We start from the raw sequence: 55,020 nt of genomic DNA, 5'->3' as shown, positions 1-55,020 counted from the left end.
GACAAGCAGGCCGTCGGTCGCCGCGGCGAACGCCTCGATTGCGGCGCGCGTGTCGTCCAGCCCGATCGGGATGCTGAGCGGCAGATGCGTGCCGTCGGCGAGCTGCAGCTCCAGCCCGTGCGAGCCCGAAAAGGCGATGTCGTGGAGCGGCACGTGTCGCTTCAGATCCTCGAGCGAGCGCCCGCTGACGATGGCGAGCCGCCCCTCCAGCCGCAGCCGCAGCCGCTCCAGCATCGGCGCCAGTGCCGGCGACACCCGGATCGCATGGGGCGTGTCGGCGAGCTCGACCAGAGTCCCGTCGAAATCGAGGAACAATGCGGCGTTGTCGAGCAGGCTGTCCGGAGGCGGCAGGAGCGTCATGCGCGCCGTTATGCCAAGCCAGGCCCGTCATTCCAGCGAAAGCTGGAATCCCTTTGCCTTCAAGAAGTGAGATTCCAGCTTTCGCTGGAATGATGGAGGAGTGGACCCTTCAGTCCATGGTCTCGCCGGGGTTCACCCCCCAGATCTGGTCGGCGCGGATGAAGCCGCCGCGGTTGCCGACGTCGAGCCGGCACCAGCCGCCAGCGCAGCGCGAGATCCGCCCGACCACGCCGGGCTCAGCGCGGAAGCGAGCCGGCGAAGCGGCGTCCGCCCGCTCGTGCAGCGGCTGCGGGCCGTTGCCGCGGACGATCGCGGTGCGGGTGTCGCTCAGCAGGCTGGAGAGCATCCATCCCTGCGTCCCGCCCGGATCCTCGATCTTGCGCCATTCCTGATAGACTTCGACGACGCGGATCGGCAGGTCGCGGCGCACATAGAGCCATTCGCCCGGATAGTTGCGCCCCGGTCCCCGTCGCATCATCGCCTCGCCCGAAGCGATCGACGCCCAGTAGGGCGTCTCGCGGCGCGGCTGTGCGGCGGCGCTCAGCGAAGCGATCCCGAAGACGACCAGCAGCAGCGCGGCAATGCGCTTCATCTTCAGTCCCCCGCCTGGATCCGCTCCATGAGCTGCTTGACCGTCGGCACGAAGCCGTTCGAATAGAACGGGTCGCGCTTGAACCGGAACGCCGCGTGGCCGGCGAACATGAGGTTCTCCTCGGTCGGGCCGCCATGGGCGATATCCTGCAGGGTCTTCTGGATGCAGAAGCTGCGCGGGTCGGCGAGCCGGCCGGTCGTGTTCTTCTCAGTGTCCGCCCAGGACGAGAACTGGCACTGGCTGAGGCAGCCCATGCAGTCGGCCTGGTCCTTGCGGATGACCTTCTTCTCCTCGGGCGTCACGAAGACCAGCGTCTCGTCCGGCGTCTTCAGCGCCTCGGTAAAGCCCTGCGCATACCATCCGCGGGCGTGGAGCAGATCGCCCTTGGTCACCCAGTAATTCTTCTTGCCGAGCACGCCGACGTCGAGCTGGAACTTGTGGTCGCCGATCTCCTCCTTGGTGAAGGCGATCTGGCGGTGCGAGCGGGCCTCGAGATTGCGCAGGAACGGATTGCGCACCGCCGAGCTGTAGAAGCCGGTCGGCGAGAAGCGGTGCAGAAGGACATCGCCCTCCTCCAGCGTCATCAGGCGCTGCTTCCACCCGTCCGGGATCGGGCTCTCCTTGGTGAGCAGCGGACGGGTGCCGAACTGGAAGGCGATCTGCCCCAGCTCCTCATTGTCGATCCAGTGCTCCCATTCCTTGAGATTCCAGACGCCGCCGGCCATCACGATCGGCACGCTGTCCGCAATGCCGCCGCTGCGCATCGTCTCCCGGAGCGCCTTGACGCGCGGATAGGGGTCCTGCGGCTGGAGCGGGTCCTCGGCATTGGAGAGGCCGTTATGGCCGCCGGCGAGCCAGGGATCCTCGTAGACCACCGCGCCCAGCCACTCCGCCGCCTTGGAATAGGCCCGCTTCCACAGCGCCGAGAAGGCGCGCGCCGAGCTGACGATCGGCAGGTAGCTCACGCCATAGGAAGAAGCGATCTCGGAGAGCTTGTAGGGCATGCCCGCGCCGCAGGTGACGCCCGCGACCAGCCCCTTGGTCTTCTCGAGCACGCCGTGCAGCACGCTCTGCGCGCCACCCATTTCCCAGAGCACGTTGATGTTGATCGCGCCCCGGCCCGAGGCGATGTCATAGGCCTTCTGGACCTGCTGGACGGCGCCGTCGATCGCGTAGCGGATCAGCTCGTCGTGCCGCTCGCGGCGGGTCAGCGCGTGATAGATCTGGGGGATGATGCGCCCTTCGGCGTCGTAGCTGTCGGCATTGACGGCCGACACGGTGCCAATCCCCCCGGCGGCGGCCCAGGCGCCCGAACTCATATGGTTGGTCGCCGACACACCCTTGCCGCCCTCGATCAGCGGGAGCACCTCGCGCCCCGCATAGAGGATCGGCTTGACACCCTTGAACATCAAACCTCCGGATAAACCCCAGCCCCGCCTATAGGCGCTTTGCGCGCCTCAGGCAAAAGGTCATGCGGGAATGGTAAATGCCCCGGGGCGCCCGATAGCGGCGCCATAGAGCTGCGCATAGGCCGAAATCATCGCCGCCTCGTCATATCGGGACCGGGCCTTTTCGGCATTGGCGAGACCGATCGCGCGGCGAAGGTCGTGGCGGTCGGCGAGCGTGTCGAGCGCGGCCGAGAAGGCGTCCTCGTCGGCGGGATCGACGATCAACGGCTTGTTGTCCTCCGCCACCATGTGCGGCACGTCGCCCACCAGGGTCGCGACCGCGGGCCGCGCCGCCGCCATCGCCTCGACCAGCGAAATCGGGAACTGCTCGCTGTCCGACGACAAGGCGAAGATGTCGAAATGACCGATCCAGCGGGCGGGATCGGCAAGGAAGCCCGGCATCAGCACGCGATCGGCGACGCCCTCGGCCCGCGCTTCGGCGGCGATCGCCTCACTCTCCGGCCCCTCGCCGACGATGACGAGCCGCGCCGCCTTGTGGGTCATGCCGGCGAAGGCGCGGACGAGACGGGGCAGATTCTTGACCGCGCGCAGGCCGGCCACCGTGCCGATCACGACCTCCCCCGACCGCCGCTCGAAGCCGGGGATCGCGCCCGGTTCCGGTGCCTTGCGGAAACGATCGACCGGGATCCCGTTCGGGATGCGCAGCACCCGTGCGTGCGGCTGCACCCAGTCCCAGACCGCGACGTCCTCGAGCCGCTCCGAGGGCACGACGAGTCGGTAGACAGCCGGCAGCCCCAGCCGGCGATAGAGGTTGCGGGCAGGCTTCAGCTTCTTCGCCTCGTCCTCGTTAAACCCGTCCTCGTGGTGAATGAGTGGAGGACCGCCAAATAACCGCCGCGCCATCACCGCATCGAACGCACCCCAATTGTAGGTGAGGACGAGATCGAAGCCGCGCATGTAGCGGGCCAGCCGCCGCAGCCGGCCCGGCGTCGGCCGCCCGGTCAGCGACGGGGCGTCAGCGGGGAAATCGACCGCGATGCCCCGGTCGATCGCCGCCCGCGCCCTGAGCCGGTCCGGCATCGCGCTCAGCACCGTGTGGACCGCCGCGTCGCCGAACGCATTCATCAGCCGGACGGCGCGCGCCTCCTTGCCCCCCAGCGAGAAGGTGGAATGGCAATGAAGAATGCGCGCCGCCCCGGCCATGCGCGCTTATCGCGCACCGGCGCTGCGAGGGCCAGCGGCCGGTTCGAGAGGCTGCGCGCCTTGGACCCGCTTCGGACCTTCCCTCTGGTGAAGTTCACGAAGTTCACGATCTCGCGTAGCTCCGTGATCTTCCCCTCCAACGATGTTCGAGGCAGCGGCCAGCATCCGGCGAAAGGCCGGGAGCGGAATGAAATGTGCGGGTATCCGAAATAAAGGGCCAGGATGCTGTTCCATCCGTCAGTTTGGATCAGAAGAAATCCTATTTGTATCCAACAATCGGTAATATCTGCCTTCGACCCATGCGGACATTCACGATCCGGTACTCAACCTCGTTCCGGCGCGCCGGCGGCTACTCATTCTACTTCACTCGGGCGCATTATCCGGCCGAAGAACAGAATCGCCCCGCTGTCTCGGTCGCGCAGCATGAACATGAATGCCCGGTCGGCGTGGAACGGGATCGGCGGAGGCATCGGGCGCGAGCCGGTGATGATGACGGAATCCACCACCGTAACCGCCGCCGCTTCGGTGCCCTGCTCGTCAACGCGAAGGAAGGTGGAGTGAGTGACCCGGCTGATTCGCAGGGGCTCCGCGCTGACGCCCCGGAAATCGGCCTCCAGGGCAAACGCGGTGCCCATGCCGAGCTGCGCCAGCGGTATGTTGAGCAGATAGCTGTCCTGCAATGTGAATCGTGGCAGCGTCAAATCGACGCGCACAGGCTCGCTCCGGTCGAGCGATCGCAGCGTACGGTTAAGCAGGCTGGGTGTAAGGGATCGCTCCAGCGCCGCCAGCCCGGTCGGGGAATCGGGCAAAAGCACGGTCATCACCAGCCGCTCGTCACGATATGGGAGGTCGAGCGCGGCAAATCCGCGCCTCCGATGATGGCGAAACTCGCCGAGTTGCTCCATCGTTGGAACATCGATCCGTCGCCCATCCGCCAGCGTGAACGGCGCGGCGCGACTTTCCGGCTCGAAAGGCGTTTGCCAGTCGGCCAGGAAGTATACGGCATTGGTAATGACAAGCCGTGTGTGCTCATTGAACTGGCCCGGAGCCACCACAGATGGGATGCGCCCGCGTGTCTCGGTATCGGCCCAGCGATTGATGCGCGCCGCCGCGCCTCGGGGATCGCCCCCGAAGTCGAGCATTTCGGCAGTCGCTTCGAAATGCGTCCGCGCGGTTTCCAGAAACTCCGGTCGCAACCGGTTTTCGCGATTCAGCCAGATTGCGTTGGCAATACTGACCTGGGTCCTATCGCGGTCCCGCTCCAGCGCCCTTTGTAGCGAGCCCAAGGCAGACGACAGCTCCGGCCCCACCTCAGGTAACGACAACGCGCGTTGGATGCCTGTACGCGTTTCGCCGTCCGCTCCCGACGCGAGTGGCGTGATCGCCAGCGCGATGCTGACGGGCGAAAAGAAGATATTATCTCGTTCTTCTCGCGCCAGTTCTCGATAGAGACGCAGCGCGAAATCGCGAGTTCCGCCCGCGACGCTAGCTGCAGTTATCACCTGCGAATCTCTTCGCTGGGCTGGCGCTGGCGCCGCGGCGGCAATGCCCACGGCGGCGAGGGCAGCAAGCAGCTGGAGGCGCGCTATCTTCATCGCGCCACATTCCATCGCTAGGTATTTACGAAGACTTAGCGCTGCCTGCGGGACGCGCGAAGGTCAGTCTTCGGTCGAACCCGCAATTCCCGATTTCCACCCATGGCGGTCATTTAGCGATATCGCGGCCGTCTCATCCTCCCCTCCCTTGCAGGGAAGGGGAATCAGATCAGCGTTGCAGACAAATGGCGTGGGCGTGTGTATCCGTCCTAAACCTCGTGCGGCATCCGCGCGGACTGGATCTCCACTTCCTTCACCTCCTGCCAGAAAGCGTCGAGCAGGCCGGTAAGCTCGGCGATGTGCGGCACGTCGTGGCGGCGGATGCATCGGTATTTGCGGGTCAGGAGCGACACCTCGGCGAGGATCAGCCGGGCGATCTCGCCATGATCGTCGAGCGAGGGGATCGCCTCGAACGCGGCGAGCGCGTCGGCGCGCGCCAGATGCTCCTTCGTGTCGGCGTCAAGGACCGGGGCGTGGGCATTCATGCAAGTCTCTCCCACCAGGAGATGAGGGTCGGAAGGGCGGCGGCGTCGAGATAGAGCCAGGCGGCAACGGCGGCAGCGGCGAGGATCAGCAGGCCGAGCATGACCCAGGGCCAGCGGCGGCGGGGTGCCTCCTCCTCGTAAACGTCTTCGCGGAGCATCGGCGCGTCCGCCGCGATCGCCTCGGGCTCCGGCTCGTAGGCGGGGACGGGAGTCAGCGCCGGGCCGAGCTTGCCGCGCGCCAGTACCATCCGCTGCTCCAGCAGGTCCTGCCGCTGCGCGTCGATCGCCTCGCCGACGTCGGCGAGCGCCGGATCGGGCATGGTCTCGACGAAGCGCGCGAGCTCGCGGTCGAGCCCGACCAGCTCGTCGAGCGCCGCCATCATGCCGCGCCGGTCATCCTGCTCCTGGGCGAGGTGGAGGCGCATCACCTGCATGTTGCTGGCGCGCAGGAAGGTGAGGCCGCGGACGAGGTCGGCCGCGGTCGCGCCGTCCCTGCCGGTTTCGACATCGGGTAATCCCCGCACCTCTTCACGCAGCACGATGAGGCCCTCCCAGCCGTCGCGAGTGATTGGGGTCAAGTTGGTGACACCCCGCAAGAGGGCGGAGCCGGAGTGTTCCGGAGCCGCGACGAAAAGGGGAAAGGTGAGGCTTTTCAGTGACAAGCCGTTGGCATTCGGAGCGCCCCTTTAACCTTCACTCTTGTCAGCAACGCGGATCGCGGGCACCTCCCGTGACATAATGATGACGGTCAGGAGAGGAAAATGAAGTCCATGCGTCACGCGGTCTATCTGGCGGCCGCCTCGGCCCTCGCCATCGCGGCCCCGGCCTCGGCCCAGCGCGTCGACCGGATCGTCGCGTTCGGCGATTCCTATGTCGACGACGGCAACGCCTTCCAGCTCGCAGGGATCACGCCGCCGGCCGCCTACCCCAACGGCCGTTTCAGCAACGGCACCAATTTCGTCGACACGATGGGCCAGATTCTGAACGTGCCCATCCAGAATTTCGGCATCGGCGGTGCGCAGGCCGGCAACGGCAACGTCAATCCCGGCCTCCCGGGTTTCGCGACCGAATGGCAATCCTTTCTCGCCGGCGGTGGCCCGGCGGCCTTTCCGCGCACCGACGGGCGCTTCGCTCCAAATGATCTGCTGGTCGTCTCGATCGGGGGCAACGATGCCCGCGCCTATCGGATCGGCGGCGGCACGGTGGCCGGTGCGCCGGCCGCGGCCGCTGTCAGCGTCACCCAGGCCACGACGGGGCTGAACGCGCTCGTGGGTGCCGGCGCCCGCAACATCACCTTCCTCGCCGGCGACGTCGGCCGCCTTCCGGAGGCAATCGGCCAGCCCAGCGCGCCGGCCGGCACCGCCTTCTCCGGTGCATTCAACCAGGGAATACGCACGACGCTCGCCGGCTATGCCAATCAGGGCGTGATCGTGAACTATCTCGATCTCAACCTGGTGGGTGATCGGGTCCAGGCCAATCTCGCCGCGTTCGGCCTGCAGAGCGCCGGAGCATCGACCTCGGCCGACGTTGCGGCCGGTCGGGCCGACAATTTCCTCTTCTATGCCGACAATGTCCATCTGAGCTCGGCCGGTTTCGCGATCGTCGGCCGCTATGCGGTGCGCCAGCTCGAGGCGCCGCTCCATCTCCAGGCGCAGGCCGACATCGGCCTGCTCACCGCCACCTCGTTCGGCAACACCCTCTCGGGCCGCCTCGACCTGTCGAACAGCCGTTTCGGCGCCGGCTCGGAGCGCGGCTTCAACCTCTTCGCCAGCGGCAATACGAGCAGCCTCGGCCGGGACGCCGCGCCGGCCAGCCTGGGCTATGACATGAACACGTTCGGCGGTACGCTCGGCGCCGAATATGACACCGGCGCGGGGGCGGTGTTCGGCGCCGCGGTCAACTACACCCGCGGCGAGGCGGACATGGACACCGCCACCGGCCGGGCGAAGACCAAAGCCTGGCAGGTCGGCCTCTATGGCGGCTGGGCCAGCGGCGGGCTCTTCATCCAGGGTCAGGCGAGCTACGGCTGGCTCGACTACGAGATCGACCGCGACGCCGTGATCGATTCGATCGCCGCCGATCCGGGCGGCACGGCAATCACCGCCGGCGCACAGGCGGGCTATCTGTTCGGCGTCGGCGGAATGCGCGTCGGTCCGGTGGTCGGCCTCAGATATGCCAAGGCCGAGATCGATGCCTATACCGAAACCGGCGATCCGGCGCTGACCCTCGATGTCGGCGACCAGGAGCTGCAGAGCCTGATCGGCAGCGCCGGCATCGAGGCGCGCGGCGAGCTGGACGTCGGCGGGCTCGCCGTGCGGCCCTACGCCGCCGCGACACTGGAGCGCGAGTTCGACGGCGACGGGCGCACGGTGCTCTATGCGCTCACCGCCGCGCCGGAGATCGTCAACCGCTGGGTCATTCCCGAGCGCTCGGACGACATCTATGGCCGGATCGCCGCCGGCGTGAACCTCAGCCTCGGCGACGCGGCCAGCCTCCAGCTCCAGGGCTCGACATCGATCGCCCAGGACGAGGGCAACGACCTGTACGGTTTCCTGGCGCTGCGGCTGAGCCTCTAGGAAGCGGCGGGCGCCGCCGACGGCTTGCGGGGCGCCCGCGCCTTCTTGAGCAGCGCGTCGATCGCCGCCGCGGCTTCCGGCTCGTCGAGCGTCGGCGCATGGCCAATGCGCGGCACCGTGACCAGCGTCAGCTCCGGATGCTCGGCCCGCATCCGCCCGGCGCTCTCGGCGCTGAGCAGGTCGGAGAGTTCGCCGCGCAGCAGCAGCGTCGGCCGGCCCTTCAGCGCCCGGAAGGCCGGCCACATGTCGAACCCCGCCTCGCCGCCCGGCAGCTTGAACGGCTCGGCGATGCGCATATCATAGTCGAACGCGATCCGTCCGCTCTGGGTCAGCTTGCCGAGGCGCTTGGCATAGACGAGCCACTCGTCGAGCTTCCAGTCGGGATAGCGGTCCGCCTGCGCCTCGGCGATGGCACGGGCGGCATGGAGCCAGGTCGGCCAGTTCTGCGGCCGGCCGACATAGGAGCGGATATGCTCGATGCCGCGCGGCTCCAGCTCCGGCCCGATGTCGTTGAGCAGGGCCGCGACGATCCGCGCATTGCCGGCCATGGTGAGCAGCATCGTCATGATCCCGCCGAGCGACGTACCGAATAGGATGAACCGCTCCAGCTTCAACTCCGCGATCAGCGCCTCGAGATCCTGGAGATAGGTGAGCGGCACATAGGTCATCGGGTCCTTGGCATAGGCGCTCTCGCCACGACCGCGGAGATCGACGCAGATCAGCCGCCAGTCGCCGGCGAGCCGGGCTGCAACCCCTTCGAAGTCGCGCGCGTTGCGGGTCAGGCCGGGAATGCACAGGATCGGCGGACGGCTCGCATCGCCGGCATAGTCGCGATAGTGGAGCCTGAGGCCATCGTTCGACCACCAATAGCCATCGGACCAATCCGCCATGCCGTGCCCCTTGCAACCTTCCCTCCCTATCGTCCGATGACGGTCCTTCCGCAACCCGGGGCGTACCGGCCCGACCCCGCGATCCTCGCCCTCGGCGACGACTTCTACGTCGTCGTCGAGGCGGCCGATTTCCCGCAGACGATCCTGCGCTTCCGCAACGACCGCGCGGCGGCGGCGGTCGGCCTCGACAGCCTGACCGACGCGGACTGGATCCGTCATTTCGGTTGTTTCGCGCCGCTGCCCGACAATCTGCGCGAGCCGCTGGCGCTGCGCTATCACGGCCATCAGTTCCGGGTGTACAATCCGGACATCGGCGACGGGCGCGGCTTCCTGTTCGCGCAGCTGCGTGACGGCCATGGCCGGCTGCTCGATCTCGGCACCAAGGGCTCCGGCCAGACCCCGTACAGCCGCTTCGGCGACGGCCGCCTCACCTTGAAGGGCGGCGTGCGCGAGATCCTCGCCACCGAGATGCTGGAGGCGCTGGGCGTCGAGACCAGCCGGACCTTCTCGCTGATCGAGACCGGCGAGGCGCTGGAGCGCGGCGACGAGCCCTCCCCCACCCGCTCGGCGGTGCTCGTCCGCCTCAGCCACGGCCATATCCGCATCGGCACCTTCCAGCGGCTCGCCGCGCTGGGCGAGACGGCGAACATCCTGAAGCTCGCCGATCATTGCCTCGCCCACTTCTTCAACGAAGGCGGCGGCGAGGATGCGCCAGTGCGGCTGCTGCGCCGCGTCACAGCCGGCACCGCGCGACTGGCGGCATCCTACATTGCCGCCGGGTTCGTCCATGGCGTGCTCAATTCCGACAATATCAACGTGACGGCCGAGAGCTTCGACTACGGCCCGTGGCGCTGGACGCCTTATTGGGACGGCGCGTTCACCGCGGCTTATTTCGATCATGCAGGGCTCTACGCCTTCGCCCGCCAGCCCGAGGCGATCCACTGGGATCTCGTCCAGCTCGCGCTGTCGCTGCGGCAGGTGGCCGCGGCGGACGTGCTGACGCCCGAGCTGGAGAAATTCCCCTATCTCTTCCGCGAGGCGCTGCGCGACGCCCTGTTCGCGCGGTTCGGCATCGTGCCCGGCGACCTCGAAGGCGACATGGCCGTCGTCGTCGCGATCGAGGAGGCGCTGGGCCGCAAGACCATCACCATCGACCGCTTCTTCTTCGACTGGCGCGGCGGCGCCTTGCGTAATCCGTCCGACGCCTATGACGGCTTCGCCGACCTTGCCGCCCTCCTCGCCCGCCACGAGGCGGTGCCGGGGGCGCTCGACCATCCCTATTGGTCCGACCCGGAACCGTGCGCGATGCACATCGACGAGGTCGAAGCGATTTGGGCGCGGATCGACGCGGACGACGACTGGTCGGCGCTCCACGACAAGGTCGCCGCCGTCCGCCGCATGGGCGAGGCGCTGCGACGCCCGCCCTGATCGTCATTCCAGCGAAAGCTGGAATCTCCCTGCCTTTCTGGCGCCGCAGTTTAGGAAAGGAGATTCCAGCTTTCGCTGGAATGACGGGGAAGTTGGCCAGCCTGCGCTTGAAAAATCGCCGGAACTCCCCAAGAGAACGGCATGACCCTCACATCCTTCGAGCCCGCCACCGGCGCCACCCTCTGGACCGGCGCGATCGGCGACGTCGACGCCGAGGTGGCAACCGCCCGCGGCGCCTGGGCCGGCTGGGCCGCCAGGCCCTTCGCCTTCCGCGTCGAGACGCTGCGCCGCTTCGCCAATGTCGCGCGCGCCAAGCTCGAGCCGTTCGCCGACCTGATCGCGCGCGAGACCGGCAAGCCGCTCTGGGAGGCGCGCAGCGAAGTCGAGATCGTCATCAAGAAGGTCGACATCTCGGTCTCGGCCTATGCCGAGCGCACCTCGCAGCGCCGGCTGGAGGGCGCGATGGGAGCGCGCGTCTCGGTCCGCCACAAGCCGCACGGCGTGCTCGCCGTCCTGGGCCCGTACAATTTCCCGGCGCACCTGCCCAACGGCCACATCGTGCCCGCGCTGATCGCCGGCAATGCGATCGTGTTCAAGCCGAGCGAGAAGACGCCGGCGGTCGGCGCCTTCCTGACCGCGCTCTATCACGAGGCCGGCGTGCCCGAGGACGTGATCCGCTGCGTTCAGGGCGGGCCCGACATCGGCAAGGCACTCGCCGCCCACCCCGGTCTCGACGGCCTGCTCTTCACCGGCTCGGCCCGCGCCGGCGCGGCCCTGAGCCGCCAGTTCGCCGAGACGCCGGGCAAGATGCTCGCGCTCGAAATGGGCGGCAACAACCCGCTCGTCATCTGGGATGCCAGGGACGTCCAGACGGCCGCGACCATCGCGGTCCAGTCCGCCTTCCTCAGCGCCGGCCAGCGCTGCACCTGCGCCCGCCGCCTGATCGTGCGCGACGGCGACCACGAGCCGCTGGTCGAGTCGATCACCAGGCTGATGGACCGGCTGATCCTCGATCACCCGCATGCCGACCCCGCGCCGTTCATGGGCCCGGTGATCGACAATGACGCGGCCGACCAGTTGCAGGCCGGCTTCCTCGAACTGCTCGGCCGCGGCGCCAAGCCGATCCGCCGGATGGACCGGCGCGACCCCGACAAGCCCTTCCTGACCCCCGCCCTCATCGACGTCACCGAGGTCGAGCGGCGTACCGATGCCGAATTGTTCGGGCCGCTCCTCCAGATGGTCCGCGTCGACGATTTCGACGCCGCCATCACCGAGGCGAATGCGACGCGCTACGGCCTCTCGGCCAGCCTCGTCGGCGGCAGCCCGGAGCTTTACGATCGCTTCTGGGCCAATGCCCGCGCCGGCGTGATCAACTGGAACAACCCGACCAACGGCGCCCCCTCGACCGCGCCGTTCGGCGGGATCGGCCTTTCCGGCAATCACCGCCCGAGCGCGTGGTATGCGGCGGATTATTGCGCCTATCCGGTCACCAGCTCGGAGGCCGAGACAGCGCGCGCGACGATCGGCATCGGGCTGGCCTGAACTTCCTCCACGCGATTTCGCGGGGAGGGGGACCATGCACAGCATGGTGGAGGGGCGCTTTTCAGGGCTGAAGAGCCCCTCCACCGCCCTTCGGGCGGTCCCCCTCCCCGGCAAATGCCGGGGAGGAAAAGTTTACCCCCGCATCTCCGGCAGATGATCGGCGTCGATATGGTCGCTGAACTTGGTGATCTTGGCGTCGAACTTCATGCGCACCTTGCCGGTCGCGCCGTGGCGCTGCTTGGCGACGATGCATTCGGCGAGGCCGTAGACCCGTTCCATGTCGAGCTTCCACTTCTCATGGTCTTCCCAGACCTTGGCGTCGTCGCCTTCGATCGGCCGCTTCGGCTCGCGCGACTGGACGTAATATTCCTCGCGATAGACGAACCAGACCATGTCGGCGTCCTGCTCGATCGAGCCGGATTCGCGCAGGTCCGACAGCTGCGGCCGCTTGTCCTCGCGCTGCTCGACGGCGCGGCTGAGCTGGGAGAGCGCGAGCACCGGCACGCTCAATTCCTTGGCGAGCGTCTTCAAACCTCGCGAGATTTCCGAAATCTCCTGGACGCGGTTGTCGTTGCTGTTCTTGCCGGCGCCCTGGAGCAACTGGAGATAGTCGACCACGACGAAGCCGATCCCCTTCTGCCGCTTCAAGCGCCGCGCCCGAGTCCTGAGCGCCGCGATGGTGAGGCCGGGCGTGTCGTCGATATAGAGCGGCAGCGTCTCCAGCTCGGCCGCCGCGCGGGCAAGGTTGCGGAAGTCGTGCTGGCTGATCTTGCCCATGCGCAGCGCTTCCGAGCTGATCCCGCTGTTCTCGGCGAGGATACGCGTCGCGAGCTGGTCGGCCGACATTTCGAGGCTGAAGAAGGCGACACCAGCGCCGGCCGACTTCTCCGGCGCGATCCCGTCCTCGATGTCCTGCAGGAAGCGGCGCGCCGTGTTGAACGCGATGTTGGTCGCGAGCGCCGTCTTGCCCATGCCGGGGCGGCCGGCGAGGATGACGAGGTCGCTGTTGTGCAGGCCGCCGGTCTTGGCGTTGATCGTCTCGAGGCCCGTGGTGAGGCCGGAGAGGCCTCCGCCCGAGTTCAGCGCCTTTTCCGCCATCTGCACGGCCATGCGGGTCGCGACGCCGAAGCTCTTGACCGAGCCCTCGCCGCCGCCCTCTTCCGCGACCCGGTAGAGTGCCGCCTCGGCGCTCTCGATCTGGCCCTTGGGATCGACCTCGTCCGACGTGTCGAGCGCCTGCTCGACCATCTCGCGCCCGACCCCGACCAGCGCCCGCAGCAAGGCGAGATCGTAGATTTGCCCGGCGAAATCGCGGGCACCGATGATCGCGGCTCCGGAGCCGGTGAGCTGGGCGAGATAGGCCGGACCGCCGACCTCCTTCATGTCCTCGTCCGCCTCGAACAGGGGCCTCAAGGTCACCGGACTCGCGATCATGTTCTTGTCGAGCAGGCGCAGGATCTGGTCGTAGATCCGCCCGTGCAGCGGCTCGAAGAAATGCTCGGAACGGAGCTTCAGCTGCACGTCCTCGGCGAGCCGGTTGTCGATCATCAGCGCGCCGAGCAAGGCCGCCTCGGCCTCGACATTGTGCGGCAGCGTCTGGGTCGCGGGTTCGGAATTCTCGATAACGGTCAGCGGATGGGCCATGGCGCGACCCTACGCCGAACATTCGATGCTCCCAAGACTTCTCTGGAAGTCTCCGGAAGTCTGCGGAATTCTCCAGGGGAGCGATCTGTGGACAGGCTGTGGTTTAGACCCCATCGCGTCATTCCCGCGAAAGCGGGTATCCAGCTTCTTTCTGACGCTCCAGGAAAGCTGGACCCCCCGCTTTCGCGGGGGTGACGAGAAATGGCTAAAGGCTGGCGCCGAAATGCTGCACCCGCTAACAGGTACGCATGGGCACGCCGCGCATCATCGCCATCGACCTGGACGAGCGATCGATCCTGCGCCGCAACGCGGACATCGAGCAGGAGCGTCGAATCGCCATTTTCGACCTGCTCGAGGGCAATCATTTCGACGTCGCCGGCCATGAGGGGCCGTTCCGGGTCACGCTCCACGTCGAGGAAGGCCGCCTCGCCATCGACGTCAAGGACGAGGCCGACGCCCCGCTCGACACGATCCGCATGGGCCTGGCGCGCCTGCGTCGCCCGATCCGCGACTATTTCCAGATCTGCGAATCCTATTTCAAGGCGGTCCGATCGGACCGGCCGCACGGCATCGAGGCGATCGACATGGCCCGCCGCGGCCTCCACAACGAGGCGGCGGAGCTGCTCAAGGAATGCCTCGCCGGCAAGGTCGACATGGATTTCGACACCGCCCGGCGCCTGTTCACCCTGATCTGCGTGCTCCACATCAAGGCCTCGACGACGGCAGTTGACTCGCATGGGGGCGGACACGCATCCCACGCGGCATGAGGATCGCTCTTTTCCTGCCGCTCCTGCTGCTGGCCGGCTGCGAGACGACGCAGCAGCCCTATGCCCCGGTCGACAATGTCCGTTACTCAGCGGTTGGCGAGGAGCCGTTCTGGCTGCTCAACATCGGCGACGACCGGATCGTCCTGCGCATGGCCGACGCCGGGCAGGACGCAGTCTGGCCACGCACCCTCCCACGCACCGTCGACGGCGTGCGCACCTGGCAGTCGGGCGATGGCACGGGCGTCATCACGGTCGAGGCCCGGCCCGGCCCGTGCATCAATGCCCGGGAGCGGCGGTTCGAGGATCGGGTGACGGTCCGTCTCAGCGGCCACGGACTCATCGGTTGCGGCGGGCGGCTGCTCGGGGAGCGAAACTAGATGGCGATACTCTCCGACCGCTGGATTCGCGAGAAGGCGCTGGGCGAAGGCATGATCGAGCCGTTCGTCGAGGGGCAGCGGCGCGAGAACTGCATCAGCTACGGCCTTTCCTCCTATGGCTATGACGCGCGGGTCGCCGACGAGTTCAAGATTTTCACCAATGTCGACAATGCGGTGGTCGATCCCAAGGATTTCGCCGCCAACAGCTTCGTCGACCGCAAGACCGATTGCTGCATCATCCCGCCGAACAGCTTCGCGCTCGCCCGGACGGTCGAATATTTCCGCATTCCCCGCGACGTGCTGGTGATCTGCCTCGGCAAATCGACCTATGCGCGCTGCGGCATCATCGTGAACGTGACGCCGCTGGAGCCCGGCTGGGAAGGCCATGTGACGCTGGAATTCAGCAACACCACGCCGCTCCCGGCCAAGGTCTACGCGAACGAGGGCGCCTGCCAGTTCCTCTTCCTGCAGGGCAACGAGCCCTGCGAGGTGAGCTACGCCGACCGCGCCGGCAAATATATGGGCCAGCGCGGCGTGACGCTGCCGAAGCTCTGACGGGCCGCACGTTCTCCCGTCATCCCAGCGAAAGCTGGGATCTCCCTTCTTAAGGCAATGAGATTCCAGCTTTCGCTGGAATGACGAATAGCTAGCCCTTCGCCGCGTCGTCGGCGAGCTCGCCCGGCCCGCGCAGGATCTTCTCGATCCAGTCGGCATAGGCCGCGACGAAATCGGCGAGGTAGGTGCGGTGCTTCTCGTCGGCGACCTGCCCGTCCGCGCCGAACCAGTCGCCAACCTTTGCCAGATAGGCCTCCGGCTGCTGCATCAGCGGGATGTCGAGGAACACCGTGCACTGGCGCAGATGGTGGTTGGCGCCGAACCCGCCATAGGCGCCGGGCGAGGCGCTGATCACCGCGCCGGGCTTTTTCGGCCAGACCGAACGGCCGTAGGGCCGCGAGCCCACGTCAATCGCATTCTTGATCGGCGCGGGCATCGACCGGTTATATTCGGGCGTCACGAACAGCACGCCGTCCGCCGGGGCGACCTTCCCGCGAAATGCCGTCCAGGCGGGCGGCGGCGACTCCGTCTCGAGATCCTGATTGTAGAGCGGCAGATCGCCGATCTCGACGATCTCAAGAGTAAGATGCGGTGGCGCCAGCCGCGCCAGCTCCAGCGCCACCTTGCGATTGAGCGAGTCGCGGCGAAGGCTGCCGACGATCACGGCGACGGTGCGGGGCTGGGGCATGAGCGGGCTCCTGTACTGTGTCCGCTCCCGCCATAGCGCCAACGCCCCGATTCGGGTCAGCGGATATCCGGGCCTTGCTACCGCGCGATGCGCTGCGCCCTTTCCTGCAGATAGGCGTGGAGCTGGTCGATCTCCGTATCGGTGAGATGGCGCGTGTCGTCGCGCGCGATCTTGCCCATCAGGCCGAGGTCGCGCCCGCTGGGCGGGCGGCCGGTCCGGAGCATCCGGCGAAACTGCTCCCGGTCATAGGCGCCGGCGATGGCGAGATCGGGCGCGGTGATGTCCGGCGTCGGCCGGCCGCCCGACAGGTCGGCGCCATGGCATTCGGTGCAACCCGTCATCGCGATCCGCCGGCCGGCCGCGGTGGCCGGGCCGAGATCGAACGGCTGGCGCACGCGGAACTCCTCGACCCGCCCGACCGCGTCCGGGAACCGGCCGGTCGCCAGCGCGAAGCGGCCGATCGGTCCCCATTCGATCCTCGGCGTTTGCGCTCCGGCGCGCGGCAGGCTGCGCATGAAGACGATCAGCGCGGCGACCTCCTGGTCGCTCAGATGCGAATACATCGGCGAGGGCATGACGAAGAGCGGCCGGCCATCCTGGCCGATACCCTGGCGGATCGCCTGGGCGAGCTGCTGGTCGGTGGCGCGCGCGGCGAGTTCGGTGAGGTTGGGCGCCCAGACCTTCACGACATTGGGCGCCTCGAACATCATCCGACCGCGCAGCCCCTCGGCATGGCAGCTGAGGCAGCCGAGGATGCGCGCCTGCCGCGGCGCGTCGGCGAGCTGCGCCGCGCTCGGTTGCACCAGCCGCTCTGGCGCCGCCTCATGCGTCCGGCCGAGCACCCGCGCCGAGGCCAACCACACCCAAGCTGCGAACCCCAGTGCCAGCACTGCCATAATGGCGAGACCATAACCGATCCAACGAAACATCCGTGTCATCTCTTCCCCCGATTCCGGAGGAGCGCCGATGGCGCGGTCCGTTCACGATCGCCCGCAGGCATCGACGGGCGTGACGATGGGCGCGACGAAGGCGGCGATCAGGCGGCCCTGATCTCCGCGAGGAAGCCATCGACGCGATCGCGCAACGCCTCGGCGCGGACGCCGAGCCCTTCGGCGACGCCGCCGAGGCGCAGCGCCATGTCGCCGGCGGTCGCGGCGCGGCTTCCCATTTCGCCGACATGGCTCGAAATCTGGGCACTGGCGACCGCGCATTGCTCAACCGTCGCGGCGATCATCGTCGTCGCCATGGATTGCTCCAGCACCGATTCGCGGATCTGGGCGGTCGCGCTCTCAACCTGGGCGACGATCTCGGCGATCGCGAGATTGACGCCGGTGCTGTCGGTCACGGCGGCGCGCACGGCGGCGACCTGCGCCTCGATGCCGCGCGCCGCGGCGCCCGCCTGGTTCGCGAGGTTCTTCACCTCGCCTGCGACAACCGCGAACGAGCGGCCCGCCACGCCGGCGCGCGCCGCCTCGATCGTCGCGTTGATCGCGAGCATGTTCACCTTGCCCGAAATCTCGGTGATCAGGTGGACGATGCTGCCGATCGCATCAGCCGCCTCGGCCAGCCGCGTCGCCTTTTCGGCACCCGCCGCGACATGGCCGACCGCCGCCGCCACCGCCTGCTCGGCCTCGATCACGCGCCGCTCGATCATCCCGCCCTGACGGGCCAGCTCGGCACTCGAGCTGGCGACCTCGGCGATCCCGTCGGCGCCCTGGCTGGACGCGGCCGCGACGGCGGTCGCTTGGGCGCCGTTCTGCGCCGCGCGCTCGGCGACACCGGTGGCGGTGCCGCGAATCTCCTCGGCCGCTACTCCGAGCGCGGCAACGAACTCCGCCGCATCGGCCCGGAACCGATCGAACGACCGCTTCAATGCCTGGCTGCGCGCGATCGCCGCCTCGGCCTCGTCCAGCTCGCGCCGCGCCGCGAGACGGACCAGCGCCTGGCTCGGCAGCAGCGCGGCATAACGACCGCGTCGGGTCAGGATCATTCCCTCGATCCCGTCGCCGTCGCCATGCGCGGCGATCAGGGACTCGACACTCGCATCGATCTCGGCGACCGGACAGGGCCGGACCATCTCGGCCAGGGTCCAGCGGCAGCCGGGATTGGCGAGCAGCGCGTGGCCGAACGGGCTGAACAGCAGATCGCGCACCACCTGCTCGTGCAGCGCGCCCACCGGGCGGCCCTGCGCGTCGACCACGGCGAGGAAGCGCGCCTTCGGGAAGCGGCGGAACATCTCCATCGCCTTCGCGAGCGGCAGATCGGACGGGATCGCATCGGCCGCCATGGCGAATGCGGCGACGTCGCGGGCGGCTTCGTGCCGCTCCGTCCCGGCCCGTTTCGCCTCTTCCGCCAGACTGAATGCCATTGCCCGTCGCTCCCTGTCGCGGCGGGCTCTAGGGGCGAATGGTTAATGCGGACTTTGCCAGAAATTGCGCTTTTGTGACGCGCGAGTGCAAAAAGATTAACGGGACCGGTGGCGGATATTCCCCGGCCGTCCCCGGCGGCCGACCATATGCCCGGCCCCGTCGCGACGCGGACCACGGGGACGCGACGGCCGTTCGCCACCTTTTGCACCTTCCGGCAGCTCGAACCGCAGGTTGCCGCTCACCGGATCGGCTTCGACGAGGCGCAGCTTCAGCCGCTGGCCGAGGGTATAGCGCTCGCCGCTCTCCTCGCCGGTGAGGCTGAGGCTGGACTCGTCGTAGCGGAAATATTCGCTGCCGAGGATCGCCGCCGGCACCAGTCCGTCACCGCCCAGCGCCTCGACCGTGGCGAAGAAGCCGAACGGCTGCACGCCGGTGATCCGGCAGTCCATCACCTGCCCGACATGATCGGAGAGATAGGCGGCGACATAACGGTCCAGCGTCTCGCGCTCGGCGACCATGGCGCGGCGCTCGAGGTTCGAGATGAGTTCGCCGGTCACCTCCATCGATGCCTCCTCGTCGGCGGCGAGGCCGCCTTCACCGAGCCGGTAGCTCGCGACCAGCGAGCGATGGACGAGGAGGTCCGCATAGCGGCGGATCGGCGAGGTGAAATGGGCGTAGGAGCCGAGCGCGAGACCGAAATGGCCCTGGTTGCGCGGGGCGTAATAGGCCTGGGTCTGGGTGCGCAGGATCTGCTCCATTACCTGCGGCCGGAACTCGGCCTCGCCGAGGCGGTCGATGATCCGGTTGAACGTCTCCGGACGGATCACCTGGCCCAGCGCGAACTCGATGCCGAAGGTCTTGAGATAGTCCTTGAGCGCGACCAGCTTCTCGCGCGCCGGCGGCTCGTGGACGCGATACATGACCGGTCCGCGCCTCGCCTCCAGCGCCTTGGCGGCCGCGACATTCGCGGCGATCATGTAATCCTCGATCAGCTTGTGCGCGTCGAGCCGCTCGCGCGGGGCGACCGAGAGGATGCGTCCCTTCTCGTCGAGCATCACCCGCCGTTCCGGAAGATCCAGCTCCAGCGGCGCCCTTTTATCCCGCGCCTTATAGAGCGCCTGCCAGCACGCCCAGAGCGGCTTCAGCGTGGCCTGAACCAGCGCCCGCGGCACCGGGCCGTCGCTTTCGATTTCCGGCATCGAACAGGTCGGCGAACTGACCTCGATCCGGTCCTGCCCCTTCTCCGCATCGATCGCCGCCTGCGCATCTTCATAGGCGATATTGGCGGCGATGCGGACCCGCGCCCGGGTGAAGCGCCAGGATTTGAGCGCCCCCGCCTTGCTCACCTGCAGATGGCAGGCGAGCGCCGCCCGATCTTCGCCTTCCTTGAGCGAGCAGACGTCGGCGCTGAGCGTCTCGGGCAGCATCGGCACGACCCGGTCCGGGAAGTAGACGCTGTTGCCGCGCCTCCGTGCCTCCTTGTCCAGCGCCGAACCGGGCCGGACGTAGAAGCTGACATCGGCGATCGCGACGATCGCCTTCCAGCCGCCTTCATTGCCCGGATCGTCGTCCGCCGCCGCCCAGACCGCGTCGTCATGGTCGCGCGCGTCGGCCGGGTCGATCGCGACGATCGGAATGTGCGTCAGGTCCTCGCGCTCGCCCAGCGGCTGCTTCGCCATCCGCTCGGCCTCGGCCAGCACCGCGTCGGGGAAGACGTGCGGAATCTCGTGCTTGTGGATCGCAATCAGGCTGAAGCTGCGCGGCGCGAAGGGGTCGCCGAGGATCGTGTCGACCCGCGCGGACAGGCGCGGCGGCCGCCCGGTCTTCTCGGCCAGCACCAGATCGCCGACCCGCGCCTCGCCGAGATCGGAGATGGCGAGCTCGCGCCGCTCCTTCTTCTCGACCGGCCGCAGCCAGTGCCGCTCGCCCTCCTTATGGACCACGCCAAGGACCAGCTCGCTGTCCTTCAGCAGCTTCTTCATCGGATGGGCGATCCAGCCGTCCCGGCCCTCTTCCGTCCGGGACAGGATGCGGTCGCCGACGCCCAGAGCGGGCGCCCCGCGTCCCTTGCGCTCCATCACCCTGAGGCGCGGCGGATTTCCCTCCGCCTCCCAGCGCTCCGGGACCGCAAACGCACGCCCGCCATCGTCCACGTCGACGACGCGCAGCACCGTCACCTTGGGAATGCCGCCCATCTTGTGGAAGGCCCGACCCGGCCCGGCGTCGATCAGCCCCTCGTCGCCCATGTCCTTGAGCAGCGCCTTCAGCGCGATCTTGTCCGCGCCTTTCAGCCCGAACGCCTTCGCGATCTCCCGCTTCCCCGCCGGCGCGTCCGACGACTGGATGAAGTCGAGCACCTCGTCGCGGGTCGGCAGGCCGCCTTTGACGATTCGTCTGGCCATCTAGGCCGAAACCCGCAGGCCGACCGGCGTTCCGAAAGCGAGAGGCAGATCGCGGGCCGGGAGGTGACTCATTCCCCGCGCATGAACCCGGGCGCGACAAACGGCAAGTCGCGGCGCGGCTATAGGACCTCGAACAGCTCGTAGGTGACCCCGCCCGGCCGCCGCGCGCCCATTCCGACCGAGACGATGCCGTTGAGCCAGGCGTAGGTCAGCGACGCCGTCTCGAAGAAGGGCGCGGTGCGCAGATAATATTCGTCCGGCGCCACCGCATCGCCGGCGGCGAGCCGAGCAGCGACCTCGGCGGTGCAGGTTCGAACGCCGCGATAGGTCATCGCGATCAGATCACCGTCCGCGGCGCGCAGCAGCAACCGCACGTCCTGCTGGGCCGAGCCGTCCGCCCGCGCCAACAGATAATCCGCCCCGCCCAGCGGCAGGACCTCGCCGGCAATCCGCTCGCCATGGAATGCGCCGCCCGAAACCGGAAAGACCCGCCGTTCACCTGCCGGCGTGGCGCCAAGCTCGATCGTCGGGTGGAGGTCGATCGACAGGGTGAAGAGGTGGCGCGAGGGCAGTATCGTCATGGATTTTTGCTCCTTCCGGGCGGGCAATTACGGGCAAGCGCCCCGGCCGGAAAACGAAACGTCTTTCGCCTCATTTCAACCTGTGTTTGAAATGACCTGTGCCCCGTCACCCGCCCGTCGAATCGCTGCGCGTTCTGGAAGCCTGCGTGCGCCATGCCAGCTTCACGAGGGCGGCGACGGAGCTGGGCGTGACGCCGGCCGCAGTGAGTGCGCGGATGCGCAACCTCGAAGCCGATCTCGGGACCGCGTTGTTCGCGCGCCACGGGCCGAGGATCGTCCCCACCGGGACGGCCGCCGCGCTGGCGGCAGAGGTTGCCGACGCATTGCGACTGATGCACGCGGCGGTCGGCAGGAGCCGCGCAACGCCTGTCTTGCGGGTCACCGCCCCGCCCTCCTTCGCCCAGCGCTGGCTGGCGCCCCGCCTCGCGCGCTATCGGGCGCTGCCGGGTGCGGCGGAGATCGTCCTCGACGTCGCGACCGACCTGCGCGATCCCGCGACGTTCGATCTGGCGATCCGGACCGGCCGCGGCGGCTGGCCCGGTTTCGACGCCATCCCGCTCCTGCCCGTCCAGGCGACAGCGATGCTGTGCCCGGCGCTGGCGGCGGAGATTGCGACGCCGGCGGATCTCACCCGGATGCCGCTCATCCCGCATCCGGACTGGCCGCGCTGGTTCGCCGCAGCGGGTATCGACCCGCCACCAGGGCAGAGCGACGCTGACGGCTATCCCACCTACGAAATCGACGCCGCCGCGGCGCTGGCTGGTGCGGGCGCGGCGCTGCTGCCGCCGAACCTGTATGGTGCGCTGATTAGCGAGGGCCGTCTCGTTCAGCCGTTCCCGCTGACCCTCGACGGCCCGGATCATTATTATCTGCTGCGTCGCGCCGGCGACGACCGGCCAGCCCTCTTGAGCTTCGGCGACTGGATTCTGGCGGAAGCGGGCGCCTAGCCCGCTGCGACCGTCTGCTCGATCACGCCGAAGATCGGATGCCCGCGCGCGTCGTCCATCCAGATGCGGACGGTGTCGCCGGCCTTGAGGAAGGGCGTCGCCGGCTTGCCGTCGAGGATCGTCTCCACGGTGCGGACCTCGGCCAGGCAGGAATAGCCCTTGCCGCCGCGGTCGACGGGCTTGCCGGGGCCGCCGTCCGCGTCGCGGTTGGAGACAGTGCCCGAGCCGACGACTGTGCCAGCGCCCAGATTCCGGGTCTTGGCGAGGTGGGCGACGAGCGTGCCGAAATCGAAGGTCATGTCCACGCCCGCATCGGCCCGTCCGAAGGGCCGGCCGTTGAGATCGACCTTCAGCACGCCCGAGAGCTTGCCGTCCGCCCAGGCTTCGGCCAGCGCATCGGGGGTCACGAACACCGGCGACAGCGCCGAGGCGGGCTTGGACTGGAGGAATCCAAAACCCTTGGCGAGTTCAGCCGGGATCAGATTGCGCAGGGACACGTCGTTGACGAGGCCGACGAGCTTGATGTGCGCCAGTGCCTCCTCGCGCGACACGCCGCGCGGCACATCGTCGGTCACCACCACGATCTCCGCCTCGAGGTCGCAGCCCCAGCTTTCGTCGGCGAGCGGGATCGGATCGCGCGCGGCCAGCATCTCGTCCGAGCCGCCCTGATACATGAGCGGGTCGGTCCAGAAGCTCTCCGGCATCTCGGCGCCGCGCGCCTTCCGCACCAGCTCGACATGGTTCACATAGGCCGAGCCGTCCGCCCATTGGTAGGCGCGCGGCAGCGGCGCATCGGCGTCGCGTTCGTGGAACCGCTCCTTGGGGATGACATCATGGGCGAGATCGGTGGCGAGCAGCCTCAGCTGCGCCTCCGCCCAGCCCCAGTTGTCGAGCGCGGCCTGGAGGGTCGGCGCGATGTGGGTGGCGTCCGCGCACCAGGCGAGATCGTCAGACACCACCACCAGCCGCCCGTCGCGGCCCTGCTTCATCGATGCGAGCTTCATGAAAGCCTCATCCGCGCTGGGCGGCCGAAGATCAATCCCCGCCCAGCAATTGACCTTGCCCCGCCGCGACGACACCGGCCAGCCAGTCGACGAACGCCCCGACCCGCGCCGATCGCCGCGTGTCGGCATGGGTGACCAGCCAGAAGGAGCGCGTCACCGCGACATCGTCGAGCAGGCGCACCAGCGCCCGATCGGCGTCGCCGATGAAGCAGGGCAGCACCGCAATCCCCGCCCCGGCTGCGACCAGATTGTGCTGGGCATTGATGCTGGTGCTGCGCAGGCGCGGCTCCAGCCCGGGCGCGATCTCGGCGAGATAACGCAGTTCCGGCGCGTAAAGCAGGTCGGGGACGTAGCCGATCAGTCGGTGACGCTTCAGGTCGGCACGGCTGGCGACCGGCCCGTGCGCCGCCAGCCAGTCGCGCGCGGCATAGAGGCGCAGGCGATAGTCTGTGAGCTTGCGGGTGAAGAGCGGCCCCTTACGCGGCCGATCGAGCAGGATCGCCACGTCCGCCTCGCGCCGCGAGGGGTTGAGGAAGCCCGACGAGGCGACGAGATCGACGGTGAGCCGCGGATGCGCGGCGGCGAAGCCGGGCAGGTGCCGGGCGACGAACCAGCTGCCGAAGCCTTCGGAGACGCTGACCCGGACGGAGCCGGAAAGGTCCGGACCGCCCTCCTCACCGACCTCGATCTCGCGGATCTGCCGCTCCATCGCCTCGGCCCGTTCGGCGAGGCGCTCGCCGGCCTCGGTCAGCGCCTGGCCGTCCTTGGTCTGCTCGAACAGGGTCTGGCCGAGCGCCGTCTCCAGCCGCCTGAGGCGCCGCCCCACCGTGGTGGCATCGACGCCGAGCTGCGCCGCCGCCCGGGCGAGTTGCCCCGCCCGCGCGACGGCCAGAAAGTGCCTGAGATCGTCCCACTGCATCCGCCTGCAAATATGCAGCTTCGGCCTGCAGGTCTACCTGTTGCCTGCACGCATGCGCGGGCGCATAGCGGCGCGCGATCAGGAGACTCCCCCATGCGCAACATCGACCATTTCATCGCCGGCCTGCCCTTCGCCTCGGGCGAGCGTCAGGGCGACGTGTTCAATCCGAGCGAGGGCGCCGTCCAGGCGCAGGTCCGCTTCGGCAGCGCCGCCGATCTCGAAAAGGCGGTCGCCGCCGCCCGCGAGGCCTTTCCCGGCTGGGCCGCGACCAATCCGCAGCGCCGCGCCCGGGTGATGTTCAACTTCAAGGCGCTGGTCGAAGCCAATATCGACGATCTCGCGCTGCTGCTCGCCTCCGAGCATGGCAAGGTCGTCGCCGACGCCAAGGGCGACGTGCAGCGCGGGCTCGAGGTCATCGAATATGCCTGCGGCATCCCGCACGCGCTGAAGGGCGAATATACGATCGGCGCCGGCCCCGGCATCGACGTCTATTCGATGCGCCAGCCGCTCGGCGTCGTCGCGGGCATCACCCCGTTCAACTTCCCGGCGATGATCCCGATGTGGATGTTCGGCGTCGCCATCGCCTGCGGCAACACCTTCATCCTGAAGCCGTCGGAGCGCGACCCCTCGGTGCCGGTGCGCCTCGCCGAGCTGATGAAGGAAGCCGGCCTGCCGGACGGCGTCCTCAACGTCGTCCATGGCGACAAGGAGATGGTCGACGCGATCCTCGACCATGACGACATCAGGGCGATCAGCTTCGTCGGCTCCTCCGACATCGCGCAGTACATCTATTCGCGCGGCACCGCGAACAACAAGCGCGTGCAGGCCTTCGGCGGCGCCAAGAATCACGGCATCGTGATGCCGGACGCGGACCTCGACCAGGTGGTCAACGACCTCGCCGGCGCGGCCTTCGGCTCGGCGGGCGAGCGCTGCATGGCGCTCCCGGTGGTCGTGCCGGTCGGCGACAAGACCGCCAATGCCCTGCGCGCCAAGCTCATTCCCGCGATCGAGGGCCTGCGCGTCGGCGTCTCGACCGATCCCGATGCCCATTACGGCCCGGTGGTCAACGCCGCCCACAAGGCGAAGATCGAAAGCTATATCCAGATGTGCGCCGATGAGGGCGGCGAGCTGGTGATCGACGGCCGCGGCTTCTCATTGCAGGGCCATGAGGAGGGCTTCTTCATCGGCCCGACCTTCTTCGACCATGTGAAGCCGACCTTCCGCTCCTATCGGGAAGAGATTTTCGGCCCCGTCCTCCAGATGGTCCGCGCGCCGGATTTCGAGAGCGCGCTGAAGCTCCCGAGCGAGCACGATTACGGCAACGGCGTCGCCATCTTCACCCGCAATGGCCATGCGGCGCGCGAGTTCGCGGCGCGCGTGAATGTCGGCATGGTCGGCATCAACGTGCCGATCCCGGTGCCGGTCGCCTACCACACGTTCGGCGGCTGGAAGCGCTCGGGCTTCGGCGACATCGACCAGCACGGCCCGGAGGGCGTGCGCTTCTGGACCAAGAACAAGAAGATCACCCAGCGCTGGCCCGACGGCAGCGCGACGGGTGAGAATGCGTTCGTCATCCCGACCATGGGATGAGGCGTAGGTGCTGGTAAGTTCGCTACGTCATCCTGACGAAAGTCAGGACCCATGAACACAGAGCCCGCGAGTTCGCACAATCCGTGTTCATGGATCCCGAATCAAGTTCGGGATGACGGCTTCAGCGTCGACGGATGTGGTTTCACCGGATCGAAGCCGAGTTCCACAGCCCGATCTTCCCAGAACGGATTACCCTCCTCGATCAGCGCGACCTTCCAGGCACGCCGCCACGCCTTGAGTTGCTTCTCGCGAGCAATAGCCGCGCCCATGTCGCCGAACATCTCGAAATGGACGAGCCGGTGAACCACGTACTGCGACGTAAAGCCGGGCGTCGATCCGGTCCGATGCCGGTGCAACCGCCCCATCAAGTCCGAAGTCACGCCAATGTAGATCGTCCCATGCCGCCGGCTGGCGAGTATATAGACGCAAGGTTCTCGGGACATCCCCCACTCCGTCATCCTGACGAAAGTCAGGATCTATGAACACGGATTGGTCGAGCATGACAACACAGCGTTCATGGATGCTGAATCAAGTTCAGCATGACGGTAGAGGCCAAGCGTGAGCTTTTCGTGCATCCTTCTCACCTTCCTCGCGACATGCCTGCTCGTCGCTTACCCCGCCGCGGCCCAGAAGCGCATCGCGCTCACCTTCGACGACGTCCCCCGCGCCCGCGATTCCTTCCTGACCCCGGACGAGCGCACCGAGCGGCTGATCACCGCGCTGCGCGAGGCGCGTGTGCCGCAGGCGGCCTTCTTCGTCACGACCGGCAATCTCGACGGCGCCGATGGCGCCGGCGGTGAAGCGCACATCGCCGCCTATGTCGCCGCCGGCCATGTCATCGCCAACCATTCGCACAGCCACCTCTGGGCGACCCGCACCCCGGTCGCCGACTATCTCGCCGATCTCGACCGCGCCGACCGCTGGCTGGAGGGGCGCCCCGGCTACCGGCCCTGGTACCGTTTCCCCTTCCTCGACGAGGGCCGCGACACGCCGGAGCGCCGCGATGCCCTGCGCGGGGGCCTCCGCGAGCGTGGTCTTCAGAGCGGTTATGTCACCGTCGACAGCTACGACTGGTATCTCGACCAGCTCGTCGACCGCGCCGCCGCGGCTGGCGCGGCGATCGACCGCAATGCGCTGCGCGATCTCTATGTCGAGATGATCGTCGGCGCGGCGGAGTTCAACGAAGGCATCGCCCGCGAGACGCTCGGCCGGTCGCCGGCCCATGTGATGCTCCTCCACGAAACCGATCTCGCCGCGCTCTACATCGCCGATGCGGTCGCGGCGCTGCGCGCCCGTGGCTGGGAGATCGTCAGCGCCGACACCGCCTTTGCCGACCCGATCGCTACGGAAGAGCCTGATTCGATGTTCCTCGGCGGCGGCCGCATCGCCGCCCTCGCCAATGCCCGCGGCCGTCCCCGCGCCGGGCTCGTGCCGCGCTGGAACGAGGAAAGCGTCATCTCGGCCCTGTTCAACGAACGCGTCCTTCGCCAAAGGGTATCGCCATGAGCCAGTTCGACCTCACCGACGAGCAGCGCCAGATTCAGGAAATGGCGCAGCAGTTCACCGCCGATGCGATTACGCCCCATGCCGCCGAATGGGACGAGAAGCACATCTTCCCGCGCGACACGATCCGCGCCGCTGCGGAGCTCGGCTTCGGCAGCATCTATGTCGCCGAGGAGTCGGGCGGCATCGGCCTCGGCCGGCTGGAGGCGGCGCTGATCATGGAGGCGATGGCCTATGGCTGTCCCTCGACCAGCGCCTTCATTTCCATCCACAATATGGCGTCCTGGATGATCGACCGCTTCGGCACGCAGGCGGTCAAGGACAAGTATCTGCCCTCGATGGTGACGATGGAGCGGATCGGCTCCTATTGCCTCACCGAGCCCGGCTCGGGCTCCGACGCCGCCGCCCTCAAGACGCGCGCGGTGAAGGAGGGCGACCACTATGTCGTCACCGGCACCAAGCAGTTCATCTCCGGCGGCGGCGAGAACGAGGTCTATGTCTGCATGGTCCGCACCGGCGTCGACGGGCCCAAGGGCATCAGCTGTCTGGTGATCGAGAAGGACATGCCGGGCGTCAGCTTCGGTGCGCAGGAGCGCAAACTGGGCTGGCATTCGCAGCCGACCGCGCAGGTCAATTTCGACTCGGTCCGCGTGCCGGCGGAGAATCTCGTCGGCGGCGAGGGCGAAGGCTTCCGCATCGCGATGATGGGTCTCGACGGCGGCCGCCTCAACATCGGCGCCTGCAGCCTCGGCGGCGCCCAGCGCTGCCTCGACGAGGCGGTGAAGTACACCAAGGAGCGCAAGCAGTTCGGCGCGGCGATCGCCGATTTCCAGAACACCCAGTTCATGCTCGCCGACATGGAGACCGAGCTGCAGGCGGCGCGGATGCTGCTCTATGCCGCCGCGGTGAAGGTCACCGAGAATGCGCCGGACAAGACTAGGTTCGCTGCCATGGCCAAGCGCCTCGCCACCGATTCGGGCTCGTCGATCGTCGACCGCGCGCTGCAGCTCCACGGCGGCTACGGCTATCTGATGGACTATCCGATCGAGCGCTTCTGGCGCGATCTTCGTGTCCACTCCATCCTTGAAGGGACCAACCAGGTGATGCGCATGATCGTCGGCCGCGAGCTCACCCGCCAGTGAGCGGTGCCGCGCAGGCCGAGGCCGGGCCGACCTTGTCGCCGCCCGCCGAACAGAAGGTCGTCGACCGGGTCGAAGGCCATGTCAGCCGCCTGAGCCTCAACCGGCCGAAGGCGCTCCACGCGCTCGACCTCGACATGATCCTCAAGATGACCGCCTCGCTGATCGAATGGCTGCACCGGCCGGACATCGAGGCGGTGCTGATCGACCATGCAGAGGGGCGCGGCTTCTGCGCGGGTGGCGACGTCGTCACCATCGCGAAGAGCGCCAAGGGCACGGGCGAAGCGGCGCGCGACTTCTTCTTCAACGAATACCGCCTCAACCACCTGCTCTTCACCTATCCCAAGCCCACCGCGGTGTTCATGGACGGGGTCACGATGGGCGGCGGCGTCGGCATCTCGCGCCCGTGCCGCTTCCGGGTCGCGACCGACCGCACGATGTTCGCCATGCCGGAGACCTCGATCGGCCTGTTCCCGGACGTCGGCGGCGGCTGGCATCTCTCCCGCCTGATCGGCCGGCTGCCGCAGTTCCTGGCATTGACCGGGGCGCGGCTGGACGGCGCCGAATGCTTCGCGCTCGGCCTCGCCACCCATTATGTGGCCCACGAGGATGTCGACCAGCTCAAGGCCGACATCGCCCGCGACCCCGACCGGATCGAGGCCTATCTCGCTCTCGCCCAGGCACCGCCGCCGCCGGCGCGGATCAAGGAGAATCGCGACAAGATCTGCCGTCTCTTCGCCGCCGACACGCTGGAGGGCATTCTCGCCGATCTCGAGGCCGACGGATCGGACTGGGCGCTGAAGGAGCTGGCGACGCTGCGCGTCAAATCGCCGATGTCGTGCAAGGTCTCGCTGCGCCTGCTTGAGGAAGGCGCGAAGATGCGCGACTTCGCCGGCGAGATGGGCATGGAATATGCCCTCGTCGCCCATGTCGCGGCCCAGCCCGACCTCGCCGAGGGCGTGCGGGCGCTGCTGATCGACAAGGACAACCAGCCGAAGTGGCAGCCCGCCACGCCCGAAGAGGTGACGAACGACATGGTCGACGCACTGTTCGCCCCGATGCCGCCGGGCGAGGCCTGGTCGCCGCTGCCGCTGGTGCGCAACCAATGACCGACAACCGCGTCTGGAAGCTCCCCGAGAACGCCCCCGATCCGGCCGCGCTCGCCGCCGCCTGGACGCGGGTGATCGAGAACGGCCTCGCCGCGCTCACCGCCGGCGCGCAGCCGGGTGGCACCTTCGCCTTCGATCCCACCGCGCCGGGCCGGGCGATGGCCGATTTCACCGCCCAGCTCTGGCAGAATCCCGCTGCCCTTCTTCAGGCGAGCCAGGCGGCGGCGGCGGAATGGATGGAATTCTGGACCGCCGCCGCGCGGCGCGCCACCGGTCAGGCGGTCGAGCCGGTCATCGCACCGGAACGCGGCGACCGTCGCTTCATGGACCCGGCCTGGAGCGAGGAGCCGGTCTTCGATTACCTCAAGCAGGCCTATCTTCTCGCGTCGCGACAGGCCGCCGATCTGGTGAACAAGGCCCAGGGCGTCGACGAGGCCACCCGGACCCGCGCGGAATTCTACACGCAGGCCTATCTCGCCGCGCTGTCACCGGCCAATTTCGCCTTCACAAATCCCGAGGCGATCCGCCGGGCAATCGACACCGGCTCGATCAGCCTGCTCTCCGGCCTCGCCAACCTGCTCGCCGACGCCGCGACCGAGGCGAAGCTGCCGGTCCGCCGCGCCTCGGCGGAGTTCGAGCTCGGCAAGGACATCGCCGCCACACCCGGCAGCGTCGTTTTCCAGAACGAGTTGATGCAGCTCATCCAGTACGCGCCGGCGACGGACGAGGTGTACAGGCGCCCGCTCCTCTACGTTCCGCCGCTGGTCAACAAATACTACCTGCTCGACCTCCAGCCGCGGTCGAGCCTGGTCCGTTGGCTGGTGGAGCAGGGCCACACGCTCTTCGTCATCTCCTGGGTCAATCCTGGCCCGGAGCTCGCCGACAAGGGCCTCGATGCCTATCTCGACGAAGGTCCGCTCGCCGCGCTGGACGCGATCGAGGCCGCGACCGGCGAGACCGAAGTCGACCTGTTCGGCTTCTGCATGGGCGGCACGCTCGCGGCGATGGCGGCGAAGCGCGCCGCGCCCGGCCGGATCGCGTCGCTGACCACGATCGGATCGATGTTCGACTTCTCGAACATGGGCCAGTGGGCGACCTTCCGCGAATCCGCCCAGCTGGAAGCGATGGAACGCCATCTCGACGCCAAAGGCGTGATGGCCGCGCACGAGATGCAGGCGCTCTTCTCGGTGGTCCGCGCCAACGATCTCATCTGGTCGTCCGTCGTGAGCCATTACCTGCTCGACAAGCAGGCACCACCCTCCGACATCCTCCACTGGTTCGCCGACGGCGCCCATATCCCCAAGGCCTTCCTGCTCGACTGGGCGAAGCGCATCCTGGTCGGCAACGAGCTGACCGCGCCCGGCGCGCTGGCGTTCGACACGCCCGCGATGGTGATTTCCTTGAAGGACGACCACGTCTCCGCCTGGCAGGCGACCTATGATGGCGCGAAGCTGCTGGGTGGCGAGACCCGTTTCCTGCTCGGCGGCTCCGGCCACAATGCCGGCGTCATCAACCCGCCCGCCGCCAACAAGCACGGCTACTGGACCAATGCCGAGATGCCCGCGGACGCCGAAGCCTGGCTGGAAGGCGCCATCCGTCACGATGGCTCCTGGTGGCCGGAATGGCAGGCCTGGCTGGTCCGTGACCCCGGATCGGGGTCCGGGGTCGGCGCCGCCGCGAAGGTGAAGGCCCGCAAGCCGAAGAAGGAAATCGAACCGGCGCCCGGCAGCTACGTGCGGATGCGCTAACCACTCCCGTCATCCCAGCGAAGGCTGGGATCTCACTTCCCTTCGGAAGGCGGGAAAAGAACAAGGGAGATTCCAGCTTTCGCTGGAATGACGATGGGAAAGAATGATGGCCTACGAAACGATCCTGGTCGAACAGCGCGGCGCGGTGACGCTCGTCACCCTGAATCGCCCGCAGGCGCTGAACGCGCTCAACTCCCAGGTGCTCGCCGAACTGATCCATGCCTTCGCCGCCTATGACGCGGACGCGAGCCAGCGCTGCCTCGTCCTCACCGGCTCGGAAAAGGCCTTCGCCGCCGGCGCCGACATCAAGGAGATGCAGGCGCAGGGCTTCGCCGCCATGTACGGCAGCAACTTCTTCTCCGGCTGGGAGAAGGTGACCGCCACCCGCAAGCCCTGGATCGCCGCGGTCTCCGGCTTCGCGCTGGGTGGCGGCTGCGAGGTCGCGATGATGGCGGACTTCATCATCGCCGGCGACAATGCCAAGTTCGGCCAGCCCGAGATCAAGCTCGGCGTCACGCCCGGCATGGGCGGCTCGCAGCGCCTGACCCACGCGATCGGCAAGGCCAAGGCGATGGAGATGTGCCTCACCGGCCGGATGATGGGCGCGGAGGAGGCGGAGCGTTCCGGCCTCGTCGCCCGCGTCGTCCCCGCCGCCGACCTCATCGCCGAGGCGCTGAAGACCGCCGAGACGATCGCCGCGATGGGCCCGCTCGCGGCCATCGCCAACAAGGAGATGGTCAACGCCGCCTACGAGAACAATCTGGCGCAGGGCATCCTCTTCGAGCGCCGCCTGTTCCACGGCCTGTTCGGCACCGCGGACCAGAAGGAAGGCATGGCAGCGTTCGTCGAGAAGCGCCCGGCGGAGTGGACGGGGAAGTAGCGTCATCCCGGCGAAGGCCGGGATCCCGACGGGCGAAAAGCTCGGCGTACAACCCCATTGAGACCCCAGCCTTCGCTGGGGTGACGAGGAGGAACGGAAGACGTTGGCAACATTCGATCTCGCGCTCGCCTTCCCCCAATGGCAGGGGTCGGGACGGCACCAGAATCTGCCGCGTGGCGCGGCGGCGGCAGCGGAGGTGTGCGGCCGCTACGCCCCGCGCGCCGATGTGCCGCTGAGCGACAGGACCGGGGACGCGCATGGCGTCCGCCGCTGGGGTGCGCTCTTCGACCAGTTCCGGAGCGCGCAGGACATCCTCGCCCGCTCCGGCGCGCAGCGGGTGCTGACCGCCGGCGGCGACTGCGCCGTGGACATCGCCGTGATCGACCATCTGGGCCGCACCCATCCCGGCCTCTCCATCGTCTGGATCGACGCCCATATCGACGGCAACACGCCGGAGACCTCGCCGAGCGGCAGCTTCCACGGCATGCCGGTCGCCGCGATCCTCGGCCGCGCGCCGGAGCCGATGCGCCCGCTTCTCGGCGTGCCGGTGGATCCGGCGCGCTTCCACTATTTCGGTATCCAGGTCGGCGACGAGGGCGACTGGGCGCTGCAGCGCGACTTCGCTCTCGGCACACTCGATCCCGAGGCGCTGCCGACCGGACCCGTCCACATCCATTTCGATCTCGACGTGCTCGACCCCGCCGAATTCCCGCACCTCGCCTATACCGACGGCAAGCTTGGCGTTGACGAGGCGGTCGCCCTGGTCGGCCGTATCGCGCAAAGCGCCGACCTCGTCGGCCTCACCATCACCGAATTCTCCCCCGCCACCGACGCCGATGCGCGCGACGGGGCCCGGGTCATCGCGCGGCTCTGCGAGGCGGCGCTCAGCAAGCAAGGAAAGACGTCATGAGGATTGCGTTCATCGGGCTCGGCAACATGGGCGGCGGCATGGCCGCGAATCTCGCCAGGGCGGGGCATGACGTGCGCGCCTTCGATCTTTCCGAGGACGCGCTGGCTCGCGCCGAAAGCCGCGGCGCGAAGCGCGTCGCGACGGCCGAGGAAGCGGTCGCCGAGGCCGAGGCGGTGATCACCATGCTCCCGGCCGGCAAGCATGTCCGCGAGGTCTACGAGACCAGCGTGATCGGCAAGGCGCCGGCGAGCGCCATCCTGATCGACTGCTCGACGATCGACGTCGCCACCGCTCGGGAGGAGATCGAGAAGGCGCGCGCCGCCACCTACCTGATGGTCGACGCGCCCGTGTCCGGCGGCATCGCCGCGGCCGAGGGCGGGACGCTCACCTTCATGGTCGGCGGCACCGAGGAGGCGTTCAAGCGCGCCCAACCGCTGCTCGAGAGCATGGGCAAGGCGGTGATCCACGCCGGCAGCGCCGGCGCCGGGCAGGCCGCCAAGATCTGCAACAACATGCTCTTGGGCGCGACGATGATCGCGACCTGCGAGGCCTTCGCGATGGCGAAGAAGCTGGACCTCGACCTGCAGACCTTCTTCGATATCTCCTCCAAGGCCTCGGGCCAGAGCTGGTCGATGACGAGCTATTGCCCCGTCCCCGGCGTCGGTCCCGAGACGCCCGCCGACCGCGATTATGAGGGGGGTTTCGCGGCCGCGCTGATGCTCAAGGACCTGCGCCTCGCGATGGAGGCGGCCCAGGCCGCTGATGCCTACACGCCGATGGGCGCCCGCGCTGAGGAGCTCTACACCCGCTTCGCCGAAGCACTGGGCGGCGCCGGCAAGGACTTCTCCGGCATCATCAAGATGATCGACGACAGCTGGGTGCCGCCCGAAGGCGCACACGCCCCCGCCCCGCCGATCGGTGCGAAGGTCTAGGCGAGCACCGCCGCGACGGCTTTCCGCCAGCCGGTCAGCCGGTCGGCGCGTGCGTCGGCCGCCATTGCCGGCTGGAAGCGCTGGACCGCGCCGCGCATCGTCGCCGCTTCCTCGAGTGACGCGAAGAGGCCCGCGCCCATACCCGCCAGCATCGCCGCGCCAAGCGCGGTGGTCTCGACGAAGTCCGGCCGCTCGGCCTCGACGTCCAACATGTCGGCGAGGTCCTGCGCCACCCAGCCGTTCGCCGCCATGCCGCCGTCGATGCGAAGGCGCGACCATGTCGCGCCGTCGGCCGCGAAGGCGGTCATCAGGTCGTGCGTCTGGTGCGCCATCGCCTCCAGCGCCGCGCGCACGATCTCGGCCCGCCCGGCGCCGAAGGAGAGACCCATCACCGCCCCGCGCGCGTCCGGCGCCCAGTAGGGTGCGCCGAGCCCGACATGGGCCGGGACCAGGTAGACGCCGCCATTGCTCTCGACTGCGCGGGCGATGCCTTCCGTCTCCGCCGAAGTCGCGATCAGGCCGAGCGCGTCGCGCAGCCATTTGACCACGCTGCCGGCGACGAACACCGAACCCTCCAGCGCGTAGGTGCGCGCGCCACCGAGCTGCCACGCCACCGTGCTCAACAGCCGGTGCCGCGACACCCGCGCCTCCGCGCCGGTATTGGTCAGCACGAACGCGCCGGTGCCGTAGGTCGCCTTGGTGTCGCCCGGCGCGAGGCAGGCCTGGCCGATCGCCGCCGCCTGCTGGTCGCCCGCCATGCCTGAGATCGGGATCGGCGCGCCGAACAGGTCCGTCGTCCCGATCGCGCCCGCGCAGTCGACGATCTCGGCGAGCGCCGCGCGGGGCACACCGAACAGATCGGCAAGCCCTTCGTCCCAGCGGCCCGCATGGATGTCCATGAGCAGGGTGCGCGAGGCATTTGTGGCATCGGTGACGTGCAGTCCGCCGGTCAGGCGGAACACCAGCCAGCTCTCGACCGTGCCGACGCACAGGTCTTCGCCCGCCGCGCGCAGCTCCGGCCAGTGCGCCAGCGCCCAGGCGATCTTCGATGCGCTGAAATAGGGATCGAGCAGCAGTCCGGTCTTCGCCTGCACCGCTGCCTCGTGCCCGGCCGCCTTCAGCGCCGCGCAGTCCTCCGCCGTCCGCCGGTCCTGCCAGACGATCGCACGGCCCAGCGCCTCGCCGGTGCTGCGCCGCCAGAACACGATCGTCTCGCGCTGGTTGGTGATGCCGATCGCCGCGACCCGGCCCGCGCCGCCGGCCTTCGCGACCATCTCCCGCGCGCAGGCCAGGGTCGAGCGCCAGATCTCCTCCGGATCATGCTCGACCCAGCCGTCGCGCGGATAATGCTGCGCGAGCTCCCGCCCCGCGCTCCCCAGGCACGCCCCGCCGGGCGCGAACAGCATCGCCCGCGTGCTCGTCGTCCCTTCGTCGATGACGAGGATCTGCTCTCCGGACATCGGCCCTCCCACTCCTCTTACCGTCATTCCAGCGCAAGCTGGAATCTCCCTTTTTCTGGATAAGGTGAAATGAGATTCCAGCTTTCGCTGGAATGACGTTATCGGAGTCATATGGACTTCGACGACCAGCTCCGCCGCCACTTCGGCACGACCGACCTCGAGACCCTCTCGCCCGACGCGATCTCGGCCGGGGTCGAGCGGATGCGGGTCGAATTCGGCCTCGAGAAGGACCGCAGCCGCCGCTTCGCGCTCTGGACCCTGCTCCACATGCTCGGCGCCGCCCCCGACCTCGATGTCGCCTTCACCGACGAGGAGGACCGCGAGGCCGCCCGCGACTTCATGGACATGATGGACGCGGCCGACGAGGACTGAACGCTGGCCCATGGACTCCTTCGATCTCCTCGTCGTCGGCGGCGGCATCAACGGGGCGGCGATCGCGCGTGACGCGGCGGGGCGCGGCCTTTCCGTGCTGCTGGTCGAGAAGGACGATCTCGCCAGCCACACCAGCTCTGCCTCGTCCAAGTTGATCCATGGCGGCCTCCGCTATCTCGAACAGTACGATTTCAGGCTGGTCCGCGAATCCCTCCACGAGCGCGAGGTGATGCTGCGCACCGCACCGCATCTCGTCCGGCCCCTGCGCTTCGTGCTGCCGCACCCGAGGACCGGCCGCCCGTGGTGGATGGTTCGCGCCGGGCTGCTGCTCTACGACCTGCTCGCCGGCCGCAAGAGCCTGCCCGGCTCGCGCGGGCTGAGGCGCGACGATCCCGCCGCCCGGCCGCTGAAGCCCGGCTTCCGGCTGATGTCCTACTGGGACGCCTGGGTCGACGACGCCCGGCTCGTCATCCTCAACGCCATCGACGCCCATGAGCGGGGTGCGGAAATCGCCACGCGAACCGAATTCCTCGCCGCCCGACGCGAGGGCGACGCGTGGATCGCCGGCCTCTCCGGCGGCCGTCAGGTCCGCGCCGGGATGATCGTCAACGCGGCCGGGCCCTGGGTCGCCGAAGTGCTGAACCAGCGGCTCGCCGGCGACGCGGCGGCGGAGGTGCGGCTGGTCAAGGGCAGCCACATCGCCGTCCCGCGCCTTCACGACGGCGACCAGGCCTATATCCTGCAGCAGCCCGACGGCCGCATCGTCTTCGCGCTGCCTTTTGGCGAGCTCACCCTGATCGGCACCACCGACACGCCCGTCGCCGCGCCGGAGGACACCGCGATCACGGCGGAGGAGATCGCCTATCTCTGCGTCGCCGCGAACGGCTATTTTGCCCAAGAAACCACGCCCGCCGACGTCGTCTGGTCCTATGCCGGAATCCGCGCCCTCCATGACGACGGCGCCGCGGAGGCGAGCCAGGTGACGCGCGAGTACCGGCTGGAGCTGGACCCCGCGCCCGGCGCGAAACTGCTCTCCGTGTTCGGCGGCAAGCTCACCACCGCCCGCCACCTCGCCATCGAGGCGCTCGACAAATTGGGCGTCGGCGGCCTCAAGTTCACCGCCACCTCGGCGCTGCCCGGCGGCCACATCATGCCGGGCTTCAACGCCTGGCTGGACGAGCTGGCCGCATGGATGCCCGCGCCGATGCTCGACCGCCTCGCCCGCGCCTACGGCACCCGCCTCGACCGCGTGCTCGACCGCGTCGAGAGCCTCAGAGACATGGGTCGCTATTTCGGCGCCGACCTCTACGAGGCCGAGGTCCATTACCTCATGACCCATGAATGGGCCCGCACCGCCGAGGACATCCTGTGGCGCCGCACCAAGCTCGGCCTGAAGCTCACCGCCGCCGAGCACAAGGCGCTGGCGACGTGGGTGGAGCGTGCGGCGGGGACAGAGCGCAGATCCGGCGACACGCCAACCGGGGCGTGAAGCTGATGAGTTTGTCGGGCGCGAAGGGCGTGTCGATGTGGCCGACGGACCGCGAATGTCCCAATGTTCGCAGTGGCCATAGGGGGCTGGCATCCCGGCTTTTCGGGCGACGAAGGGCGGCGAAGCGAACTTGTCAAAGAGCCGGCGGGGCGGGTTCAAAACCCGAGTCGGGTGATGGTGTCAGACGAAAACCTATTTGTATCCAACAACCGGAGATGGCGGCTTCAAGCTCATGGCAGACATCGGCGGATGCGCCCATGCGCTTCACTCTTCGCTGTCAATCCCGGGTGAAAGAATACTCGCCCCGTTCCAGGCGTTCGATCAGACTGCGCGACCACTCGGCGTTCGCGCCGAAACTGCGGCTCCAGAGCCCGAGCAGGTCCTGGCTGTAGGGCGGCTTGTCCCGAACCGGATGATCGGACATCATGGTCTTGAGATCATCCCGCACGGCTTCCGTCTGCCGCAGTTGCTCGCGCAGCAACGCGAGAACGCGCGCGCGCGGCAGAGCCTGCATGAAGGCGAAGCCGGCTCCCAGTTCCTCGATGTCGATGCTCCGCAGCGCCCCTTCGAGATAGCCGAAGAACTCCACGTCACCTGCTGCCGTGATCTCGTAGACAGTTCTGCCGGGTCCTTCCGGGCTGCTTTCCATGCCAGCCGTGCGGAGCTTGCCCTCCTTCGCCAGTTGCTTGAGAGCGTGGTAGAGCGACGCCGGCTTTACACTTGTCCACGTATCGATCTGCCACGAGGTCAGCTCGCGGTGCACGGCGTAGCCGTGGGCCCTGCCCAGCATGCGTACCATGCCGAGAACGAGCAATCTGACCGCAGACATGGCGTTCTCCTTCTCTGCTTCCGGCGGCCTAGTCAGCATTGACTAGAGGCCTGACCGTCGTTAATGTCCATACTACTCAAGCTTGAGTAGTTATATGAGGCGGCGCATTAGGAGAATGGCGGGTGACGATACTGGTGACTGGAGCTACAGGAAATGTTGGCCGCCAAGTGGTTCATCAGCTTATTGCGCGGGACGCCCGCGTGCGTGCGATGACCCGCAACCCGGCCAAGGCGGCCCTGCCGAGCGGCATCGAGATGGTCAAGGGCCACTTGCGCGACCCCGATACGCTCGGGACAGCCTTCGCGGGCGTCGATCGCGTCTTCCTCTTCCCGTTCGAGGGAGAGGTCGAGCGGGTCATGGAAATCATGCGCGATGCCGGCATCTGCCGCGTGGTCGTCCTCTCCTCGATGGAAGTCGACGACCAGGCCGAGGATGACGGCAGCGATTTCCAACAGACCGTCGAGCGCGCGGTCGAGCGCAGCGGCTTCGACTGGACGCATCTGCGTCCGTGCGGCTTCATGGCCAACGCGCTCGACTGGGCTGAGTCGATCAAGGCTCATGGGATCGTGCGGGCGCCGTACGGACGATCGGCGCACCCCTATATTCACGAGGCCGACATCGCCGCCGTTGGCGTCGAAGCGCTTCTCAAGGACGGACACGCGGGCAGCAAGTACAATCTGACCGGCCCCGAGCCGATCTCCCAGATCGAGCAGGTACGCGCCATCGGGAGGGCGATCGAACGCGAGATTCGCTTTGAGGAGCTCAGTCCGGGCCAAGCCCGCGAAGAATGGCGCAGCGGGGATTGGTCCTCGAGTATGGCGCATGAAGAGTTCGAGGAACTCGCCGATTGGCTTCTGGAGATCCTGGCCTCGGGCGTCGACACTCCGCGCCAGCCGCTGCCGACCGTCGATCAGATAACCGGCCGGCCGCCGCTGACCTTTGATCGCTGGGCATCGGATCACGCCGCCGATTTCCTATGAGGCTATGGGCCGAGCTGCCCTCGTCGATAGTTGCCTGCGCGCCGCGCGAGGCGCGGTCGGGCGCAGGCATTCCGAAGCCGCGCAAATTGGTCACCACCGCGAACCGCCCCGCCTCCGCCACGCCGAGCCAGGTGCCGCCTGACAGGAGGTCCCGCCCGGCGATCACCGGCCGGTCGGTCCAGCGGACAAGCGGCGCGGTCGGCCGCGCGTGCAGTTCGTCGCGGTTGCCGAACATGATCAGCGGCCAGCGCGGATGCGCGCGCCAGGCGAAGGCGAGGATACACATGGCCCGCGCTTATGGCGCAGCGCGGTTGCACTGGCGAGACGGCCCGCAGCGAAGGCCTTGCTTTTCGGCCCGCCCCGGCCGCAAGGAGGACGGACGGCAGCGTGTCGAGGCCCCATCCCATGACCCCGTTCCATCACCTGCTCGTCAACAATCTCGTCGCCAACATCACCAACTTCACCGTCTGGTTCGCGCTCACCTTCTGGACGTTCCTCGAGACCCGATCGGTGTTCGCGACCGGCATGATCGCCGGCATCTACCTCGTGCTCACCGCGGCGCTCGGCATCTGGTTCGGCAGCCTGGTCGACCACCACCGCAAGAAGGCGGTGATGATGGGATCGAGCCTCGCCTCGCTCGCCCTCTACGCCGTGTCGCTGGCCGGCTGCTGGCGGGTGCCGGAAGAGCGCCTGACCGAAGTCACGGGCGTGCCGCTCTGGCTGTTCGTGCTGGTGGTGATGTTCGGGGTGATCGCCGGCAACCTGCGCGGCATCGCGCTGCCGACCCTCGTCACCCTGCTCGTCCCCGAGGACCGGCGCGACAAGGCGAACGGCCTCGTCGGCATGGTGAGCGGGATCGGCTTCCTCACCACCTCGGCGATCAGCGGCTTCCTCGTCGCCTGGGGCGGCATGGTCGCGACGCTCGGCTTCGCGATCGTCTTTTCCGTGCTCGCCTTCTTCCAGCTGCTGTTCGTCCACGTCGACGAGCCGCGCCCCGAGGCGACGCACGATGCGCCAAAGCGCGTCGACATCGCCGGCACGATCCGCGTCGTCGGCGCAGTGCCCGGCCTGTTCGCGCTCATTCTGTTCGCGACCTTCAACAATTTCCTGGGTGGCGTGTTCATGGCGCTGATGGACGCCTACGGCCTGTCGCTGATGGCGGTCGAGGCATGGGGCCTGCTCTGGGCCTTCGTCTCCTGCGCCTTCATCCTGAGCGGCATCGTGATCGCGAAGACCGGCCTCGGTGCCAATCCGCTGCGCACGCTGCTGCTGGTCAATCTCGCCGTCTGGGCAGTGGCGATGGTCTTCACCATCCAGTCGTCGATCGTCCTGGTCGCGGCCGGCGCGTTCATCTGGATGTTCCTCGGCCCCTATGCCGAGGCGGCGGAGCAGACGACGCTGCAGAAGGTCGTGCCGTTCGAGCGGCAGGGCCGGGTCTTCGGCTTCGCCCAGTCGATCGAGCAGGCCGCCTCGCCGCTCACCGCCTTCCTGATCGCGCCGTTGACCCAGTTCGTCTTCATCCCGTTGATGACGACCGGCGCGGGCGCCGACGCGATCGGCGACTGGTACGGCCGGGGCCCGGAGCGCGGCATCGCATTGGTCTTCACCCTCGCCGGCCTCATCGGCGTGCTTGCAACGATCGTGGCGTTCAACTCGCGCTACTATCGACAGTTGTCGGCCGCCTATGCCGGCGGCGGGGCGAACGCGGCCGAGGCAGCGACCTGACGTCAGGCTGCTGACAAAAGCGGGTCGGCGTCGCCGCTAAGAGGCTTCTTTCCCATGAAGGAGACTCTCCCATGCCCCTGACCGGCAGCTGCCACTGCGGCGCGACCAAGTTCGAAACGGACCTGCGCCCGGAAATCGTGACCCGCTGCACCTGCAGCTTCTGCGCCAAGCGCGGCGCCCTCTGGATCTATGCGCGCCCGGACCAGTTCCGCCTGCTGACGCCGGTCGCTGCCGGCCGGCTCTATTCCCCGACCAATCCGGAGAATCGTCACTATTTCTGCTCGACCTGCGGCTGCGCGACATTTTCCGAGACGCCGGACTGGTCCGAGCCCGGCCGGCGCCGCATCGCCATCAGCGCCCACCTTCTCGACGAGATCGACATCCATGGTCTCCCGGTCGAGGTGCTGGACGGCAGGAACCTCTGGTAGGGACGCTCCGACGTAACACCAGGCTTGCCGGCCATTTCCATATTGGCATATATATCTCAATATGGAAAGTGCGACTCCGATCCCCGCTACGGACGTCATCATCGAATATTCCTATCATTTCCTCGGCTCGCGGCTGAAGCGGCTGGCGGAGCAGATGCAGGCCGACGTCGCCGGGCTCGGCCACCGTCTCGGTGTCGCCACCCAGCCCGGACAGTATCCGGTGCTCGCGGTGCTGGCGCGCGAGGGGGCGCGGACAATCGGGCAGATCGCCGAGGCGCTGGCGATCAGCCAGCCGGTGGTGACGAACAGCGTCAAGCGGCTACGCGACGCGGGCATGGTCGAGATCACGCCCGGCGTCGCCGATCGCCGCGAGCGGCTGGTCCGCCTGTCGCCGGCCGGGGCCCATGTCGTCGATTATTCGCAGGAGGTGATCTGGCCGGTCGTCGGCGATGCGGTGCGGGAGGTCGTCGAGGGCGTTTCGGACTCCTTCCTCGCCGAGCTCGCCATGATCGAGCGCCGCCTCGCCGAACGTTCGCTCAGCGCACGCGCCCTCGCGCACGCCCCCTGGCTCCGGATCGCCACCGACGCCGACGTACCGGCCGTCGTCGCGCTCATGAACCGCGCCTATCGCGGGCAGGGGCCGGAGGCGGGCTGGTCCACCGAGGATGGCCTGATCGCGGGCGACCGCACGACCGACGCCTGGCTGCGCCGCGATCTCGCCGAAAATCCCGACGCGCGGCTGCTGGTCTGGCCGTCGGAGGACGGAGGGGTGCGCGGCTGCGTCTGGATGCAGCCGGAGAGCGACGGGATCTGGTATCTGGGCTCGCTGACCATCGATCCCGGGGCGCAGAATGGCCGGCTGGGCCGCAAGCTGCTCGCCGCCGCCGAGCATTGGGCGGTGCTGCGCGGCGGCCACACGATCCGGATCAAGGTGCTGAACCAGCGCGACACGCTCACCGCCTGGTACGAGCGGCGCGGCTATGTCCTGACCGGCGAGGTCGACCCCTTCCCCTATGGCGCCGACCATCTCGGCACGCCGCTTCGCGACGACCTTGCTTTCGTGGTGCTGCGCAAGGAGCTGATTGCCGCGCAGGGCTGATCTCCCGATACAATGCGGGGATGGACCTGTCGCAACTCGACATCTTGTTCCGCGCCGCCGGCGCGACGGCTTTGCTGTGCCTCGCCACCCTGCTCGTGCGCGATGGCGGGTGGCGGGGCCCCGGCCTGCTCTTCGTGCCACTGGCGATCGCCCTCGCCGGCTTCCTCGCCGGCAACACGCCCGATCCGGCGCTGCGCATATCGGGCACGGCGGGCGAGGTCGCGCACATCCTCAGCGGCTATGCTGCCGCAGTCCTGTGGTGGTTCTGCCTTGCCTGCTTCGACAGCAATTTTCGACTCCGTGGGCCTGTGCTTGCGGTCGGGCTCGGCTGGATCATCATTGCCAGCGCCGACCGGGGCCTGCTCGGGCCGGCGCTCGCCGGCCTCGACCTTTCCCGCCTGCTCGTCCTCATCGGCTTCGGCATGGTCGCGCATCTCGCCTGGCGGCTGCTGCGCGACCGCGCCGGCGACCTGGTCGAGAGCCGGCGCCATGCGCGCATCCTCGTTGTCGTGCTGCTCGGCGGGCAGCTCCTGCTCGATCTCGCGGTCGATCTGCTGCTCGGCTTCGACTGGCGCCCGCGCTGGTTCGCGATGGCGCAGAATGCCGCGATCCTCGGCTTCACCCTCTGGCTGGCCGGGCGGCTGCTCCACGCCGACGTCGCCCGGCTGAGCTTCGTCGGCCCGGCGGAGGTTGCGCCGGTTCCGGCAACCGCCCCGGATGCCGATGCCGGCCTCGTCGCCCGGCTGCGCGATCTCGTCGAGGTCGAAAAGGTCCACCTCGATCCCGAGCTCGACTTCGCCGGCTTCGTGCGGAAGATGGGGACGTCCGAGCGGATTGTGCGGCGCCTCATCAACCACGAGCTCGGCCACGATCATTTCCGGTCCTTCCTGAATGCCTGCCGCACGGCGGAGGCGCGCCGCTTGCTCGCCGATCCCGCCCATGCCGGCGACAAGCTGATCGCGATCGCGCAGGACAGCGGCTTCGCCTCCCTCGCCAGCTTCAACCGGGTCTTCCGCCGGCAGGAAGGCTGCGCGCCCAGCGCCTATCGCGCGGCGAAAGCGGGTTCTGAGGAACGATCCGCCGCCTTCTGAGGAGCCGGTTCCGCCTGGCGGCCCTATCGCGCTACGGCTATCGGTACTCTCTCGGAAGGCATCAGGTGAACGGTTTCATCGGATTGATCGGAACGCTCGCGCTGCTCCTGTTGGCCGGCACCGCGCTCGGCCTCCTGCAGCGACACAACTTCTCCTTCCGCTGGCTGCTCGCCGCCGCCGCGCTCGTCGTGCTGAACGATGCGCTGCTGACGCGGGGCTACGGGTTACTACCCGACCTGCTCCCTGCCAGCGACTGGAACTGGCAGGGCAAGCTCCTCGCCCTCGCCGCGACGCTGGCGATCGCGGCGCTGCCGGTCTTCGGCTGGCGGGCGTCCGGCCTTACCCTCGCGCAGGCGCCCGGCAGCCTCGTCCGCTGCGTGCCCGTCGCGCTCGCCTATTGCCTGTTCTTCGCCGGCATCGGCTATGCCTTCCCGGTCGAGGACGCGTCGGGCGAGACGATCGCGTTCCAGCTCACCATGCCCGGATTGGAGGAAGAGCCCTTCTACCGCGGCATCCTGCTGCTCGCGCTCGACCGTGCCTTTGCCGGCCGGGTCAGGTTCCTCGGCGTCGACTGGGGCTGGGGCGCGGTCCTCTCCTGCGCGCTATTCGGCATGGCCCATGCCTTCGGCTTCTCGGACGGCCAGTTCAGCTTCGACTGGCTGACCATGGCGCTGACCGCGATCCCGTCCTTCCTCGCCGTCTGGCTGCGGCTCAGGACCGGCAGCCTGCTGCTCCCGATCCTGCTTCACAATTTCGGCAATGCGTTCCCGCTGCTGATCTGACCCGGTTCGGGCCGGCGACGGTATCATCGCAACTTTCCGATTGACTATAAGTCTACCTAGGTAGATTTACTGCCATGATGCGAAACCGTCCCCTCTCCCGCCCTGCCCGCGACGTCCTCGCCCTGATGGCGGCGGCGGGGAGCGGCTGGAGCCACGGCTACGAGCTGTGCCAGCAGGCGGGGATCAAGTCCGGCACGCTCTATCCGCTGCTCATCCGGCTGGAAGCGCAGGGCTATCTCCAGGCCGAGTGGCAGGATGCGCGGGAGCCGGGACGGCCGCCGCGCCACGCCTACCGGCTGACCGCAGCGGGGCAGCAGCTCGCGCGCGAGAACCCGCCGCTGCATCCGGACAGCAGTGCGCTCCGCCTGTCGCGGAGGCCGGCATGATCCGCCGGAGCGCCCGGCTGGCCGTCCGGCTTGCGGTCAGATTGCTGCCGCCGCAGCTCGCCGACTGGGGCCGCGCGATGGCAGTCGAAGTCGATCGCATCGATCAGGATCACGCCGCCCTGGGATACGCGCTCGGCTGCCTCGGAGGCGCACTCCGCGAAGCACTCGTTCACCCCGACTCATCATCCGGATTGGAGAAAGACCCTATGCCCGCACCCGGTCGCCCGGATCCCCGTCGCCTGGCGGTCCTCTGCGCGATCGGCGCAATCGGGCTCGGCCTCGTCTATTTGTGGGCGGCCGGCGCATCGCTCCGCCACCTCGCGATGAACGGCGGCGCGCTGGCGCTTGGACTGTTGCTGGCGGCCGGTATTTCCGGAACCCGGTCGCCCGGACGACTCGCACGGGGCGGGATCAGCGTTGCGCTTGGTGCGGTGCTGTTGCTCACCGCCCTCTTCGGCATATCCGCTGACGGAGGCGCGCGCTGGGTCTCGGTCGGCGGGCTGTCGCTCCAGCCAAGCCTGATCCTTCTGCCCGTCCTGACGCTCGAATTCGCGCGCCGGCGCGACGGGCTCTCGACGCTGGCGATCGCGGTCGCCGCCCTGGCGCTGGCGCTTCAGCCGGATCGGGCGATGGCAGGCGCCCTTGCCGCCGGCGTTGCCGCCCTCGCCATCATGCGCCCGGAGCGAAACGTGCTGCTCGCGCTCACCATGATCCTTGCCGGACTGGCGGCGACGTTGCTGCGCGCCGACCCGTCGCCGGCCATGCCGTTCGTCGACCAGATCTTCTACACGTCGTTCGAGGTCCATCCGCTGGCCGGCCTGGCCGTGCTCGGCGGCGCCGTTCTGATGCTGGTGCCCGCGATCGCCGGCCTCGTCGCCGATCCGGAGAACCGCGCCGCCTATGCGGTGTTCGGCGCGGTCTGGCTCGCGGTGATCGCCGCGGCGGCGCTCGGCAATTATCCGACTCCGCTCGTCGGCTATGGCGGCAGCGCGATCGTCGGCTACCTGCTCAGCCTGACCGGCCTGCCTGCCCGGAGCCAGAACAGGGCGGTCGATTGGGACGACGTCGCCGTGCAACCCGCGCAGGCGGACGGCGAGCGCCACCTTCGCACCCGCCTGTTTCGTCCGATTCAGTTCAGCGGCGCGCCCAGCTCCAACCGCATCGCGGTGAAGTCGAGCGTGTAACTGGCGAACCGCCGCAGCAGACTGGAGCCGAGCTGGCCATAGGATCGCGGCCGCGGCCCCTGCCCCGGGAGCGCGATCGACACTTCAGCCAGAGTGAGGGTCCGCCCGCCGACCGCGACCGGCACGTCGCGCCAGGTCGCGACCTGCTGTTCGCGCGATCCGCCCGCGCTGGCCTGACGGGTCTGCGCCGTGGCGAGCGACGCGATCACCGCCGGATTGGCCTCGGCGAACAGGGCGGAAAGGCCGCTGCGGTTGGCGCCGGTGTCGAGCAGTAGCGGCACCGGCCGGCCGCCCATCTCGGTGTCCACATACATCGCGTTGCCGGCGATGGTCATGTTGGCATCGCCGCCCGCGCCGGGGCCAGGCAGCACCGCCAGCCTTCCTGCTTCCTCCATTCTCAGCCGCCCCAGCATGCGCATCTCCGGCAGGCCGAGGATCGCCTTGATGTCATAGCCGCCCGGCACCTGCGGGAAGCTGAGCTGGGCATCGTCGATGACCAGGAAGGCGACGTTGCGCAGCGTCGTGCCGGCGATGTCGAGCCGGTCGGCGATACCGACCCGCACCGGCACCGTGCCTTGCACGCCGTTGCCCACTTCGGTTTCAGCATCGAGGACGGTGACGCCCAGCCGCCGGGCCGTCTCCGCCGACAGGACCGACAGCGCCGCACCGGTGTCGAACACGGCTTCCTGCGTCTGGCCGTTCACCGCCAGGTCGATGCGCGGCAGGCCGACCCGGTCGTAGCGCGCCGCCGCGCTGCCGGCGGCGATCGTCCCCTCGACCCGCGTCGCCGGCTGCCCGGCCAACAGGGCGGCGACGCCGCGCAGCCGCTGCAGCTCGGCCAGCTCCTCGGTGTCGCCGGTCGCGGCGACCAGCGGCTCGAGCAGAAGCGTGACGCGCTCGGCCTCGGCATAGTCGCCGCGGGCGAAAGCGTCGGTGCTGAGCACCGACAGCGCCGCCCGCCGCAACGCCGGATCGTTCCCCTCGGCGGCGAGCCGTCGCAGCGCGTCCGGGCGGGCCGGGCCAAGATCGTCCCGCGCCGCCGCCAGCCGTGCCGCGAGCAGCGTCCGCACGTCGTCGTCCGGCGCGGTCCGGGCCGCTGCGGCGACCGCCGCGATCTCGCCCCGGTCGGCCGCTTCGAACAGGTCATCCAGCGCGGCCGCATTCTGCGCCCGCGCCACGTCGGCGAGCGCAAGCGCGCCCAGCAAGACCATCCCAATACGCACACATCGGGCCATTCCCGTTCCTTTCTCTCGTCAAGACGCTTGCCCGGGGCCGCGCGAAACGCTAGCCTCGTCAAGCGAATATAAATTATCGTATTACGATAAGAAAAGGTTGTCAAATGACGAATGACATCCGTCTGGCTGCCCGCCGCCTGCGCTATGTGACGCAGGCTGGAATCGCCCTCGTTATCGGGGGCAGCATCGCGGCGGCAGGGGCTCTGGCTGCCGGCCGCGCCGATGGCCTCGGCGTTCTGCGAATCGAGACCGAAGGTCTGACACCGTGGCCGGCCGCGCTGTCGCTGCTGGCGGTCGGCATCCTGCTCGCCGCCGCTCTGCTCCAGCTCGTGCGGATGCTGCGCCAGGTCGAAGCCGGCGCCTCGTTCGCGGCCGCGCCGCTCCGCGGCTTCGCCCTCTTCCTCTTCCTTGCCGTGCTCGCCTCGATCCTGCTCGCGCCGCTGCTCGACCTCGCCTTCGGCGGGCGCCGGCTCGTTCTCGCGGTCAGCGGCGGCGACGCGCTGATGCTGTTCGTCACCGGCCTCCTGTTCTTCGTCGCGAAGCTGCTCGACGAGGCCCAGCGCGTCGCCGACGACGCCAGCCAGATCGTCTGAGGCGCGCCATGGCGATCACCGTCCGCCTCGATGTCATGCTGGCGCTCCGGAAAGCGCGGTCGAAGGATCTCGCCGCTTATGTCGGCATCACCGAGACCAACCTGAGCCTGCTCAAGTCCGGCCGGGTCAAGGGCATCCGTTTCGAGACGCTGGAGAAAATCTGCCAGTATCTCGACTGCCAGCCCGGCGACCTGCTCGTCTGGGAGCCCGACGCCTAAGCTTCAGCGCAGCTTCGAGATCTTGAGCCCGTCCGCCTTGGCGCGATCCCTGATCGATTCCTCGCTGCGGGTCATCGCCCTGGAAATGGCCTTCAGCGCCATGCCCTTCCCGGCAAGCAGATGCAGCTTCTGGATCTCGTCCTGAGTCCAGGGCTGCCTGTGCCGCTCGAACCGCTCCGCCATGTCATATCCCCCAACGAAAAAGGGCCGCCGCAGCGACCCTTCCTCTTAATCTGTCTATCCGGCCGAAAGTACCACTTTCGGACGATTTAGGCGGCCTGCAGCGCGTCCTCGTCGGCGCCCATCACCGGGCCCGAATCCTGGCCCTTGGCGTCGGGATCGCGGTCGACCAGCTCGATGATCGCCATCGGCGCCGCGTCCGAGGCGCGAAGGCCGGCCTTCAGCACGCGGGTGTAGCCGCCGTTGCGGTCGGCGTAGCGCGTCGCCAGCACATCGAACAGCTTCACCAGCTGGGCGTCGTCGAGCAGCCGGGCGTGGGCGAGACGGCGGTTGGAAAGACCGCCCTTCTTGGCCAGCGTGATCAGCTTCTCGACATAGGGACGCAGCTCCTTCGCCTTCGGGAGCGTGGTCGTGATCTGCTCGTGCTTGATGAGCGCGGCAGCCATGTTGCGGAACATGGCGATACGGTGGGAACCGGTGCGGCCGAGCTTGCGGCCGCCGACGCGATGGCGCATGTCTTCTTCCTTCGTTCGTCCGGGGCCCGTGTGAGGTAGCTCCGGCCAGGCCATCGAACGGGGGACGGCCCAGACCCCAAAAGCAAAGGCGGAGCTTCTGCCCCGCCGCGCGCTGCGCCTAGAGCGGATCGGGCCGCAAAAGTCAAGGACTCCAGCCCTATCGGCGCCAGGTCCGTGACCCGATCGGGAAGCCGGCAAGCAAAAGCAGGCGGCGTGCGGCCCGATTGACCTTTGGCATCGGGCGTGAGAGCCACCCCGGATGCGGTGGTTCGTTCTCCTTTTGCTTTTCCTGGCGACGGGCGCGGCGGCGGCGCCGCGCGAGTGGGTGGACGGGCACCGTCAACAGATCCTCGACGAGTATCTCCCGCTGCTCGCCATCCCCAACGTCGCGGCGAACCGCGCGGACATCCGCCGCAACGCCGATCATATCGTCGCGATGATGGCGCGCCGGGATCTCGCGCCACGGCTCCTGGAAAGCGAGGACGGCACCGCCCCACCGCTCATCTACGGGGAATGGCGCGTCCCCGGCGCGACGCGCACCTACATCCTCTACGCCCATTATGACGGCCAGCCGGTCACGCCCGAGGACTGGACCGTCACCCCGCCGTTCGAACCCCGCCTGGTCGGCGAAGGACGCGAGGCCCGCATCTACGCCCGCAGCGCATCGGACGACAAGGCCGGGGTGATGGCGATCCTCGCCGCCGTCGATGCGCTGCGCGCCGAGAACCGCCGGCCCGCCTTCAACCTCAAGATCGTGTTCGAGGGCGAGGAGGAGGCGGGCTCGCCCCATCTCGCCGCCCTGCTCCGCCGTCATCGCGAGACGCTCGCCTCGGACGGCTGGGTGATCGTCGACGGCCCCGCCCATCAGTCCGGCCCGCCGCAGCTCACCCTGGGCGTGCGCGGCGACGTCAACATGGAGGTGACGGTCCACGGCCCCGCCCGGCCGCTCCACAGCGGCCATTACGGCAACTGGGCACCCAATCCGGCATTGATGCTCGCCGAGCTGCTCGCCTCGATGAAGGACGAGACCGGCCGGGTCACGATTTCCGGCTTCTACGACGACGTGATCCCGCTGACCGATGCCGAGCGCGCGGCGATCGCCGCGGTCCCGGCGCCGGATGCGTCGCTGCGAAACGAGCTCGGCCTCGGCTGGACCGAGGGCGACGGCGCGACGCTGACCGAGCTCATCAACCGGCCCTCGCTCAACATCAACGGCATGCGCAGCGCCGATGTCGGCGCCAACGGGCGCAACGTCATCCCGACCCAGGCCACCGCCGCGCTCGACCTGCGCCTCGTCCTGGGCAACACGCCGGACCGGCAGGTCCAGCGCGTCGTCGATCATATCCGCGCCCAGGGCTATGAGGTGCTCGACCGCGCGCCGACCATCGCGGAACGCCGCCGCTTCCCCCGCATCGCGACGGTGACGCGCGAGCCCGGCTATCCGGCCGAACGCACCCCGCTCGATCACCCGCTCGCCCAGTCGCTGTCCCGGGCAATGCGCGCCAACGGCCCCTTCGTGCTGCTGCCGAGCCTCGGCGGCAGCCTCCCGCTCTATCTCATCCGGCAGGAGCTCGGCGCGCCGAGCGTGACCGTGGCGCTGTGGAACCACGACAACAACCAGCATGCCGAGGACGAGAATGTCCGCATCGACAGCCTGATGAACGGGATCGTCACCATCGCCGGCATCATGACGGCGGAATGAGCCAGGGTCTGGACCCTAGATCGCCTGGATCGGTCTCGGCGCCGGCCCGGGGTTGCGCCAGAGACCCAGGCCGGCGCTGAACAGGGCCCAGCCCGTCATGGTCAGCAGCACGCCGACCACGTCCGCCGCTTCCTGCCCCTGACCGCGGCTCAGCAACGCGAACTGGACGGGGAGGAGCGCCGCGGCCATCGCCATCAGCGTGAAATTGGCGCGGCCGAGCGGCGGCACCGGCAGCGCGGGCGCCCATTGGAACCACCAGAGGGCGAGCCCGAGCGCCACCGCCTTGAGGGCCGGCACGGCGACGGCGAGCGAGATGTCGATGCCGAGCGTATCGCCCTGGAAGCGGTAGCTCTCCGGCGCGGTCACGACACTGTAGAGCGTGTCGGCGAGCATCAGCGCCAGCCAGGCGACCAGCACGATCCGGAACGGTCCGTTGGGCCGGCGCCAGCCGATACAGAGGAAGGCGACGCCGAGCGCCGCCATCAGCGCGGCAAACCAGAAATCCCCGCTTAGTCCGGCGCCGCCGAAGCCGAGACCGAAGAAGGTCGTGCCCCATTGATAGCTCGGCCCGTCCATGACGCTGCGGACGAGCGGCAGCCAGCCGAGGACGAAGCCGAGCGTGAGCCAGCTCATCAGGAGGACGTGGACGCGCCGCGCGGTGCGATAGCTCATGGCCGACTCCATGTGTATTGTATGAATAATACACTTGTCATCGACGGTAGGCAAGCGGGCTGCCGAAGAGGCCGCGGAAATGGCCCGACGTCCCGGCCTTCTCTAGGAAACGAAGGCGCGCTCGATCACATAGTCGCCGGGCTGGGCGTTGGAGCCCTCGACGAAACCCATCGCGTCGAGCTTCGCCGCGAAGTCGCGGATCATCGTCATGCTGCCGCACAGCATCACCCGGTCGCCTGCCGGATCGAAGTGGCGGGGGCCGGTGACGCGCGGCGTGAACAGCGCACCGCTGTCGTGCAGCGCGTCGATCCGGCCGGTGGTCCGGAACGGCTCGCGGGTGACGGTCGGCACATAATCGAGCTGGACCAGCGCCTGGTCGCGCACCAGCGGGTCGGCGGCGAGCAGCGCCTCGAGCTCGGTGCGCCAGGCGAGATCGCTCACCTGCCGCACGCAATGGACGACGACCACCTCGGCGAAGCGCTCGTACACGTCGGGATCCCGGATCAGGCTCAGGAACGGCGCGAGGCCGGTGCCGGTGGCGAGCAGGAACAGGCGGCGTCCCGGGCGCAGCGCATCGGTGACCAAGGTGCCGGTCGGCTTGCGGCCGAGGAAGATGTGGTCGCCGGGCCCGATCTGCTGGAGCCGCGAGGTGAGCGGACCGTCCGGCACCTTGATCGACAGGAAATCGAGCGTCTCGGACCAGGCCGGGCTGGCGATCGAATAGGCGCGGAGCAGCGGCTTGCCGTCCGCCGGCAATCCGATCATCACGAACTCGCCCGACCGGAAGCGGAAGCTCCGCGGCCGGGTGATCGAGAAACTGAACAGGTGCTGGTTCCAATGGTGGACCGACAGCACCTCCTCCGCAGTCAGCGCGGCCGAGGGCGCGAGCGGAATCGCGTTGCGGTTGCTCATCACAAGCCTCTTATTGAGATTAATTCGCAGTAGCGATTATAAGTGCGAACCGCGCGCGTCAATGCCGGATCGCAAGAACCGTTGTCTTTTCGCCGCGGGGACTCGATCTAGGGCATCCATGTCCCGCGCCCGCCTCATCGTCCTCAACTCAGCGCTCGGCCCGCTCGACTATCGCGTGCCGCAGGGCATGACGGTCGCGCCGGGCTCGATCGTCGTCGCGCCGCTCGGACCACGCCAGCTGATCGGCGTCGTCTGGGAGCCGGAGCGGCTGCCGACCGAGGAGGTCGGCGACAATCGGCTGCGCCCGCTGCTTCACGCCTACGACCTGCCGCCGCTGGCTGCACCGCTCCGGCGCCTGATCGAATGGACGTCGGACTATTATCTCTCGCCGATCGCGTCCGTGCTGCGCATGGCGCTCCCGTCCTCGGGCGCGCTCGACGGCGCGCGGTCGATCACGGAATATCGCGCCACCGGTCACGTCCCCGGCCGCCTGACCCCGCAGCGCGCCCAGGCGCTGGAGCGGATCGGCGACCGGATGGGGCTGGTCCGCGAGCTCGCGATCATCGGCGGCGTTTCCGACGGCGTGATCCGCGGCCTCGTCAAGACCGGCGCGATCGAGGCGGTCGAGGTCGCGATCGACGATCCCTATCCCGTGCCCGATCCCGATCATGATCCGCCGGCGCTGGAGCCGGCGCAGACGGATGTCGCCGCAAGACTTCACGAAGCGGTCGATGCGGGTAGGTTCGCTCCCTTCCTCCTCGACGGCGTCACCGGCTCGGGCAAGACCGAGGTCTATTTCGAGGCGATCGCCGAGTCCTTGCGCCATAGCCGCCAGACCCTCGTCCTCCTCCCCGAGATCGCGCTCACCGAGCCGTTCCTGAAGCGCTTCGCCGCGCGCTTCGGCGCGGAACCGGTCGCCTGGCATTCGGGCCTCCGCCAGTCCCAGCGCCGCCGCGCCTGGCGGGCGATTCAGAGCGGCGAGGCCCGCGTCGTCGTCGGTGCCCGCTCCGCCCTGTTCCTGCCCTACGCGAATCTCGGCCTGATCGTCGTCGACGAGGCGCACGAGGCGAGCTTCAAGCAGGAGGACGGCGTCCAATATCACGCCCGCGACGTCGCGGTGATGCGCGCCAAGCTGGAGGAGATCCCCATCGTTCTCGCCTCGGCGACGCCGGCGATCGAGACGCGGCACATGGCCGAGACCGGCGTCTACACCGAATTGAAGCTGCCCGACCGCTATGGCGGCGCGCGTCTGCCCGATATGGCCGCGGTCGACCTCCTCGCCAGCCCCCCGGATCGCGGCCGCTGGCTGGCACCGGAGCTCGTCCGGGCGCTGGAAGAGAATCTCGACGCCGAGGAGCAGTCCCTGCTCTTCCTCAATCGCCGCGGCTATGCCCCGCTCACCCTCTGCCGTCATTGCGGCTACCGCTTCCAGTGCCCGAACTGCACCGCCTGGATGGTCGAGCACCGCTTCACCCGGCGCCTCGCCTGCCACCATTGCGGCCATATCATGCCGACGCCGCACGCCTGCCCGAAATGCAAGGAGGAGGACAGTCTCGTCGCCTGCGGCCCCGGCGTCGAGCGGATCGCCGACGAAGTCGCCACGCTCTTCCCCGACGCGCGCGCCGCGATCGTCACCTCCGACACGATCTGGTCGCCGGCCAAGGCGGCCGAATTCGTCGCCCGGATGGAAGCAGGCGAGATCGATATCGTCATCGGCACCCAGCTGGTGACGAAGGGCTATCATTTCCCCAATCTCACCCTGGTCGGCGTGGTCGACGCCGACCTCGGTCTCTCGGGTGGGGACCTGCGCGCCGCCGAGCGCACCTTCCAGCAGATCCAGCAGGTGTCCGGCCGCGCCGGCCGCGGCGACAAGCACGGCCGCGTCCTCGTCCAGACCCACGATCCCAATGCCCCGGTGATGCAGGCGTTGATCGGCGGCGACGCCGAAGGCTTCTACGCCGCCGAGACCGAGGCGCGGCGCCTGGCCGGCATGCCGCCCTTTGGCCGGCTGGCGGCGATCATCGTATCGTCGGAGGACCAGGCCGAGGCGACCGAGGTCGCGCGGCTGATCGGCCGCACCGCGCCGCGTCACGACAACATGGCGGTCTTCGGCCCGGCGCCGGCGCCGCTCGCCATGCTGCGCGGCCGCCACCGCCTCCGCCTGCTCGTCCACGCCGCCCGCGCCGTGCCGGTGCAGGAGATCATCCGCACCTGGCTCGACGCGCTGACCTTCCCGCGCAGCGTGCGCGTCGCCGTCGACGTCGATCCCTACAGCTTCCTCTAGCCTTCGGCCGCGTCGGCGACGGGCGCGCACCGGTCTGCAACCCAGCGGCCGGTGCGCTGCGAGCGGATCGTCTCGGTCCCCTGCCCGACCGGCATTTCGAGCGCGCTGTCGATCGTGAAGCGCTCCGCAGTGTAGGTGCCACGCATCCGCATCGGGTGACGGCCCTCGCCGCAGGCGACCTCGACGTCGATCGTGCCGCCGGCCATCCGGTCGCGCACGACACTGCACCGGGGCTCCTCGGCCAGCGCATCGCCGATGAAGGATGCGCGCTGCACCTGCTCGGCAGTGATGCACAAATCCTCGGTGCCGTCGACGTCGCCGGTGGCGGCCACCGCCCAGCGGCCCGGCCGCAGCGTCCCGCTGAATGTCGCCTGAGCGCCGGCGCCGGTCGCTCCCGCATTACCGGTCGCGTTCCCATCGACATCGCCGCCGCCGCAACCGGCGACAAGCAGGGCGGCAAGGCCCAGGCACGCAAGGCGATTCGACATCTTCGTCCCATCTCTCTTATGACCGCGAGCAGGATGGGGTGCGCCGCTGCACCGGCGAAGCGCGACGCGACGAAGATGTGCGATCGGGCGACGAATCCCGACGCCAATCCAGGAAGTAGTGGACGGCCCGACCTGCTGGCGCCAAGGTTCGCACGCCTGAGCTACAGGGGAGGAACGTGGCTTTCGACACCTCGATCCGCGCCGTCGCGGCTGCCCTCTGCGCTCTGGCCTTGTCGACTCTTCCCGGTGCCT

The 55,020-nt window shown here is 68.5% G+C and carries 55 protein-coding genes and 1 pseudogene (2 of these 56 running past the window's edge); 30 read left to right on the top strand and 26 right to left on the bottom strand.

The window, feature by feature from the left end:
* The 7 genes from otsB to RCO27_RS14015 form a co-directional block, all read right to left on the bottom strand.
* Window positions 1-360 carry the 5' portion of a trehalose-phosphatase gene (otsB, locus tag RCO27_RS14045; RefSeq protein WP_309003323.1) on the bottom strand. The gene continues 369 nt to the left of window position 1, outside the view, so only the first 360 of its 729 coding nucleotides appear in the window; it begins with the start codon at window positions 358-360; its stop codon lies off the left edge, out of view.
* A gap of 109 nt (window positions 361-469) precedes the next feature.
* Window positions 470-952: an SH3 domain-containing protein gene (locus tag RCO27_RS14040; RefSeq protein ID WP_309003322.1), complete on the bottom strand. Its 483-nt coding sequence runs from the start codon at window positions 950-952 to the stop codon at window positions 470-472.
* A gap of 2 nt (window positions 953-954) precedes the next feature.
* On the bottom strand, window positions 955-2,361 hold the full coding sequence (locus RCO27_RS14035; protein WP_309003321.1) for a nitronate monooxygenase: 1,407 nt from the start codon (window positions 2,359-2,361) through the stop codon (window positions 955-957).
* A gap of 60 nt (window positions 2,362-2,421) precedes the next feature.
* Window positions 2,422-3,564, bottom strand: coding sequence for a glycosyltransferase (locus RCO27_RS14030; protein WP_309003320.1), 1,143 nt, complete (start codon window positions 3,562-3,564; stop codon window positions 2,422-2,424).
* A 353-nt stretch (window positions 3,565-3,917) separates the two neighbouring features.
* Window positions 3,918-5,159 (bottom strand): serpin family protein, encoded by a 1,242-nt coding sequence (locus tag RCO27_RS14025; protein ID WP_309003319.1) that lies wholly within the window; start codon window positions 5,157-5,159, stop codon window positions 3,918-3,920.
* Between the two features lie 209 nt (window positions 5,160-5,368).
* Complete coding sequence (locus tag RCO27_RS14020) at window positions 5,369-5,644, bottom strand: hypothetical protein (RefSeq protein ID WP_309003318.1); 276 nt, start codon at window positions 5,642-5,644, stop codon at window positions 5,369-5,371.
* Entirely contained in the window at window positions 5,641-6,222 is a 582-nt protein-coding gene (locus tag RCO27_RS14015) for a hypothetical protein (protein ID WP_309003317.1), read from the bottom strand. The genes RCO27_RS14020 and RCO27_RS14015 overlap by 4 nt, the downstream gene beginning before the upstream one ends.
* 183 nt (window positions 6,223-6,405) lie before the next feature.
* Here RCO27_RS14015 and RCO27_RS14010 point away from each other — a divergent pair, with 183 nt between their 5' ends.
* The gene (locus RCO27_RS14010) at window positions 6,406-8,220 is read left to right on the top strand and encodes an autotransporter domain-containing protein (protein WP_309003316.1); all 1,815 of its coding nucleotides are present in this window, start codon (window positions 6,406-6,408) and stop codon (window positions 8,218-8,220) included.
* On the opposite strand, the gene RCO27_RS14005 is transcribed toward RCO27_RS14010, so the two are convergent.
* Window positions 8,217-9,110 carry an alpha/beta hydrolase gene (locus RCO27_RS14005; RefSeq protein WP_309003315.1) on the bottom strand — a complete coding sequence of 298 codons (894 nt, stop codon included), beginning with the start codon at window positions 9,108-9,110 and terminating at the stop codon, window positions 8,217-8,219. The two genes, RCO27_RS14010 and RCO27_RS14005, sit on opposite strands and share 4 nt — an antisense overlap.
* Window positions 9,111-9,146: 36 nt before the next feature.
* Between RCO27_RS14005 and RCO27_RS14000 the strand changes: the two genes are divergently transcribed.
* Both RCO27_RS14000 and astD read left to right on the top strand, forming a co-directional pair.
* Window positions 9,147-10,538: a protein adenylyltransferase SelO family protein gene (locus tag RCO27_RS14000; protein WP_309003314.1), complete on the top strand. Its 1,392-nt coding sequence runs from the start codon at window positions 9,147-9,149 to the stop codon at window positions 10,536-10,538.
* Window positions 10,539-10,679: 141 nt separating this feature from the next.
* Window positions 10,680-12,080: a succinylglutamate-semialdehyde dehydrogenase gene (gene astD / locus RCO27_RS13995; protein ID WP_309003313.1), complete on the top strand. Its 1,401-nt coding sequence runs from the start codon at window positions 10,680-10,682 to the stop codon at window positions 12,078-12,080.
* Window positions 12,081-12,212: 132 nt separating this feature from the next.
* Here astD and RCO27_RS13990 read toward each other — a convergent pair whose 3' ends face one another.
* Window positions 12,213-13,724: a replicative DNA helicase gene (locus RCO27_RS13990; protein WP_309003312.1), complete on the bottom strand. Its 1,512-nt coding sequence runs from the start codon at window positions 13,722-13,724 to the stop codon at window positions 12,213-12,215.
* A gap of 248 nt (window positions 13,725-13,972) precedes the next feature.
* Between RCO27_RS13990 and RCO27_RS13985 the strand changes: the two genes are divergently transcribed.
* Genes RCO27_RS13985 through dcd form a run of 3 tightly spaced genes read left to right on the top strand, consistent with a single transcriptional unit; the run spans window position 13,973 to window position 15,423 of the window.
* On the top strand, window positions 13,973-14,491 hold the full coding sequence (locus tag RCO27_RS13985) for a UPF0262 family protein (RefSeq protein WP_309003311.1): 519 nt from the start codon (window positions 13,973-13,975) through the stop codon (window positions 14,489-14,491).
* Complete coding sequence (locus tag RCO27_RS13980) at window positions 14,488-14,868, top strand: hypothetical protein (protein ID WP_309003310.1); 381 nt, start codon at window positions 14,488-14,490, stop codon at window positions 14,866-14,868. Before RCO27_RS13985 ends, RCO27_RS13980 begins: the two co-directional genes overlap by 4 nt.
* The gene (gene dcd / locus RCO27_RS13975; RefSeq protein ID WP_309003309.1) at window positions 14,869-15,423 is read left to right on the top strand and encodes a dCTP deaminase; all 555 of its coding nucleotides are present in this window, start codon (window positions 14,869-14,871) and stop codon (window positions 15,421-15,423) included.
* A 91-nt stretch (window positions 15,424-15,514) separates the two neighbouring features.
* Here the strand turns inward: dcd and RCO27_RS13970 are convergent, their stop codons facing one another.
* The 5 genes from RCO27_RS13970 to RCO27_RS13950 all read right to left on the bottom strand — a co-directional run bounded on the left by RCO27_RS13970 (window position 15,515) and on the right by RCO27_RS13950 (window position 21,463).
* Window positions 15,515-16,111, bottom strand: coding sequence for an NAD(P)H-dependent oxidoreductase (locus RCO27_RS13970; protein WP_309003308.1), 597 nt, complete (start codon window positions 16,109-16,111; stop codon window positions 15,515-15,517).
* Between the two features lie 77 nt (window positions 16,112-16,188).
* Window positions 16,189-17,040, bottom strand: a complete 852-nt coding sequence (locus tag RCO27_RS13965) for a cytochrome c (RefSeq protein ID WP_309003307.1) — start codon at window positions 17,038-17,040, stop codon at window positions 16,189-16,191.
* A gap of 107 nt (window positions 17,041-17,147) precedes the next feature.
* Entirely contained in the window at window positions 17,148-18,479 is a 1,332-nt protein-coding gene (locus RCO27_RS13960) for a methyl-accepting chemotaxis protein (protein WP_309003306.1), read from the bottom strand.
* 96 nt (window positions 18,480-18,575) lie between these two features.
* Window positions 18,576-20,882 (bottom strand): VacB/RNase II family 3'-5' exoribonuclease, encoded by a 2,307-nt coding sequence (locus RCO27_RS13955; RefSeq protein WP_309003305.1) that lies wholly within the window; start codon window positions 20,880-20,882, stop codon window positions 18,576-18,578.
* A 119-nt stretch (window positions 20,883-21,001) separates the two neighbouring features.
* Window positions 21,002-21,463, bottom strand: coding sequence for a DUF3237 domain-containing protein (locus RCO27_RS13950; protein WP_309003304.1), 462 nt, complete (start codon window positions 21,461-21,463; stop codon window positions 21,002-21,004).
* Between the two features lie 98 nt (window positions 21,464-21,561).
* Here RCO27_RS13950 and RCO27_RS13945 point away from each other — a divergent pair, with 98 nt between their 5' ends.
* Window positions 21,562-22,410, top strand: coding sequence for a LysR substrate-binding domain-containing protein (locus RCO27_RS13945; RefSeq protein WP_309003303.1), 849 nt, complete (start codon window positions 21,562-21,564; stop codon window positions 22,408-22,410).
* Here RCO27_RS13945 and RCO27_RS13940 read toward each other — a convergent pair.
* Together RCO27_RS13940 and RCO27_RS13935 are read right to left on the bottom strand one after the other, a co-directional pair.
* Window positions 22,407-23,414 (bottom strand): fumarylacetoacetate hydrolase family protein, encoded by a 1,008-nt coding sequence (locus RCO27_RS13940; RefSeq protein ID WP_309003302.1) that lies wholly within the window; start codon window positions 23,412-23,414, stop codon window positions 22,407-22,409. The genes RCO27_RS13945 and RCO27_RS13940 overlap by 4 nt on opposite strands.
* A 31-nt stretch (window positions 23,415-23,445) precedes the next feature.
* Entirely contained in the window at window positions 23,446-24,333 is an 888-nt protein-coding gene (locus tag RCO27_RS13935; protein WP_309003301.1) for a LysR family transcriptional regulator, read from the bottom strand.
* Window positions 24,334-24,426: 93 nt separating this feature from the next.
* Here RCO27_RS13935 and RCO27_RS13930 point away from each other — a divergent pair, with 93 nt between their 5' ends.
* Entirely contained in the window at window positions 24,427-25,923 is a 1,497-nt protein-coding gene (locus RCO27_RS13930; protein ID WP_309003300.1) for a CoA-acylating methylmalonate-semialdehyde dehydrogenase, read from the top strand.
* Between the two features lie 101 nt (window positions 25,924-26,024).
* Here the strand turns inward: RCO27_RS13930 and RCO27_RS13925 are convergent, their stop codons facing one another.
* Window positions 26,025-26,366, bottom strand: coding sequence for a GIY-YIG nuclease family protein (locus tag RCO27_RS13925; protein WP_309003299.1), 342 nt, complete (start codon window positions 26,364-26,366; stop codon window positions 26,025-26,027).
* A gap of 115 nt (window positions 26,367-26,481) precedes the next feature.
* On the opposite strand from RCO27_RS13925, the gene RCO27_RS13920 reads away from it, so the two are divergent.
* From RCO27_RS13920 to mmsB, 7 genes are all read left to right on the top strand, one after another.
* Entirely contained in the window at window positions 26,482-27,429 is a 948-nt protein-coding gene (locus RCO27_RS13920; protein WP_309003298.1) for a polysaccharide deacetylase family protein, read from the top strand.
* Window positions 27,426-28,568 (top strand): acyl-CoA dehydrogenase family protein, encoded by a 1,143-nt coding sequence (locus tag RCO27_RS13915; RefSeq protein ID WP_309003297.1) that lies wholly within the window; start codon window positions 27,426-27,428, stop codon window positions 28,566-28,568. The genes RCO27_RS13920 and RCO27_RS13915 overlap by 4 nt, the downstream gene beginning before the upstream one ends.
* On the top strand, window positions 28,565-29,674 hold the full coding sequence (locus RCO27_RS13910) for an enoyl-CoA hydratase/isomerase family protein (RefSeq protein WP_309003296.1): 1,110 nt from the start codon (window positions 28,565-28,567) through the stop codon (window positions 29,672-29,674). Before RCO27_RS13915 ends, RCO27_RS13910 begins: the two co-directional genes overlap by 4 nt.
* Window positions 29,671-31,422 carry an alpha/beta fold hydrolase gene (locus RCO27_RS13905; protein WP_309003295.1) on the top strand — a complete coding sequence of 584 codons (1,752 nt, stop codon included), beginning with the start codon at window positions 29,671-29,673 and terminating at the stop codon, window positions 31,420-31,422. The genes RCO27_RS13910 and RCO27_RS13905 overlap by 4 nt, the downstream gene beginning before the upstream one ends.
* Before the next feature lie 103 nt (window positions 31,423-31,525).
* Window positions 31,526-32,302, top strand: coding sequence for an enoyl-CoA hydratase (locus tag RCO27_RS13900; protein ID WP_309003294.1), 777 nt, complete (start codon window positions 31,526-31,528; stop codon window positions 32,300-32,302).
* Between the two features lie 103 nt (window positions 32,303-32,405).
* Complete coding sequence (locus RCO27_RS13895) at window positions 32,406-33,212, top strand: arginase family protein (protein ID WP_309003293.1); 807 nt, start codon at window positions 32,406-32,408, stop codon at window positions 33,210-33,212.
* Window positions 33,209-34,144 carry a 3-hydroxyisobutyrate dehydrogenase gene (gene mmsB, locus RCO27_RS13890; protein ID WP_309003292.1) on the top strand — a complete coding sequence of 312 codons (936 nt, stop codon included), beginning with the start codon at window positions 33,209-33,211 and terminating at the stop codon, window positions 34,142-34,144. Before RCO27_RS13895 ends, mmsB begins: the two co-directional genes overlap by 4 nt.
* Here mmsB and glpK read toward each other — a convergent pair.
* A complete protein-coding gene (glpK, locus tag RCO27_RS13885) occupies window positions 34,141-35,604 on the bottom strand; it encodes a glycerol kinase GlpK (RefSeq protein ID WP_309003291.1) in 1,464 nt (487 codons plus the stop codon). The genes mmsB and glpK overlap by 4 nt on opposite strands.
* 111 nt (window positions 35,605-35,715) lie before the next feature.
* On the opposite strand from glpK, the gene RCO27_RS13880 reads away from it, so the two are divergent.
* Entirely contained in the window at window positions 35,716-35,976 is a 261-nt protein-coding gene (locus RCO27_RS13880; RefSeq protein WP_309003290.1) for a hypothetical protein, read from the top strand.
* 10 nt (window positions 35,977-35,986) lie between these two features.
* A complete protein-coding gene (gene glpD, locus RCO27_RS13875) occupies window positions 35,987-37,465 on the top strand; it encodes a glycerol-3-phosphate dehydrogenase (RefSeq protein WP_309003289.1) in 1,479 nt (492 codons plus the stop codon).
* A 277-nt stretch (window positions 37,466-37,742) separates the two neighbouring features.
* On the opposite strand, the gene RCO27_RS13870 is transcribed toward glpD, so the two are convergent.
* A complete protein-coding gene (locus tag RCO27_RS13870) occupies window positions 37,743-38,294 on the bottom strand; it encodes a PadR family transcriptional regulator (protein WP_309003288.1) in 552 nt (183 codons plus the stop codon).
* 122 nt (window positions 38,295-38,416) lie between these two features.
* Here RCO27_RS13870 and RCO27_RS13865 point away from each other — a divergent pair, with 122 nt between their 5' ends.
* Entirely contained in the window at window positions 38,417-39,274 is an 858-nt protein-coding gene (locus RCO27_RS13865) for an NAD(P)H-binding protein (RefSeq protein ID WP_309003287.1), read from the top strand.
* A 28-nt stretch (window positions 39,275-39,302) separates the two neighbouring features.
* On the opposite strand, the pseudogene RCO27_RS13860 reads toward RCO27_RS13865, so the two are convergent.
* Window positions 39,303-39,560, bottom strand: a pseudogene (locus RCO27_RS13860) (NRDE family protein); the annotation flags it as partial.
* Between the two features lie 119 nt (window positions 39,561-39,679).
* On the opposite strand from RCO27_RS13860, the gene RCO27_RS13855 reads away from it, so the two are divergent.
* The 7 genes from RCO27_RS13855 (at window position 39,680) to RCO27_RS13825 (ending at window position 45,969) form a co-directional block, all read left to right on the top strand.
* The gene (locus RCO27_RS13855; protein ID WP_309003286.1) at window positions 39,680-40,999 is read left to right on the top strand and encodes an MFS transporter; all 1,320 of its coding nucleotides are present in this window, start codon (window positions 39,680-39,682) and stop codon (window positions 40,997-40,999) included.
* A gap of 71 nt (window positions 41,000-41,070) precedes the next feature.
* Complete coding sequence (locus RCO27_RS13850; protein ID WP_309003285.1) at window positions 41,071-41,427, top strand: GFA family protein; 357 nt, start codon at window positions 41,071-41,073, stop codon at window positions 41,425-41,427.
* A 61-nt stretch (window positions 41,428-41,488) separates the two neighbouring features.
* On the top strand, window positions 41,489-42,526 hold the full coding sequence (locus RCO27_RS13845) for a bifunctional helix-turn-helix transcriptional regulator/GNAT family N-acetyltransferase (protein WP_309003284.1): 1,038 nt from the start codon (window positions 41,489-41,491) through the stop codon (window positions 42,524-42,526).
* Window positions 42,527-42,546: 20 nt separating this feature from the next.
* Complete coding sequence (locus RCO27_RS13840) at window positions 42,547-43,617, top strand: AraC family transcriptional regulator (protein ID WP_309003283.1); 1,071 nt, start codon at window positions 42,547-42,549, stop codon at window positions 43,615-43,617.
* A 65-nt stretch (window positions 43,618-43,682) separates the two neighbouring features.
* Window positions 43,683-44,399, top strand: a complete 717-nt coding sequence (locus RCO27_RS13835; RefSeq protein ID WP_309003282.1) for a CPBP family intramembrane glutamic endopeptidase — start codon at window positions 43,683-43,685, stop codon at window positions 44,397-44,399.
* 74 nt (window positions 44,400-44,473) lie between these two features.
* Window positions 44,474-44,785, top strand: a complete 312-nt coding sequence (locus RCO27_RS13830) for a PadR family transcriptional regulator (protein WP_309003281.1) — start codon at window positions 44,474-44,476, stop codon at window positions 44,783-44,785.
* A complete protein-coding gene (locus RCO27_RS13825; RefSeq protein ID WP_309003280.1) occupies window positions 44,782-45,969 on the top strand; it encodes a hypothetical protein in 1,188 nt (395 codons plus the stop codon). The genes RCO27_RS13830 and RCO27_RS13825 overlap by 4 nt, the downstream gene beginning before the upstream one ends.
* Here RCO27_RS13825 and RCO27_RS13820 read toward each other — a convergent pair.
* Entirely contained in the window at window positions 45,915-47,192 is a 1,278-nt protein-coding gene (locus RCO27_RS13820) for an aspartyl protease family protein (RefSeq protein WP_309003279.1), read from the bottom strand. The genes RCO27_RS13825 and RCO27_RS13820 overlap by 55 nt on opposite strands.
* Before the next feature lie 116 nt (window positions 47,193-47,308).
* Here RCO27_RS13820 and RCO27_RS13815 point away from each other — a divergent pair, with 116 nt between their 5' ends.
* Both RCO27_RS13815 and RCO27_RS13810 read left to right on the top strand, forming a co-directional pair.
* Window positions 47,309-47,797: a hypothetical protein gene (locus RCO27_RS13815; protein WP_309003278.1), complete on the top strand. Its 489-nt coding sequence runs from the start codon at window positions 47,309-47,311 to the stop codon at window positions 47,795-47,797.
* An 8-nt stretch (window positions 47,798-47,805) separates the two neighbouring features.
* A complete protein-coding gene (locus RCO27_RS13810) occupies window positions 47,806-48,015 on the top strand; it encodes a helix-turn-helix transcriptional regulator (RefSeq protein ID WP_309003277.1) in 210 nt (69 codons plus the stop codon).
* 3 nt (window positions 48,016-48,018) lie between these two features.
* Here RCO27_RS13810 and RCO27_RS13805 read toward each other — a convergent pair whose 3' ends face one another.
* Together RCO27_RS13805 and rplQ are read right to left on the bottom strand one after the other, a co-directional pair.
* Window positions 48,019-48,198 (bottom strand): hypothetical protein, encoded by a 180-nt coding sequence (locus RCO27_RS13805; RefSeq protein ID WP_309003276.1) that lies wholly within the window; start codon window positions 48,196-48,198, stop codon window positions 48,019-48,021.
* Window positions 48,199-48,284: 86 nt separating this feature from the next.
* Complete coding sequence (gene rplQ, locus RCO27_RS13800; RefSeq protein ID WP_309003275.1) at window positions 48,285-48,710, bottom strand: 50S ribosomal protein L17; 426 nt, start codon at window positions 48,708-48,710, stop codon at window positions 48,285-48,287.
* 259 nt (window positions 48,711-48,969) lie between these two features.
* On the opposite strand from rplQ, the gene RCO27_RS13795 reads away from it, so the two are divergent.
* Window positions 48,970-50,412, top strand: coding sequence for a M20/M25/M40 family metallo-hydrolase (locus RCO27_RS13795; protein WP_309003274.1), 1,443 nt, complete (start codon window positions 48,970-48,972; stop codon window positions 50,410-50,412).
* Window positions 50,413-50,427: 15 nt separating this feature from the next.
* Here the strand turns inward: RCO27_RS13795 and RCO27_RS13790 are convergent, their stop codons facing one another.
* Together RCO27_RS13790 and RCO27_RS13785 are read right to left on the bottom strand one after the other, a co-directional pair.
* Window positions 50,428-51,084, bottom strand: coding sequence for a hypothetical protein (locus RCO27_RS13790; protein WP_309003273.1), 657 nt, complete (start codon window positions 51,082-51,084; stop codon window positions 50,428-50,430).
* A gap of 102 nt (window positions 51,085-51,186) precedes the next feature.
* The gene (locus tag RCO27_RS13785) at window positions 51,187-51,996 is read right to left on the bottom strand and encodes a ferredoxin--NADP reductase (protein ID WP_309003272.1); all 810 of its coding nucleotides are present in this window, start codon (window positions 51,994-51,996) and stop codon (window positions 51,187-51,189) included.
* Window positions 51,997-52,114: 118 nt separating this feature from the next.
* On the opposite strand from RCO27_RS13785, the gene RCO27_RS13780 reads away from it, so the two are divergent.
* Window positions 52,115-54,280: a primosomal protein N' gene (locus tag RCO27_RS13780; RefSeq protein WP_309003271.1), complete on the top strand. Its 2,166-nt coding sequence runs from the start codon at window positions 52,115-52,117 to the stop codon at window positions 54,278-54,280.
* On the opposite strand, the gene RCO27_RS13775 is transcribed toward RCO27_RS13780, so the two are convergent.
* Window positions 54,277-54,768 (bottom strand): DUF3617 family protein, encoded by a 492-nt coding sequence (locus tag RCO27_RS13775; RefSeq protein ID WP_309003270.1) that lies wholly within the window; start codon window positions 54,766-54,768, stop codon window positions 54,277-54,279. The two genes, RCO27_RS13780 and RCO27_RS13775, sit on opposite strands and share 4 nt — an antisense overlap.
* Window positions 54,769-54,944: 176 nt before the next feature.
* Between RCO27_RS13775 and RCO27_RS13770 the strand changes: the two genes are divergently transcribed.
* Window positions 54,945-55,020, top strand: the 5' end (the start) of a protein-coding gene (locus RCO27_RS13770; RefSeq protein ID WP_309003269.1) for a DUF2268 domain-containing putative Zn-dependent protease. 860 nt of this gene lie beyond the right edge of the window; the window shows 76 of its 936 coding nt (coding positions 1-76); the start codon lies at window positions 54,945-54,947; its stop codon lies beyond the right edge, outside the window.

Source organism: Sphingosinicella sp. LHD-64 (assembly GCF_031157375.1).
In the GTDB taxonomy this organism is placed as follows: Bacteria; Pseudomonadota; Alphaproteobacteria; order Sphingomonadales; family Sphingomonadaceae; genus Allosphingosinicella.
The sequence above is the reverse complement of the archived record's forward strand: the minus strand, read 5'-3'. Positions and strand labels throughout refer to the sequence as shown.

Bases quoted from the DNA above. Each gene is read 5' to 3' on its own strand.
- RCO27_RS14040 (WP_309003322.1), bottom strand. From the start codon at position 952: ATGAAGCGCATTGCCGCGCTGCTGCTGGTCGTCTTCGGGATCGCTTCG.
- RCO27_RS14035 (WP_309003321.1), bottom strand. From the start codon at position 2,361: ATGTTCAAGGGTGTCAAGCCGATCCTCTATGCGGGGCGCGAGGTGCTC.
- RCO27_RS14030 (WP_309003320.1), bottom strand. From the start codon at position 3,564: ATGGCCGGGGCGGCGCGCATTCTTCATTGCCATTCCACCTTCTCGCTG.
- RCO27_RS14025 (WP_309003319.1), bottom strand. From the start codon at position 5,159: ATGAAGATAGCGCGCCTCCAGCTGCTTGCTGCCCTCGCCGCCGTGGGC.
- RCO27_RS14020 (WP_309003318.1), bottom strand. From the start codon at position 5,644: ATGAATGCCCACGCCCCGGTCCTTGACGCCGACACGAAGGAGCATCTG.
- RCO27_RS14010 (WP_309003316.1), top strand. From the start codon at position 6,406: ATGAAGTCCATGCGTCACGCGGTCTATCTGGCGGCCGCCTCGGCCCTC.
- RCO27_RS14005 (WP_309003315.1), bottom strand. From the start codon at position 9,110: ATGGCGGATTGGTCCGATGGCTATTGGTGGTCGAACGATGGCCTCAGG.
- RCO27_RS14000 (WP_309003314.1), top strand. From the start codon at position 9,147: ATGACGGTCCTTCCGCAACCCGGGGCGTACCGGCCCGACCCCGCGATC.
- astD (WP_309003313.1), top strand. From the start codon at position 10,680: ATGACCCTCACATCCTTCGAGCCCGCCACCGGCGCCACCCTCTGGACC.
- RCO27_RS13990 (WP_309003312.1), bottom strand. From the start codon at position 13,724: ATGGCCCATCCGCTGACCGTTATCGAGAATTCCGAACCCGCGACCCAG.
- RCO27_RS13985 (WP_309003311.1), top strand. From the start codon at position 13,973: ATGGGCACGCCGCGCATCATCGCCATCGACCTGGACGAGCGATCGATC.
- RCO27_RS13980 (WP_309003310.1), top strand. From the start codon at position 14,488: ATGAGGATCGCTCTTTTCCTGCCGCTCCTGCTGCTGGCCGGCTGCGAG.
- dcd (WP_309003309.1), top strand. From the start codon at position 14,869: ATGGCGATACTCTCCGACCGCTGGATTCGCGAGAAGGCGCTGGGCGAA.
- RCO27_RS13970 (WP_309003308.1), bottom strand. From the start codon at position 16,111: ATGCCCCAGCCCCGCACCGTCGCCGTGATCGTCGGCAGCCTTCGCCGC.
- RCO27_RS13965 (WP_309003307.1), bottom strand. From the start codon at position 17,040: ATGTTTCGTTGGATCGGTTATGGTCTCGCCATTATGGCAGTGCTGGCA.
- RCO27_RS13960 (WP_309003306.1), bottom strand. From the start codon at position 18,479: ATGGCATTCAGTCTGGCGGAAGAGGCGAAACGGGCCGGGACGGAGCGG.
- RCO27_RS13955 (WP_309003305.1), bottom strand. From the start codon at position 20,882: ATGGCCAGACGAATCGTCAAAGGCGGCCTGCCGACCCGCGACGAGGTG.
- RCO27_RS13950 (WP_309003304.1), bottom strand. From the start codon at position 21,463: ATGACGATACTGCCCTCGCGCCACCTCTTCACCCTGTCGATCGACCTC.
- RCO27_RS13940 (WP_309003302.1), bottom strand. From the start codon at position 23,414: ATGAAGCTCGCATCGATGAAGCAGGGCCGCGACGGGCGGCTGGTGGTG.
- RCO27_RS13935 (WP_309003301.1), bottom strand. From the start codon at position 24,333: ATGCAGTGGGACGATCTCAGGCACTTTCTGGCCGTCGCGCGGGCGGGG.
- RCO27_RS13930 (WP_309003300.1), top strand. From the start codon at position 24,427: ATGCGCAACATCGACCATTTCATCGCCGGCCTGCCCTTCGCCTCGGGC.
- RCO27_RS13925 (WP_309003299.1), bottom strand. From the start codon at position 26,366: ATGTCCCGAGAACCTTGCGTCTATATACTCGCCAGCCGGCGGCATGGG.
- RCO27_RS13915 (WP_309003297.1), top strand. From the start codon at position 27,426: ATGAGCCAGTTCGACCTCACCGACGAGCAGCGCCAGATTCAGGAAATG.
- RCO27_RS13905 (WP_309003295.1), top strand. From the start codon at position 29,671: ATGACCGACAACCGCGTCTGGAAGCTCCCCGAGAACGCCCCCGATCCG.
- RCO27_RS13900 (WP_309003294.1), top strand. From the start codon at position 31,526: ATGATGGCCTACGAAACGATCCTGGTCGAACAGCGCGGCGCGGTGACG.
- mmsB (WP_309003292.1), top strand. From the start codon at position 33,209: ATGAGGATTGCGTTCATCGGGCTCGGCAACATGGGCGGCGGCATGGCC.
- glpK (WP_309003291.1), bottom strand. From the start codon at position 35,604: ATGTCCGGAGAGCAGATCCTCGTCATCGACGAAGGGACGACGAGCACG.
- RCO27_RS13880 (WP_309003290.1), top strand. From the start codon at position 35,716: ATGGACTTCGACGACCAGCTCCGCCGCCACTTCGGCACGACCGACCTC.
- glpD (WP_309003289.1), top strand. From the start codon at position 35,987: ATGGACTCCTTCGATCTCCTCGTCGTCGGCGGCGGCATCAACGGGGCG.
- RCO27_RS13870 (WP_309003288.1), bottom strand. From the start codon at position 38,294: ATGTCTGCGGTCAGATTGCTCGTTCTCGGCATGGTACGCATGCTGGGC.
- RCO27_RS13855 (WP_309003286.1), top strand. From the start codon at position 39,680: ATGACCCCGTTCCATCACCTGCTCGTCAACAATCTCGTCGCCAACATC.
- RCO27_RS13850 (WP_309003285.1), top strand. From the start codon at position 41,071: ATGCCCCTGACCGGCAGCTGCCACTGCGGCGCGACCAAGTTCGAAACG.
- RCO27_RS13845 (WP_309003284.1), top strand. From the start codon at position 41,489: ATGGAAAGTGCGACTCCGATCCCCGCTACGGACGTCATCATCGAATAT.
- RCO27_RS13840 (WP_309003283.1), top strand. From the start codon at position 42,547: ATGGACCTGTCGCAACTCGACATCTTGTTCCGCGCCGCCGGCGCGACG.
- RCO27_RS13830 (WP_309003281.1), top strand. From the start codon at position 44,474: ATGATGCGAAACCGTCCCCTCTCCCGCCCTGCCCGCGACGTCCTCGCC.
- RCO27_RS13825 (WP_309003280.1), top strand. From the start codon at position 44,782: ATGATCCGCCGGAGCGCCCGGCTGGCCGTCCGGCTTGCGGTCAGATTG.
- RCO27_RS13815 (WP_309003278.1), top strand. From the start codon at position 47,309: ATGACGAATGACATCCGTCTGGCTGCCCGCCGCCTGCGCTATGTGACG.
- RCO27_RS13810 (WP_309003277.1), top strand. From the start codon at position 47,806: ATGGCGATCACCGTCCGCCTCGATGTCATGCTGGCGCTCCGGAAAGCG.
- RCO27_RS13805 (WP_309003276.1), bottom strand. From the start codon at position 48,198: ATGGCGGAGCGGTTCGAGCGGCACAGGCAGCCCTGGACTCAGGACGAG.
- rplQ (WP_309003275.1), bottom strand. From the start codon at position 48,710: ATGCGCCATCGCGTCGGCGGCCGCAAGCTCGGCCGCACCGGTTCCCAC.
- RCO27_RS13795 (WP_309003274.1), top strand. From the start codon at position 48,970: ATGCGGTGGTTCGTTCTCCTTTTGCTTTTCCTGGCGACGGGCGCGGCG.
- RCO27_RS13790 (WP_309003273.1), bottom strand. From the start codon at position 51,084: ATGAGCTATCGCACCGCGCGGCGCGTCCACGTCCTCCTGATGAGCTGG.
- RCO27_RS13785 (WP_309003272.1), bottom strand. From the start codon at position 51,996: ATGAGCAACCGCAACGCGATTCCGCTCGCGCCCTCGGCCGCGCTGACT.
- RCO27_RS13780 (WP_309003271.1), top strand. From the start codon at position 52,115: ATGTCCCGCGCCCGCCTCATCGTCCTCAACTCAGCGCTCGGCCCGCTC.
- RCO27_RS13775 (WP_309003270.1), bottom strand. From the start codon at position 54,768: ATGTCGAATCGCCTTGCGTGCCTGGGCCTTGCCGCCCTGCTTGTCGCC.